General features: G+C 63.1%; 42 protein-coding genes and 1 pseudogene. 26 read left to right on the forward strand and 17 right to left on the reverse strand.

Features of this window, described 5'->3' with window-relative positions:
• Positions 1–18: 18 nt before the first annotated feature.
• Both IVB29_RS08210 and mutY read right to left on the reverse strand, forming a co-directional pair.
• Positions 19–441 carry a PaaI family thioesterase gene (locus tag IVB29_RS08210; protein WP_247502887.1) on the reverse strand — a complete coding sequence of 141 codons (423 nt, stop codon included), beginning with the start codon at positions 439–441 and terminating at the stop codon, positions 19–21.
• Positions 442–508: 67 nt separating this feature from the next.
• Complete coding sequence (mutY, locus tag IVB29_RS08215; RefSeq protein WP_247502888.1) at positions 509–1,609, reverse strand: A/G-specific adenine glycosylase; 1,101 nt, start codon at positions 1,607–1,609, stop codon at positions 509–511.
• Between the two features lie 106 nt (positions 1,610–1,715).
• Between mutY and IVB29_RS08220 the strand changes: the two genes are divergently transcribed.
• The 9 genes from IVB29_RS08220 (at position 1,716) to IVB29_RS08260 (ending at position 11,798) form a co-directional block, all read left to right on the forward strand.
• A complete protein-coding gene (locus IVB29_RS08220) occupies positions 1,716–2,213 on the forward strand; it encodes a DciA family protein (RefSeq protein ID WP_247502889.1) in 498 nt (165 codons plus the stop codon).
• A gap of 138 nt (positions 2,214–2,351) precedes the next feature.
• Positions 2,352–3,008 (forward strand): DsbA family protein, encoded by a 657-nt coding sequence (locus tag IVB29_RS08225; RefSeq protein ID WP_247502890.1) that lies wholly within the window; start codon positions 2,352–2,354, stop codon positions 3,006–3,008.
• 217 nt (positions 3,009–3,225) lie between these two features.
• Complete coding sequence (gene smc, locus IVB29_RS08230; RefSeq protein WP_247502891.1) at positions 3,226–6,690, forward strand: chromosome segregation protein SMC; 3,465 nt, start codon at positions 3,226–3,228, stop codon at positions 6,688–6,690.
• Between the two features lie 60 nt (positions 6,691–6,750).
• Positions 6,751–7,728 carry a small ribosomal subunit Rsm22 family protein gene (locus tag IVB29_RS08235; protein WP_247502892.1) on the forward strand — a complete coding sequence of 326 codons (978 nt, stop codon included), beginning with the start codon at positions 6,751–6,753 and terminating at the stop codon, positions 7,726–7,728.
• 139 nt (positions 7,729–7,867) lie between these two features.
• The gene (locus IVB29_RS08240) at positions 7,868–8,428 is read left to right on the forward strand and encodes a LemA family protein (protein ID WP_247502893.1); all 561 of its coding nucleotides are present in this window, start codon (positions 7,868–7,870) and stop codon (positions 8,426–8,428) included.
• 33 nt (positions 8,429–8,461) lie between these two features.
• Positions 8,462–9,697: a M48 family metallopeptidase gene (locus IVB29_RS08245; protein ID WP_247502894.1), complete on the forward strand. Its 1,236-nt coding sequence runs from the start codon at positions 8,462–8,464 to the stop codon at positions 9,695–9,697.
• Between the two features lie 204 nt (positions 9,698–9,901).
• Positions 9,902–10,651, forward strand: coding sequence for a hypothetical protein (locus IVB29_RS08250; RefSeq protein WP_247502895.1), 750 nt, complete (start codon positions 9,902–9,904; stop codon positions 10,649–10,651).
• A 62-nt stretch (positions 10,652–10,713) separates the two neighbouring features.
• Entirely contained in the window at positions 10,714–11,382 is a 669-nt protein-coding gene (locus IVB29_RS08255) for a hypothetical protein (RefSeq protein ID WP_247502896.1), read from the forward strand.
• A gap of 83 nt (positions 11,383–11,465) precedes the next feature.
• Entirely contained in the window at positions 11,466–11,798 is a 333-nt protein-coding gene (locus IVB29_RS08260; protein ID WP_247502897.1) for a GIY-YIG nuclease family protein, read from the forward strand.
• A 5-nt stretch (positions 11,799–11,803) separates the two neighbouring features.
• Here the strand turns inward: IVB29_RS08260 and IVB29_RS08265 are convergent, their stop codons facing one another.
• The 5 genes from IVB29_RS08265 to petA form a co-directional block, all read right to left on the reverse strand.
• A complete protein-coding gene (locus tag IVB29_RS08265) occupies positions 11,804–12,343 on the reverse strand; it encodes an adenine phosphoribosyltransferase (protein ID WP_092029062.1) in 540 nt (179 codons plus the stop codon).
• 9 nt (positions 12,344–12,352) lie between these two features.
• Positions 12,353–14,518 (reverse strand): anthranilate synthase component I, encoded by a 2,166-nt coding sequence (locus tag IVB29_RS08270; protein ID WP_247502898.1) that lies wholly within the window; start codon positions 14,516–14,518, stop codon positions 12,353–12,355.
• Between the two features lie 258 nt (positions 14,519–14,776).
• A complete protein-coding gene (locus IVB29_RS08275) occupies positions 14,777–15,451 on the reverse strand; it encodes a dienelactone hydrolase family protein (RefSeq protein ID WP_247502899.1) in 675 nt (224 codons plus the stop codon).
• Between the two features lie 148 nt (positions 15,452–15,599).
• Positions 15,600–17,672 (reverse strand): cytochrome b/c1, encoded by a 2,073-nt coding sequence (fbcH, locus tag IVB29_RS08280; protein WP_247502900.1) that lies wholly within the window; start codon positions 17,670–17,672, stop codon positions 15,600–15,602.
• Between the two features lie 62 nt (positions 17,673–17,734).
• Complete coding sequence (gene petA / locus IVB29_RS08285; RefSeq protein WP_247323891.1) at positions 17,735–18,265, reverse strand: ubiquinol-cytochrome c reductase iron-sulfur subunit; 531 nt, start codon at positions 18,263–18,265, stop codon at positions 17,735–17,737.
• A gap of 278 nt (positions 18,266–18,543) precedes the next feature.
• On the opposite strand from petA, the gene IVB29_RS08290 reads away from it, so the two are divergent.
• From IVB29_RS08290 to IVB29_RS08325, 8 genes are all read left to right on the forward strand, one after another.
• Positions 18,544–19,002: a tRNA (cytidine(34)-2'-O)-methyltransferase gene (locus IVB29_RS08290; RefSeq protein WP_247502901.1), complete on the forward strand. Its 459-nt coding sequence runs from the start codon at positions 18,544–18,546 to the stop codon at positions 19,000–19,002.
• 18 nt (positions 19,003–19,020) lie between these two features.
• Positions 19,021–19,653 (forward strand): 7-carboxy-7-deazaguanine synthase, encoded by a 633-nt coding sequence (gene queE / locus IVB29_RS08295; protein ID WP_247502902.1) that lies wholly within the window; start codon positions 19,021–19,023, stop codon positions 19,651–19,653.
• A 17-nt stretch (positions 19,654–19,670) separates the two neighbouring features.
• Positions 19,671–20,036: a 6-carboxytetrahydropterin synthase gene (locus IVB29_RS08300; protein ID WP_247502903.1), complete on the forward strand. Its 366-nt coding sequence runs from the start codon at positions 19,671–19,673 to the stop codon at positions 20,034–20,036.
• Between the two features lie 129 nt (positions 20,037–20,165).
• A complete protein-coding gene (gene hemF, locus IVB29_RS08305) occupies positions 20,166–21,053 on the forward strand; it encodes an oxygen-dependent coproporphyrinogen oxidase (protein WP_247502904.1) in 888 nt (295 codons plus the stop codon).
• The gene (locus tag IVB29_RS08310; RefSeq protein ID WP_247502905.1) at positions 21,044–21,793 is read left to right on the forward strand and encodes an HAD family hydrolase; all 750 of its coding nucleotides are present in this window, start codon (positions 21,044–21,046) and stop codon (positions 21,791–21,793) included. The genes hemF and IVB29_RS08310 overlap by 10 nt, the downstream gene beginning before the upstream one ends.
• A 335-nt stretch (positions 21,794–22,128) precedes the next feature.
• Positions 22,129–22,341, forward strand: coding sequence for a DUF2158 domain-containing protein (locus tag IVB29_RS08315; RefSeq protein WP_247502906.1), 213 nt, complete (start codon positions 22,129–22,131; stop codon positions 22,339–22,341).
• 311 nt (positions 22,342–22,652) lie between these two features.
• On the forward strand, positions 22,653–23,696 hold the full coding sequence (locus IVB29_RS08320) for a hypothetical protein (RefSeq protein ID WP_247502907.1): 1,044 nt from the start codon (positions 22,653–22,655) through the stop codon (positions 23,694–23,696).
• 114 nt (positions 23,697–23,810) lie between these two features.
• Positions 23,811–24,020, forward strand: a complete 210-nt coding sequence (locus tag IVB29_RS08325) for a DUF2158 domain-containing protein (protein ID WP_247502908.1) — start codon at positions 23,811–23,813, stop codon at positions 24,018–24,020.
• A gap of 399 nt (positions 24,021–24,419) precedes the next feature.
• Here the strand turns inward: IVB29_RS08325 and IVB29_RS08330 are convergent, their stop codons facing one another.
• Complete coding sequence (locus tag IVB29_RS08330; protein ID WP_247502909.1) at positions 24,420–25,226, reverse strand: transporter substrate-binding domain-containing protein; 807 nt, start codon at positions 25,224–25,226, stop codon at positions 24,420–24,422.
• A 196-nt stretch (positions 25,227–25,422) separates the two neighbouring features.
• Here IVB29_RS08330 and IVB29_RS08335 point away from each other — a divergent pair, with 196 nt between their 5' ends.
• The 3 genes from IVB29_RS08335 (at position 25,423) to IVB29_RS08345 (ending at position 28,400) form a co-directional block, all read left to right on the forward strand.
• A complete protein-coding gene (locus tag IVB29_RS08335) occupies positions 25,423–26,079 on the forward strand; it encodes a uridine kinase (protein ID WP_247502910.1) in 657 nt (218 codons plus the stop codon).
• Between the two features lie 299 nt (positions 26,080–26,378).
• Positions 26,379–28,025, forward strand: coding sequence for a long-chain fatty acid--CoA ligase (locus IVB29_RS08340; protein WP_247502911.1), 1,647 nt, complete (start codon positions 26,379–26,381; stop codon positions 28,023–28,025).
• Between the two features lie 108 nt (positions 28,026–28,133).
• Positions 28,134–28,400, forward strand: coding sequence for a hypothetical protein (locus IVB29_RS08345; protein WP_247502912.1), 267 nt, complete (start codon positions 28,134–28,136; stop codon positions 28,398–28,400).
• 44 nt (positions 28,401–28,444) lie between these two features.
• Here the strand turns inward: IVB29_RS08345 and IVB29_RS08350 are convergent, their stop codons facing one another.
• The 3 genes from IVB29_RS08350 to IVB29_RS08360 all read right to left on the reverse strand — a co-directional run bounded on the left by IVB29_RS08350 (position 28,445) and on the right by IVB29_RS08360 (position 31,710).
• Positions 28,445–28,798, reverse strand: coding sequence for a hypothetical protein (locus tag IVB29_RS08350; protein ID WP_247502913.1), 354 nt, complete (start codon positions 28,796–28,798; stop codon positions 28,445–28,447).
• 339 nt (positions 28,799–29,137) lie between these two features.
• Positions 29,138–30,211, reverse strand: coding sequence for a TauD/TfdA family dioxygenase (locus IVB29_RS08355; protein WP_247502914.1), 1,074 nt, complete (start codon positions 30,209–30,211; stop codon positions 29,138–29,140).
• A gap of 197 nt (positions 30,212–30,408) precedes the next feature.
• Entirely contained in the window at positions 30,409–31,710 is a 1,302-nt protein-coding gene (locus tag IVB29_RS08360; RefSeq protein WP_346731270.1) for a glycosyltransferase, read from the reverse strand.
• Positions 31,711–31,992: 282 nt separating this feature from the next.
• Between IVB29_RS08360 and IVB29_RS08365 the strand changes: the two genes are divergently transcribed.
• Positions 31,993–32,178: a hypothetical protein gene (locus tag IVB29_RS08365; RefSeq protein WP_092029048.1), complete on the forward strand. Its 186-nt coding sequence runs from the start codon at positions 31,993–31,995 to the stop codon at positions 32,176–32,178.
• Positions 32,179–32,271: 93 nt separating this feature from the next.
• Here IVB29_RS08365 and IVB29_RS08370 read toward each other — a convergent pair whose 3' ends face one another.
• From IVB29_RS08370 to IVB29_RS08385, 4 genes and pseudogenes are all read right to left on the reverse strand, one after another.
• On the reverse strand, positions 32,272–32,946 hold the full coding sequence (locus tag IVB29_RS08370) for a transposase (protein ID WP_247502915.1): 675 nt from the start codon (positions 32,944–32,946) through the stop codon (positions 32,272–32,274).
• 46 nt (positions 32,947–32,992) lie between these two features.
• Positions 32,993–34,384, reverse strand: a complete 1,392-nt coding sequence (locus IVB29_RS08375) for a tetratricopeptide repeat protein (protein WP_247502916.1) — start codon at positions 34,382–34,384, stop codon at positions 32,993–32,995.
• A gap of 279 nt (positions 34,385–34,663) precedes the next feature.
• Complete coding sequence (locus IVB29_RS08380) at positions 34,664–35,431, reverse strand: sulfite exporter TauE/SafE family protein (RefSeq protein ID WP_247502917.1); 768 nt, start codon at positions 35,429–35,431, stop codon at positions 34,664–34,666.
• A pseudogene (locus IVB29_RS08385) lies at positions 35,428–35,559 on the reverse strand (CCA tRNA nucleotidyltransferase); the annotation flags it as partial. The gene IVB29_RS08380 and the pseudogene IVB29_RS08385, both read right to left, overlap by 4 nt.
• 151 nt (positions 35,560–35,710) lie before the next feature.
• Between IVB29_RS08385 and IVB29_RS08390 the strand changes: the two are divergent.
• Positions 35,711–36,301, forward strand: a complete 591-nt coding sequence (locus IVB29_RS08390) for a TetR family transcriptional regulator (protein WP_247502918.1) — start codon at positions 35,711–35,713, stop codon at positions 36,299–36,301.
• A complete protein-coding gene (locus IVB29_RS08395) occupies positions 36,298–37,461 on the forward strand; it encodes a glycosyltransferase (protein ID WP_247502919.1) in 1,164 nt (387 codons plus the stop codon). Before IVB29_RS08390 ends, IVB29_RS08395 begins: the two co-directional genes overlap by 4 nt.
• A gap of 104 nt (positions 37,462–37,565) precedes the next feature.
• On the opposite strand, the gene IVB29_RS08400 is transcribed toward IVB29_RS08395, so the two are convergent.
• Both IVB29_RS08400 and IVB29_RS08405 read right to left on the reverse strand, forming a co-directional pair.
• Positions 37,566–38,549 carry an ABC transporter substrate-binding protein gene (locus IVB29_RS08400; RefSeq protein WP_247502920.1) on the reverse strand — a complete coding sequence of 328 codons (984 nt, stop codon included), beginning with the start codon at positions 38,547–38,549 and terminating at the stop codon, positions 37,566–37,568.
• 51 nt (positions 38,550–38,600) lie between these two features.
• The gene (locus IVB29_RS08405; protein ID WP_247502921.1) at positions 38,601–39,578 is read right to left on the reverse strand and encodes a c-type cytochrome; all 978 of its coding nucleotides are present in this window, start codon (positions 39,576–39,578) and stop codon (positions 38,601–38,603) included.
• A gap of 252 nt (positions 39,579–39,830) precedes the next feature.
• Here IVB29_RS08405 and IVB29_RS08410 point away from each other — a divergent pair, with 252 nt between their 5' ends.
• The 3 genes from IVB29_RS08410 to IVB29_RS08420 all read left to right on the forward strand — a co-directional run bounded on the left by IVB29_RS08410 (position 39,831) and on the right by IVB29_RS08420 (position 41,705).
• On the forward strand, positions 39,831–40,760 hold the full coding sequence (locus tag IVB29_RS08410; RefSeq protein WP_247502922.1) for a hypothetical protein: 930 nt from the start codon (positions 39,831–39,833) through the stop codon (positions 40,758–40,760).
• Between the two features lie 144 nt (positions 40,761–40,904).
• Positions 40,905–41,210, forward strand: a complete 306-nt coding sequence (locus tag IVB29_RS08415; RefSeq protein WP_247502923.1) for a hypothetical protein — start codon at positions 40,905–40,907, stop codon at positions 41,208–41,210.
• Between the two features lie 126 nt (positions 41,211–41,336).
• Positions 41,337–41,705, forward strand: a complete 369-nt coding sequence (locus IVB29_RS08420) for a hypothetical protein (protein ID WP_247502924.1) — start codon at positions 41,337–41,339, stop codon at positions 41,703–41,705.
• The last annotated feature ends 180 nt before the right edge of the window (positions 41,706–41,885 follow it).

Below are 41,885 nucleotides of genomic sequence, written 5' to 3' on the forward strand. Positions count from 1 at the left end.
ACGGAGTGCGCAGCCAGACTACTTGCCCACCACCCTGGCCGCTTCCAGCAACCGCTCGCTCGCGCTGGCTGTTGCCAGCACCGTGCCGTCTTCTGCCATCAGCTTCGCCTCGACGAACGCAATGGTCTTGCCGAGCTGCGTCACCTTGGCCTCACCGATGATCGGGCCGGGCTTGGCGGGGTTGAGGAAATTCACGGTCATGCTGATCGTCGTGGTGTAGAGCCGGCCCTCGCTCATCACCAGCACGGCGGGGCCCATGGTGTCGTCGAGCATGGCCGAGAGCATGCCGCCCTGGATGAAGCCTGCCGGATTGCAGAACTCGGGCTTGCCCTCGAAGCCGAGCCTGATCCAGCCCTCTTCCGGGCGGGCATCGAGCAGGCGCCATCCGAGCAGCTCGGCACAGGGTGGCCTCTTGAAGTTGTCGAGCGCGGTCTTGACCATGCGAGCCTCCGTTGCTGCTTAGGGGTAGCGCAAGGCTGCTGACAGCTTGGTGTCAGCAGGATGGATCCTAGAGATCCAATCCGTGCGCGATGACCTTGCGCATGACGTTGGGCAGCGCTTCATCGGCAAGTGTCGCAATCGGCACCCAGCGCATGCCCGCGGGCGCACGGGTGCGGGCTTCGGCCCTGGCCGTGTAGACCACCAGCTCCAGCGGAAAATGCGTGAAGACGTGGGTGACGACGCCCAATTTGCGCTGCCAGCGCGACAGCCCCTTTAATTCAGGCGCCTGCTGCTTCGCCGTCGCGTCTTCCTGCCCGGCCAGCCAGTTCGAGCCCGGCACTTCCGTCATGCCGCCGAGCAGTCCCTTTTCCGGCCTCGAGCGGACAAGCAGCTCGTCGCCGCGCGTGACGATGAAGGCAGCACCGCGACGCAACGTTCCGCTCTTCTTCGGCGCCTTGCGCGGAAAGGTGTCCTGCGTACCTTGCGCACGCGCGGTGCAATCCTCAATGAACGGGCAGAGCGCGCAGGCAGGCTTCTTCGGCGTGCAGATCGAGGCCCCCAGATCCATCAGCGCCTGCGCGCTGTCGCCGGCGCGCGCGTTCGCGAGCAACGTTGCCGCCAACTGCTGGATCAGAGGTTTGGCCTGCGGGAGTTCCTCTTCAACGGCAAAGAGCCGCGACACCACGCGCTCGATATTGCCGTCCACCGGCATCGTATGACGGTCGAAGGCAATCGCGGCAATCGCCGCCGCCGTGTAGGGCCCGATGCCCGGAAGCGCGCGCAGCCCCTCCTCCGTGTCGGGAAACACACCGCCATGCTCGCGTGTCACGGCGACCGCGCAGGCGTAAAGATTGCGCGCGCGCGAATAATAGCCGAGCCCGGCCCACATCCGCAGCACATCGTCCTGCGAGGCGCTCCCTAGCGCGGTGACGTCAGGCCAGCGCGCGACGAATTTCTCGAAGTAAGGACCGACCGCCTTCACCGTGGTCTGCTGGAGCATGATCTCCGACAGCCAGACGCGGTAGGGGTCCGACGCCTCCCCGGGCATCGCGCGCCAGGGCAGACGGCGGTGATGGCGGTCGTACCATTGCAGAAGTGCGATCGGGCGCGACGAGGTCTCCGCCTGACCGGGTTCCGATTTCGCCTTCAGCGCGGATTTGGGGCTCATGCTCTCACTGTAGCGGCGTCACGCCGATCTCTCCACGTCATGCCCGCGCTCGTCGCGGGCATCCACGCCTTTCTTCGCGGATCCTCCCGGAGTGCTATAAGGGCCCATGTCCAAGCTTCCTCCCATCTACAAACCCGGTCCCATCAGCGCAAAACCGCTGTCGCTGCTGCTCAATGACGTCTTTGCCGAGGCCTATGCCAAGCAGGGATTTGCGGCACGCGAGCTGGTGACACGGTGGGCGCAGATTGCCGGGCCCGAGATCGCGGCGCATGCCGAGCCGCTCAAGATGCAATGGCCGCGGCCGGTCGAGGGCCAGCCGCAGGAGCCGGCGACCCTGGTGCTGCGGGTCGAGGGGCCGATGGCGCTGGAGATCCAGCACTCCGCCGACGTGATCCTGGAGCGGGTCAACCGCTTCTTCGGCTGGAGCGCGGTCGGCAAGCTCGCCTTCCGCCAAGCCCCCTTGTCACGTCCCCGCCGCCCCGTGCGGCCCGGCCCGCCGGACCCCAACAGCGTCGCCAAGGTGGCGGAGAGCCTGGGCGACATCGAAGATGAAGAATTGAAGACGGCGCTGGCGCGGCTCGGGGCCGCCATCAAGCGAAATTGAGCCTCATTTTGCGGCCAATCTGGGCCCGTGCCTACCGCGCGCCATTGCCTCAAACGACGTTTCAAGCTAGCGACGGGCCACCCGGGCGGGAACTCGACAAAACCCCTGGGCGAGACCACGCCAATTCGGGAGCCGACCTTGATCATCACCCGCCGCGCCTTCAATACGATGCTGTCGCTGACCGGGCTTGCCGCGCTCGCCGGGCTCTCGCCGCTGCGGTTCATCTCTGACGCCATGGCACAGGCCGCCTCCGAGGTCGCCAAGCCGGTCTCGCTGCCCGACATGGCGCTCGGCCCCAAGGACGCCGCCGTCACCATCACCGAATTCGCCTCGATGACCTGCCCGCATTGCGCGGCGTTCAACGAGCAGGTGTTCCCCAAGATCAAGTCGGAATACATCGACACCGGCAAGATCCGTTACATCTTCCGAGAGTTCCCGCTCGACATCAAGGCCGCGGCCGGCTCGATGCTGTCGCGCTGCATCGCAAATGGCGACGCGCCGAAATACTTTGCCGTCACCGACATGCTGTTCCGCCAGCAGAGCGACTGGGTGATGAAGAACACCACCGAGACCCTGACGCGGATCGGCAAGCAGGCCGGCCTCACCCAGCAGCAGGTCGAGGCCTGCCTGAAGGACCAGGCGCTGCTCGACAAGATCGCCGCAGACCAGAAATACGCCAGCGACATTCTCAAGGTCGATTCCACGCCGACCTTCTTCATCAACGGCGAGAAGATCAAGGGCGAGACCTCGTACGAAGATTTCGTCAAGAAGATCAATTCGCTGCTCAAGAGCTGATTTTCGCGCATCACGCCTGATTCGCATCTCGAAAGCCGTATCTTTCCCGTCATAAATCCCTTGGGAAAAGCGGCTTTCGCCGGTTGCCCTCGCGACGCACCGCGGCCATTGTCCGACCGCATGAGGCGCCTCGCGCGACTCGCCCGGATAGCGACATTGCCTTCCATGGTATTGTCCCGGCAGGGGGATTCGCGCCTGCCAACAGAGATGCGTGCTTATGAAAATCACCCGCCTGCGCCTTCACGGCTTCAAGTCCTTCGTTGAGGCCACCGACTTCGTCATCGAGCCCGGCCTGACCGGCGTGGTCGGACCGAACGGCTGCGGCAAGTCGAATCTCGTCGAGGCGCTGCGCTGGGCGATGGGTGAGACCTCGTACAAATCGCTGCGCGCCGCCGACATGGACGCGGTGATCTTCGCCGGCTCCGGCAACCGTCCCGCGCGCAACCACGCCGAAGTGACGATGACGATCGACAATACCGATCGCACCGCGCCTGCGGCAATGAACGACAGCCAGCTGCTCGAAATCTCCCGCCGTATCGAGCGCGAAGCCGGCTCGGTCTATCGCATCAACGGCCGCGACGTGCGCGCCCGCGACGTGCAGATCCTGTTCGCCGACGCCGCCACCGGCGCGCGTTCGCCGGCCCTCGTCCACCAGGGCAAGATCGGCGAGATCATCCAGGCCAAGCCCGAGCAGCGCCGCCGCGTGCTGGAAGACGCCGCCGGCGTCGCCGGTCTGCATGCCCGCCGCCACGAAGCCGAGTTGCGGCTGAAAGCGGCCGAAACCAACCTCACCCGCGTCGAGGACGTGATCGGCCAGCTCGCAGGGCAAATGGAAGGCCTGAAGAAGCAGGCTCGCCAAGCCGTGCGCTATCGCGAGGTCGCGGCCAAGGTCCGCAAGGCCGAAGCAACCCTGTTCCATTTGCGCTGGATCGGGGCGCATGCCGACGTCAGCGAGTCTGGCCAGACCCATGATCTCGCGGTGCGCGAGATGGCCGAGCGCACCCTGCACCAGGCTGAAGCCGCCCGCATCCAGGCGATCCGCGCCGCCGAAATGCCGGCGTTGCGCGATGCGGAAGCCCGCGCCGCCGCAGGCCTCCAGCGCCTGACCAATGCCCGCGAGCTGCTCGACCGCGAGGAAGAGCGCGCCAAGGAGCGGGTCGCCGAGCTCGAGCGCCGCCTCGCCCAGTTCGAAGGCGACATCTCCCGCGCCCAGCAGCAGACCATGGACGCCGACGTCGCGCTGCAGCGGCTCGACGCCGAAGATGCCGAGCTGAAGGAAGAGATCAAGTCGCGCGTCGAGAAGCGCTCCGGCGTCGACGAGCGCGTCGGCGAAGCCGAGGCGGTACTGACCGAAACCGAGCAGCAGTTCGCCGAGCTCACCACCGCGCTCGCCGACCTCACCGCCAAGCGCAATCAACTCGAAGCCAACGTCCGCACCCACCGCGACAAGCTCGCCCGTCTCGACCAGGAGATTTCGAACGTCGCCGCGGAAGAGCAGAAGCTCGCCGCCGAGACCGGTGGATTCGGCGATCTCGACGAACTGACCGCGACGGTCGAGACCGCGGAGCAGACACTGGCAGCTTCCGAAGCCGCGGCGCAGGCAAGCGAAGCCGCGCACGTTGCCGCGCGCCAGACGCTGGAATCCTCGCGCTCGCCGCTCAATGAGGCCGACAAGCGTGTGCAGCGGCTCGACACCGAGGCGCGCACGATCTCAAAAATCGTCAACGGCGAGACCAAGAATCTGTGGCCGCCGATCATCGACGGCATCACCGTCGACAAGGGTTTTGAAAAGGCGATCGGCGCTGCCCTCGGCGACGATCTCGACGCGCCGGTCGATCCCTCGGCGCCGATGCGCTGGACCAATGCCGGCGTCACCGACGGCGATCCGGAGCTGCCCGAGGGCGCAGTGCCGCTCGCCAACCATGTTCAGGCGCCGGCCGAGCTGACGCGACGCCTGGCCCAGATCGGCGTGGTGCCGCGCGAGCGCGGCGCCGAGCTGGTCTCGCAGCTCAAGACCGGCCAGCGGCTGGTCTCGCCCGAGGGCGACGTCTGGCGCTGGGACGGCTTTGTCGCCGCGGCTCATGCGCCCACCGGCGCCGCACGGCGCCTTGCCGAGCGCGCCCGTCTCGTCGACATCGAGAACGAGCTGGAGCAGGCCCGCATCGACGCGCAGATCAAGCGTGCGGCGCTGGAGAATGCCGAGTCCGAATTGCAGATGGCTGCCAGCACCGAAGGTGCCAGCCGTGAAGCCTGGCGCGCCGCGCAGCGCGAGCTGAATACGACGCGTGAGCGCCATGCCATGGCCGAGCGCGAGATCAGCCGCCACGCCGCGCGCAAGGCGACGCTGTCGGAAGCGCATAGCCGTCTTGCCGCCGACCGCGCCGAGGCCGAGGCCGCCTACGAATACGCCGAGGCCGGCATCAGCGAGCTGCCGTCGAGCGAGGACACCGAGACCCGTCTCGCCGCAGTCCGCAGCGACATCGAAGGCCATCGCCGCTTGGCCGCCCAGGTCCGCGCCGAGGCGCAGGCGCTGGCGCGCGAGGCTGAATTGGCCGATCGCCGCGTCCAGGCGATCCTCGCCGAGCGCACCGAGTGGCAGAACCGCAAGGAGAGCGCGGCCTCCCATATCGACACCATCCAGACCCGCATCACCGAGGTCGCGATCGAGCGCAGCGATCTCGAAAACGCGCCCGCCGTGTTTGCCGAGAAGCGCAGCGCGCTGATCACCGAGATCGAATACGCCGAGAACGACCGCCGCACGGCCGCCGACGCGCTCGTCACCGCGGAAACCGCGATGGCCGAGACCGATCGCGTCGCGAAGCTGACGTTAGAGGCGCTCTCCAGCTCGCGCGAGGCCACCGCCCGCGCCGAGGAACGCATGGAAGGTTCGCGGCGCCGGCTCGACGACATCGAGCGCGAGATCCGCGACATGCTCGAAGTCGAGCCGCAGGCCGTCGCCGGTCTGGCCGAGATCGAGCCCGGCGCGGAGTTGCCGCCGCTGCACGACATCGAGGAAGATCTCGAAAAGATGCGCCGCGACCGTGAGCGGCTGGGCGCGGTGAACCTGCGCGCCGAGGAAGAGCTGCGCGAGGTCGAGACCCAGCACACGAGCCTCGTCACCGAACGCGACGACCTGGTTGAGGCCATCAAGCGGCTGCGGCAGGGTATTCAGAGCCTCAACAAGGAGGCGCGCGAGCGGCTGCTGACCTCGTTCGAGATCGTCAACAACCACTTCAAGCGCCTGTTCGTCGAACTGTTCGGCGGCGGCGAGGCGGCGCTGCACCTGATCGAGAGCGACGATCCGCTCGAAGCTGGCCTGGAGATCATCGCAAAACCCCCAGGCAAGAAGCCGCAGACGCTGTCGCTGCTCTCGGGCGGCGAGCAGGCGCTGACCGCGATGGCGCTGATCTTCGCGGTGTTCTTGACCAACCCCTCGCCGATCTGCGTGCTGGACGAAGTCGACGCGCCGCTCGACGACCACAACGTCGAGCGGTACTGCAACCTGCTGCACGAGATGACCAGCTCGACCGACACGCGCTTCATCATCATCACGCACAACCCGATCACGATGGCGCGGATGAACCGCCTGTTCGGCGTCACCATGGCCGAGCGCGGCGTGTCGCAGCTGGTGTCGGTGAGCCTGTCAGAGGCGGTGGACATTCTCGACCAGAACGTGGCGTGATATCTCTGGCGTCATTCCGGGCCTCGCGAAGCGCGAACCCGGAATGACGCGAGGTTGTCGATGATCTCCCCCACCCTCCCCTCCGAATTGAAAGCCGCGCTCGACGGCAAGCTCCAGGGCTTTTCGCGCAGCGACGCTGCACAGCGGTCGCAGAAAATCTCGACCAATTATCGCTCCGGCGGCGGCTCCGGCACGATCAAGTCGGACGCCGATGCGCTCGCCTACGCGCTGGCGCGCATGCCGGCGACCTACGCCGCCGTCGCCGCGAGCCTGAATGCCCTGACCGAAATCGCACCAGGCTTCGCTCCGGAAACCCTGCTCGACGTCGGCGCAGGCCCGGGTACCGCGAGCTGGGCCGCTGCGGAGGCGTTTGCGTCGCTGCAGGATTTTACACTGCTCGATGCCAACGCCACGCTGAGCCGGCTCGCGCTCGAACTGGCCCGCGACAGCACGCGGCTCGCGGATTGCCGCTATTTGCCGGGCGATGCCAACGGTAACCTCGCTGAAGCTTCGCAAGCCGATCTCGTCGTTGCGAGCTACGTCATCGGCGAGCTCAGCGAGACCGATCAACGCAAGCTCGCAGAGGCGATGTGGGCGAAAGCGCGCCACGCGCTGATCGTGATCGAGCCCGGCACGCCCGCCGGCACCGCCCGCATCCTCGCGCTGCGCCAGCAATTGATCGCGGCTGGCGCCTTCGTCGCCGCGCCCTGCCCGCACGAAAAACCCTGCCCGCTCGTAGCGCCCGACTGGTGTCATTTCAGCCAGCGCCTGCCGCGCTCGCAGGCGCACCGCCAGATCAAGGGCGCCGACGTGCCGTTCGAGGACGAGCGCTTTATTTACGTCGCGCTCATCCGCACAGCGCCCGCGACCCGCGCCGCGCGTGTGCTGGCGCCGCCGGATGTCGGCAAGGCAGAGATCGCGGCAAAGCTCTGCACGGAGCAAGACGTCGAACTCGCCAAGGTCGCGCGGCGCGACAAGGCCGCCTATGCGAGCGCCCGGCGCTGGCGCTGGGGCGATGCCGTCCTGTCCGAAAGTTAACCTCGTTCCCCGCTTTCGCCTTGAACTCGGATGGCTCTCCATCCGACCAAATCGTACCTCTCCTCTGCGCCGGGGCTCTCGCTCCCCGCCAATTTGGTCTACCCTAGCGCCCGCCTTCTTCCCCCTTCAGGAGTTCTCCATGTCGACCGGCTGGATCGTCCTCGGCGTTATCGTCGTCCTCGTGTTCCTGGCGTTCAGCGCCTACAACCGCCTGGTGGCGCTGGGCCAGCGCGTCGGCCAGGCCTTTGCCGATATCGACGTGCAGCTCAAGCAGCGCCACGATTTGGTCCCGAACCTGGTCGAGACGGTGAAGGGCTATGCCTCGCATGAGCGCGGCACGCTCGACGAGGTCGTCAAGGCGCGCAACTCAGCGATATCGGCGCAGGGACCGGCGCAGGTGTCTGCCGCCGAGAACCAGCTCTCCGGCGCACTCGGCCGGCTGATCGCATTGTCGGAAGCCTATCCGGACCTCAAGGCCAACACCAACTTCCAGCAGCTCGCCAGCGAACTCTCCGACCTCGAGAACAAGATCGCGGCGAGCCGCCGTTTCTTCAACAGCGCGGTCCAGGAATACAACACCGGCATCCAGCAGATGCCGGCAGCCCTGTTCGCCGGCATGTTCGGCTTCACCAGGAAGGACTTCTTCGATCTCGGCGCCAGCCGCACCGAGGTCGAGGCCGCGCCTCAGGTGAAGTTCTGAAGTTGAGCCGATAGGCCGGCAGGGCAACGCGTCATGGCCGCGTATGGTCTCTACACGCACATCGCCTCGAACAAGTTTCGTTCGATGCTGCTGCTCGCCGGCCTGTTCGCGCTGGTCTATGTGCTGGTCTATGCCGGCGCACTGGTCGCCGAAGTCGTCATCAACGGCAATGAGACCGTCGTCTACTATCTGAGCCGCGCCTTCTATGATCTGAGGGTCGCCGCCCCGGTTGCGACGGTCGCGGCGGCGGTCTGGATCGTGATCGCCTATTTCTTCCACCAGTCGATGATCGACGCGGTGACCGGCGGCCACGACGTCACCCGGCAGGAGGAGCCGCGGCTCTATAATCTTCTCGAAAATCTCTGCATCTCGCGCGGCATCGCCATGCCGAAGCTGAAGATCATGGACAGCCCGGCGCTGAACGCATTCGCGACCGGCCTCAATCCCAGGCAATATTCGGTCACCGTCACCACTGGTCTCCTGAAGGCGCTGGACGACAAGGAGATCGAGGCGGTGCTGGGCCACGAGCTGACCCACATCAAGAACGGCGACGTGCAGCTGATGGTGGTCGCCGTCATCATCGCCGGCGTGGTCGGTTTCTTCGGCGAATTGTTCTTCCGCCTGTTCACTAATTTCAGCTGGAGCTCGGGTGGCGGCTCGTGGTCGTCGGGCTCCTCCTCGTCGTCGCGATCGTCCTCGTCATCGAGCGACAGCAAGAGCTCCGGCGGCGGCGCGGTCATCGTCATCATCATCGCGGTCGTGCTGATCGTGGTGGCCTGGCTGATGTCGCAGGTGGTGAAGCTCGCTTTGTCCCGTTCGCGCGAATATCTCGCCGACGCCGGCTCCGTCGAGTTGACGAAAGACCCCGACGCCATGATCTCGGCCCTGCGCAAAATCGAGAACCGCGGCGAGCTGCCGGGTGCGACCTCGGCGGTGATGGAGCTGTGCGTCGACAATCCGCGCGAGGGCTTTGCCGATTTGTTCGCGACCCACCCGTCGGTGCAGTCCCGCGTCGACGCGCTGGTCAAGTTCGCGGGCGGCCATGATTCCGGTCCGCTGCCGCCGCCCGGCTATGAGACGGAACAACCCGCAACGGAAGAGCCCGACGCACAGGCCAACCAGCAGGACACCCCGCCTTCGCTGCCGCAAGGTCCGTGGAACGATGCAGGCAGCCGGGCAAATCCGCCGCCGGTACCCGCGCCCAGCCGCTCAGGGACCGCAGCCGCCAATCCGATAGGCAATCCCATGGGTCCTTGGGGCCGCCACTAAGCGTGCGATCCGCCGTACCTTGCGGCCGGTTTCGCAGCGATCGGGAAAAACCTCGGGAATTGCCGCAACCGCGGGCCGAGGATTTGAATTCTCCCTTGTTTCTGCCATGTTCGCGCCCAACAGCAGACTTGGGACATCCTGGGACATCGATTTGGGGCCCGGCCGATTGCAGCCTGCAATCGGAGGGCGCGTTAGGGGACAGCAATGGCAAAGCCGGCAGTGGTTGTGGTGGGCGCGGACAAGGGCGGGGTCGGCAAGACCACGGTCTCGCGCACCCTGCTCGATTATTTTTCCGCCAACAACGTGCCGACCCGCGCCTTCGACACGGAATCGCCGCGCGGAACGCTGAAGCGCTTCCACCCTGATATCACCGAGATCGTCGACATGACGACGACCTCGGACCAGATGAAGATCTTCGACACGCTCAACGCGACAAGCCCGTCGGTGACCGTGATCGACGTCCGCGCCGGCCTGCTCTCGCCGGCGCTGGCCTCCTTGCGCGACATCGGTTTCCTCGACGCCGCCAAGGCCGGCCAGATCACCTTTGCCGTGTTCCACATCCTGGGACCTTCGATCGCCTCGCTCGACGAGATCGCCGAGACCGCAGGCTTCATGACCGGCGCAAAATATTTCCTGGTGAAGAACTTCATCAACGACACCCAGTTCTTCCAGTGGGACCAGGCGACCTATAATTCCTATTTCCACCGCATCAAGGATGCTACCGAGCTGACCATCCCCAAGCTCAACGAAATGGCCTATGAGCAGGTCGAGGTGTCCTCGGTCCCGTTCCTGAAATTTGTCGCCAACAAGGGCATCAACGACGAGGCCGCCAACTACTCCTTCGTGCTGCGCGGTTATGTCCGGCATTGGCTTGCAAACGTCTGGAGCGAGTTCGACCGCATCCGGCTGACCGACATCGTCGGCTCCAAGTCCGCCACGCGCAGCGAAAAATAGTTGCGCAAGCCGGGCGGATACGGCTGGATTGGGCGGCAAGTTCGCTCAGATAATAGTTCGTGATGCCCGCGACACCTCTCTACATCATCTGCTCGCCCCGCCCGCAGGTCGGCAAGACCCTGCTGGCGCGGCTGTTGAGCGAATTTTTGCTGCTCAAGAACGGCAACGTCACGGCCTTCGATGTCAATCTGAAGGAACCGTCGCTGCTCGACTATCTGCCAAAGATCACCGAGACCGCCGACGTCATCGACACCTACGGCAAAATGCAGCTGATGGATCGCGTCATCGTCGATGACGGCCTTGCCAAGGTGATCGACCTCGGCTTCCACGCCTTCGACGAGTTCTTCAAGATGACCGACGAGATCGGCCTGCTGAAGGAAGCGGCACGCCGCCACGTCGCGCCGATGATCATGTTCGTCGCCGATACCGACCGCGTCTCGACCCGCGCCCACGAGATGCTGCGCGACCAGATCCCGCGGATGAACTTGATCACCGTGGACAACGAACACATCGTGCGCGGCGAGCTGCCGGCCGTGATGGCCGCCGGGCGCGTATTCCGCCTCCCCGCCCTGCCCGGCTTCCTGAAGACCTATGTCGACCGCCAAAACTTCTCCTTCACCGGCTATCTGCGCCAGGAGAAGGACGCCTCTACCGAGCTGCACCAATGGACCCGGCGCAATTACCTCGCCTTCCGGGAGCTCGAGCTCAGCCTGATCCTGCAGCGGTCGTAAAATATTTTACCCGGATGATATTGACCTGAGGTCCCCACTGCCGTTACTGAGCTTTCGCAACAGGGTTCCTCAGCAAGGCCACCGTGGGTATCGACCGGAAAGCAGCGACCGCCGCCTACAAGGAGCGGAAGACCATCGCGGGCATCTACGTTGTCCGCTGCACGGCCTCGGGCGAGGCCTGGGTCGGCCAGGCGCCGAACCTGGAGACGATCCAGAACCGGATCTGGTTCTCGCTCCGCCAGGGCAGCCACACCTGCCACAGCCTCCAGGCCGCCTGGACCACGCATGGCGAGGCAGGCCTGACCTTTGGCGAATGCGAGCGTCTGGAGGATGAGAAGACCGCATATGTCAGGAACGCGCTGTTGAAGGAGCGCGTGCTGCATTGGCGGACTGAACTGAAGGCCGAGGCGATCTGACGCTCTCAGTGGCCGTCGAACGTCATCAGCGTGCGCACCGGCACGTCCATGGCGCGCAGCTTGGCGGCGCCGCCGAGCTCGGGCAGGTCGATGATGAAGCAGGCCGCGACCACGTTGGCGCCGATCTGGCGCAGCAGTTTAACTGCGCCTTCTGCGGTGCCGCCGGTGGCGATGAGATCATCGACCAGGATCACGCGCTCGCCGGGCGAGATGGCGTCGACATGCATCTCCATCTCGTCGATGCCGTATTCGAGCGAGTAAGCGATTCGCACGGTGGTGTGCGGCAGCTTGCCCTTCTTGCGGATCGGCACGAAGCCGGCGGAGAGCTGATGCGCCACCGCGCCGCCGATGATGAAGCCGCGCGCCTCCATGCCCGCGACCTTGTCGATCTTGTTGCCGGCCCAGGGATTGACGAGCTCGTCGACCGCACGGCGAAACGCGCGGGCGTCCGCGAGCAAGGTCGTGATGTCGCGGAACATGATCCCCGGCTTGGGATAGTCGGGGATAGCGCGGACGCTCGCCTTCAGATCGTGGTCCAAGGTCATCGGTGCCTCTCAATCAACGCGCGCATCCAGCCGGAAGGCGTTTTCTACAATACGCAGACCCACCTCATTGCCGAGCGACATCAGCGATTCCGGGTGGAATTGCACGCCGGCAACCGGCAGGGTCTTGTGCTCCAGCGCCATGGCGATGCCGTCCTCGGTGCTGGCCGTAACGGACAGAACCTCCGGCATGCTGTCGCGCTCGACGAAGAGCGAGTGATAGCGGCCGATCACGATCTCGTTCGGCAGATTGCGCATCAGCCGTCCGCCGCGGACCTGCACCCGCGAGGGCCGGCCGTGGGCGGGATGCGTGAGCTGCCCGAGCTCGCCGCCGAAATATTCGCCGATCGCCTGCACGCCGAGGCAGACGCCGAACACGGGCAGCTTCTTCTCCAGCGCCGCATCGATCGTCTTCTTGATCCCGAAATCCTCCGGGCGTCCCGGACCGGGCGACAGCACCAGCAAGTCCCATGTCTTTCGCTTGAGCATGTCGAGCGCATGCACATGGCGGACCACGGTGACGTCGGCGCCGACCTGGCGGAAATAATCGGCGAGCATGTGCACAAAGCTGTCGTCGTGGTCGATCAGCAGCACCTGCTTGCCCGAACCGGTCGCATCGGGCGCGAAGGTCGACAGCGGTTTTGGCGGATCGCCGCGCAGCGCCTGGAACAGCGCGGCAGCCTTGACCTGGCACTCGCGGTCTTCGGCGGCGGGATCTGAATCGAACAGGCAGGTCGCGCCGACGCGCACTTCGGCGAGACCATTCTTCATGCGGATGGTGCGGATGGTGAGGCCGGTGTTGATGCTGCCATCAAAGTTCACCGCGCCGATCGCGCCGGCATACCAACGCCGCGGCGAGCGCTCATGATCCTCGACGAACTGCATCGCCCACAGTTTTGGCGCGCCTGTCACGGTCACGGCCCAGGCATGGGTCAGGAAGGCATCGAGCGCATCGAAGCCCGGGCGCAGCATGCCCTCGACGTGATCGACCGTGTGGAAGAGCTTTGAGTAGGTCTCGATCTGCCGCCGCGCCAGCACCTTGATCGTGCCGGGGACGCAGACGCGCGCCTTGTCGTTGCGGTCGACGTCGGTGCACATGTTGAGCTCGAACTCGTCCTTCTCCGAGTTCAGGAGCTGGCGGATCTGCTCGGCGTCGCCGATCGCATCGCTGCCGCGCGCGATCGTGCCCGAGATCGGACACGTCTCGACGCGGCGCCCGTCGGAGCGCACGAACATTTCGGGCGAGGCAGAGACGAGGAATTCGCCCTCGCCGAGATTCATCAGCGCGCCGTAGGGCGACGGGTTGATGACGCAGAGCCGCTGGAACACTTCGGCCGGCGAGCGCTCGCAGGGCTCGGCGAACAGCTGGCCCGGCACGGCTTCAAAAAGATCGCCGCGTGCAAAGGCCGCGCGCGCAGTCTCGACGGTCGCCTGATATTCGCCGGGCGCGTGATCGGCAAAACCCTGGCGCGGCGTCTTGTGGTACGGGCTCTCGGCGGTCTCGTGCGGCAGGCCCACGGTGGATTGGCCCTTCCAGGCGAAATCGTAAGTGAGCACCACGCCGCGGCCGGTGGCGCGGTCGTAAGCGAGCAGGCGATCGGGCACATAGAGCACGATGTCGCGCTGGTCGCTCTCTCGCGCGCGCTTCTGCACGATGTCCTCGATCTGGAACACGAGATCGTAGGCGAAGGCGCCGAACAGGCCGAGCAGCCCGTCGTCATTGGCGGAGAAGGCGGCGACGAGATCGCGCACCAGCGACATCACGCTGGCACGCCGCGTGCGCTGGTCTTCCTCGATCGGCGCCTCGCCGCGGATGATGTGACCGGCCAGGCGCGTGGCGCTCTTGTCGGAGATCACGACGCAGGGCTCGCGCAGGACATCAGCGAGGAAGGCGATCAGCACCTGGCCGCGCGCGTTCAGCGCCTCCAGCTTGAAATTGATGCCTGTGGTCTCGAGCTTGAGCGGCGGATCGGAGAAGCCGAGGTCAAAGCTCTCGTAGCGGCCGGGCACGGTCGTGCCTGACGACAGCACCACGCCGCGGCGCCGGTCGAGCAGGTTGATGAGGTCGTCGAGCCGGTTGGCGCCGCCGGTAAACTGCTCCGCCACGCGCGTGATCGCGAGACCGCCGCGGGTCACGTAATCGCTTCGGGCCGGGAGGGCAAAGACTGTCCTGTTCATGTGGTCCTCTTACGAAACTTGCCGAGGGAACGCCACACAGGACAAACGATCAGGCCGCCGCACTGCGTGGGCGACCTCAGACGATTTTGGGAGAATAAATCGCACCGGCCACCTCTTAGGAGGTGCGCCACCAAAGACGGGATGGGCGGGCTGCGGTGCTCATGGGCGGATACTCACCATGGCGCGGGGACGGCGTCAAGATGCCCGCGAACTGCGGTAGCCCCGGATGGAGCGGAGCGCAATCCGCCCTACGAGCAACTACCCCAGATGCTTCCGGAAAAACTCCGTCGCCCGGCCCCAGGCGAGTTCGGCGGCTTCGCGGTCGTGCACGGCCTGGCGCTGCTCGTTGACGAAGGCGTGTTCGGCGTCATAGCGGAACAGCTCGAGCGACTTGCCGGCGGCCTTCATGCCTTTTTCGAAACCGTTGACCAGCTCCGGCGTGCACCAATCGTCCTTGTTGGCGAAATGGGCCTGCAGCGGGATCTTGACGTCGGCGGGCTTGGCGGCCTGCTCCGGCGGGATGCCGTAGAACACGACGCCGGCCGCGAGCTCCGGCACATGCACCGAGCCGATGATGGTGACGGCGCCGCCGAGGCAGAAGCCTGTCAGCCCGACCTTGGCGCCGTTGCGCGACAGATATTGCGTGGCGCCGCGCACGGTCTGGGTGGTGGCGTCCATGAAGTCGAGCGAGTTCATCTCTTTGCCGGCCGCGTCGGTGTCGTGATACGGCACCACCTTGCCCTTGTAGAGATCGGGCGCCAGCGCATCGAAGCCGGCCAGCGCGAAGCGGTCGCACAGGCCCTTGATCTGGTCCGACAGGCCCCACCATTCCTGGATCACGACCACGCCCGGCGCGTTGCCGCGCGCGGCGTTGGCGAGATAGCCCGAGGCGTCCTTGCCGTCCGGGCGCTTGAAGGTGATGGCGGTTCCCATGGTGTCCTCCGATGAGTTTCTGGGCGAGCGGTTGAAGGTATTTTGGCGGGTGAGCGAGCAATAGGCAATCGCACCAAACAACACACGCGCGTGTGCAACAAAAAAGCCCCCTTGCGGGGGCTTCTTCAACTGTCTCGCCTCACACCGCTCAGTGCGAGTCGGCCCAGACCTTCTTCTTGGTGAAGTACATCAGGCCCGCGAAGATGATCAGGAAGATGAAGACCTGGAAGCCTATGCGCTTGCGCGCTTCCATGTGCGGCTCGGCGGTCCACATCAGGAATGTGGTGACGTCCTTGGCATATTGCGCGACCGTCGCCGGCGAGCCGTCATCGTAGGTCACCTGGCCGTCGCTGAGCGGCTTCGGCATCTTGATGGCGTGGCCCGGGAAGTACTTGTTGTAGTACGAGCCCTCGGGGATGGTCACGCCTTCGGGGACCTTCTCCTCAAAACCCTGAAGCACCGCCGCGACGTAGTCGGGGCCCTGCTCCTGGTACTGAGTGAAGAAGTCGAAGATGAACCAGGGGAAGCCGCGGCCGTAGGAGCGCGCCTTGGTGATCAGCGACAGATCGGGCGGCGCTGCGCCGCCGTTCGCCGCACGGGCAGCCTGCTCGTTCGGGAACGGCGACGGGAAGTAGTCCGCCGGCCGGCCGGGGCGCTCGAACATGTCACCCGCATCGTTCGGGCCGTCCTTGATCTTGTAGTCGGAGGCGAACGCCGTCGCCTGCGCCACCGAGTAGCCGGGTCCGCCGGCTTCCGCGAGGTTGCGGAAGGCGACGTAAGACAGGCCATGGCAGCTTGAGCAGACCTCCTTGTAGACCTTCAGGCCGCGCTGGAGCGCGCCGCGGTCATAATGGCCGAAAGGGCCGGCGAACGACCATTTGTTGCCCGGCGGCCTGGTGCCGCCCTCCTCGGCGCGTGCGTCGCCGGCCGAGCCTGCAAACAACGCGCCTGCCAGGGCAAGCACGATCGCGGTCGAAACCATCGGCGTGGACCTGCTCCCGGTCTTGGCCAGGACCGCATCCGAGATCGAGTTCGGCACCGGCCGCGGCTTCTCGATGCGCGAGAGCAGCGGCAGCACGATCAGGAAGTAGGCGAAATAGCAGAACGTCAGGACCCGGCCGGCGATCACATAGATGCCTTCCGGCGGCTGCGCGCCGAGATAGCCGAGCAGGATGCAGACCGCGACGAAGATCCAGAAGAACTGCTTGGCCAGCGGCCGGTACTTCGACGATTTGGTCTTGGCGGCATCGAGCCAGGGCAGGAAGCACAGGATGATGATCGCCGAGAACATTCCGATCACGCCCGCGAGCTTGTTCGGGATCGAGCGCAGGATCGCGTAGAACGGCAGGTAATACCATTCCGGCACGATGTGCGGCGGCGTCACGCCCGGATTCGCCGGAATGTAGTTGTCGGCGTCGCCGAGATAGTTCGGCATGTAGAAGATGAACCAGGCGTAGAGCAGCAGGAAGCAGGCGACGCCAAAACCGTCCTTGACGGTCGCGTGCGGCGTGAACGGAACCGTGTCCTTTTCCGTCTTCGGCTCGACGCCATCAGGGTTGTTCTGGCCGGCGACATGCAGCGCCCAGACGTGGAGCACGACGACGCCCGCGATCAGGAACGGCAGCAGATAGTGCAGCGAGAAGAAGCGGTTCAGCGTCGGGTTGCCGACCGAATAGCCGCCCCACAGCAGCGTCACGATGCTCTCGCCGACATAGGGAATCGCGGAGAACAGGTTGGTGATGACGGTGGCACCCCAGAAGCTCATCTGGCCCCAGGGGAGCACGTAGCCCATGAAGCCCGTCGCCATCATCAACAGGTAGATGATGACGCCGAGGATCCACAGCACCTCGCGCGGCTCCTTGTAGGAGCCGTAATAGAGGCCGCGCAGCATGTGGACATAGACGGCGAAGAAGAACATCGACGCGCCGCAGGCGTGCATGTTGCGCAGCAGCCAGCCGTAATTGACGTCACGGACCAGAAGCTCGACCGACTTGAAGGCGAGATCGGCATGCGGCGTGTAGTGCATCGCCAGGATCACGCCGGTCAGGATCTGCATCCCGAGCATGAAGGAGAGGATGGCGCCGAAGGTCCACCAATAGTTCAGATTGCGCGGAGTGGGATAGACGACGAAGGAGGAATGGACGAGACCCATGATCGGCAGACGCCGCTCGATCCATTGCAGGGCCGGATTGCTCGGCTGGTAGTCGGATGGTCCGCTCATGATGCGATCCTGAGGAAATAATACGACGAGACGGCGCGAAGCTTCGGACGAGGGGCCGAAACTCAGCCGATCTGGATTTTGGTGTCGGAAACGAACTGGTACGGCGGCACCGGCAGGTTCGCGGGCGCGGGCCCCTGGCGGATGCGGCCGGACGAATCGTACTGCGAACCATGGCAGGGGCAGAAGAACCCGTCGTAATTGCCCTCATGAGCGATCGGGATGCAGCCGAGATGGGTGCAGATGCCGATCACGACCAGCCATTGGTCATGGCCGGACTTGACCCGGGCCTCGTCGGCCTGCGGATCGGGCAGGCTCGCCACGTTGACGGCGCGCGCCTCGTCGATCTGCTTCTTGGTGCGGTGGCTGATATAGATCGGCTTGCCGCGCCAGAACACCTTGATGTCCTGCCCCTCGGCCACCGGGCTGAGATCGACCTCGATCGGCGCACCGGCCGCGATGGTCGACGCATCAGGATTCATTTGAGAGATGAAGGGCCAGAGCGCAGCCGCGCCCCCTACTGCAGCAGCTGCCCCCGTTGCAACGAATAAGAAATCACGGCGTGTCGGATGGTCCGCCGAAGACGCTGTCGTCACGATTCCAACCCTTTCTTCTTATGCTGCCGGTGGAACCGCTCCGGGAGCCCCCAAGGTCCCCAGAACGATCTGCCGGCGCCCGCGGCCCCCCGCGGCGGCAGAACTTGGCTTGTCCCCGCCAAAACAAGGCGAAAACAGCAGTCCAGAATCATTCTATTGGCACCCTTGCCGGGCGAGCGCAAGCTCGCTAACGGCGTGGGGGCGTGCAATGCACGCATTCCGCGGCCAGCGATGTTTTATTGAGACATTTCCGGCCCGCACCGACCCCGATACAGCCTATGCAGATCGCACTTTTTCAACCCGACATCGCTCAGAACACCGGCACGATTCTCAGGCTCTGCGCCTGTCTGGGCATGGCTGCCCATATCATCGAACCGGCGGGCTTCCCCGTCTCCGACCGCTTGTTCCGCCGGGCGGGAATGGATTACCTCGACCATGTCAGCCTCATCAGGCACGACTCCTGGTCGAAATTCGAGGACTGGCGCGCGGCACAGGGCACCCGCCTGCTGCTGTTCACCACCAAGGCCGCCACCGATTACCGCGATTTTCATTACCAGACGTCGGACATCCTGCTATTCGGGCGCGAGAGCGCCGGGGTCACCGACGCGGTGGTCGAGGCCGCGGATGCGCGGCTGGTGATCCCGATCACTCCGGGGCTGCGGTCGCTCAATGTCGCCATGACCGCGGCGATGGCCGCAGGCGAGGCGCTGCGGCAGACCCGGAACCCGCACGTCTGAGATGTTGAGGAGAGACGATTGAGTTACGCGGTCAAGGAGATCTTCCTGACCCTGCAAGGCGAAGGCGCCCATGCCGGGCGCGCGTCCGTGTTCTGCCGTTTTGCCGGCTGCAACCTCTGGAGCGGCCGCGAAGCCGACCGCGAGAGCGCGACCTGCAAATTCTGCGACACGGATTTCGTCGGCACCGATGGCACGCTCGGCGGACGCTATGCAACGGCTGCGGAACTCGCCGACACCATCGCCGCGCAATGGACCGCCTCCGCCGACAACCGCTACGTGGTGCTGACCGGCGGCGAGCCGCTGCTCCAGATCGACACCGACCTGGTCGACGCGCTCCATGCGCGAGGTTTTGAGATCGGCGTCGAAACCAATGGCACGATCGGCGCGCCCGCGGGGCTCGACTGGATCTGCGTCAGCCCCAAGGGCGGCAGCGAGCTGGTCCAGCGCCGCGGCCACGAATTGAAGCTGGTCTATCCGCAGGCCCTCGCCGCGCCCGAGACTTTCGAGGACCTCGCCTTCGAGCGCTTCTCGCTCCAGCCGATGGACGGCCCCGACGTCATCAAGAACACCGCACAAGCGATCGACTATTGCCTGCGCCATCCGCAATGGCGGCTCAGCGTGCAGACGCATAAATCGCTCGGCATCAGATAGGATTGGTTTTCGGACAGATGTGGGAATTGACGAAATCGTTCCGCTTCGAGGCGGCGCATTCGCTGACGGGAACGACCTTTGGCGCGGCGAGCGAAGAGATCCACGGCCACTCCTTCCGCGCCGAAGTGACCGTGCGCGGCACACCCGATCCCAAAACAGGCATGGTGGTCGACCTCGGTCTGCTCCAGCGCGCCATCGAGGATGTGCGCGTGATGCTGGACCACAAGTTCCTCAACAAGATCGAGGCGCTCGGCAACCCGACGCTGGAAAACCTGTCGCGCTTCGTCTGGGAGCGGCTCGCCCCCATCGGCAAGCTGACCCGCGTCAGCATCCACCGCGACAGTTGCAACGAGAGCTGCACCTATTACGGTCCGCAGGGATAATTACGATCTCGGTCTTGTAGGGTGGGCAAAGCGGAGCGTGCCCACGGTTCAAGACAACGGTGAGAGATGGTGGGCACGGCGCAAGGGCGCCTTTGCCCACCCTACGGCAGGTTCGTTCGGGAATAGAATATGGACGTTTCAACGATCGAACACCGCAAGAGCCGCGCCCGCAGCTGGTTCGAGACCCTGCGCGACGATATCTGCGCGAGCTTCGAGCTGCTGGAGGACGACGCACCGCAAGGCCTCTATCCCGGCGAGGCTGGCCGCTTCGCGCGCACGCCCTGGCAGCGCACCGATCACTCTGGCGCGGCCGGCGGTGGCGGCGTGATGTCGATGATGTCCGGCCGGCTGTTCGAGAAGGTCGGCGTGCACTGCTCGACGGTGCATGGCGAATTCGCACCCGAGTTTCGCGCACAGATCCCGGGCGCGGCGGACGACCCGAAATTCTGGGCTTCCGGCATCTCGCTGATCGCGCATCACCGCAATCCGCACGTCCCCGCGGTGCACATGAACACGCGCTTCGTCGTCACCACAAAAGCCTGGTTCGGCGGCGGTGCCGATCTCACGCCGGTGCTGGATCGAAGGCGCACGCAGGACGATGCCGATACGCTCGCCTTCCACGCCGCGATGAAAGAGGCCTGCGACCAGCCCAACGGCGTCGCCGATTACGACAAGTACAAGAAATGGTGCGAGGAGTATTTCTACCTGCCGCACCGGAAAGAGGCGCGCGGCGTCGGCGGCATCTTCTACGACTGGCACGACAGCGGCGACTGGGACGCCGACCTCGCCTTCACGCAAGCTGTCGGCCGCGCCTTCCAGAAGATCTATCCCGACATCGTCCGGCGCAATTTCGCGACGAGCTGGACCGCTGAGGATCGCGAGGAGCAATTGATCCGCCGCGGCCGCTATGTCGAATTCAATTTGCTCTACGACCGCGGCACCATCTTCGGGCTCAAGACCGGCGGCAACGTGGACTCCATCCTGTCGTCGCTGCCGCCGGAGGTGAAATGGCCATGACCACCGCAATGAGGCCGCTGCCGCGCGCCATGCTGATCGACATGGACGACACCATCCTGTCGGCCTATGGCCGCCCCGAGATCGCCTGGAACACGATCACGAACGAATTTGCCGAGGAGCTTGCGCCGCTGCCGCCGCAGCAGGTCGCGACGACGGTGCTCGCCTTCGCGCGAAACTTCTGGGCCAATGCGGACGCCTCGTGGCGGATGAAACTCGCCGAAGCGCGGCACCTGACGGTGAAGGGCGGCTTCGCTGCGCTTGCAGCCGCCGGTCACCGCGCCCTGCCCGACGATCTCGCCATTCGCCTCGCCGACCGCTTCACCACCTATCGCGAGGAAGCGATCTTCGTCTTCCCCGGCGCGCATGATGCGATCGACGCGTTCAGGGCCCGCGGCATCAAGCTCGCGCTGGTCACCAACGGCGCTGCCGACATGCAGCGCGCCAAGGTCGAACGCTTCGAGCTGACCCATCGCTTCGACCACATCCAGATCGAGGGCGAGCACGGTTTCGGCAAGCCCGAGGAGCGCGCCTATCTGCACGCGATGGAGGCGCTCGGCGTCACCGCGGAAGACACCTGGATGATCGGCGACAATCTGGAATGGGAAGTCGTGACGCCGCAGCGCCTCGGCATCTATGCGATCTGGATCGACGTGCATGGCGACGGCCTGCCCGAGGGATCGACCATCAAACCCGACCGCATCATCCGCTCGCTGACCGAACTGGTGCCGGACCGGCCGTGACAACAAAATATCGAAAACAACCCCATGCACAGTAGCCGGCTGATGCAAAATCAATGGCTTGCGGATTTTACGAAATCGCTTGACCCGTCGGGCAAAACAGGCGCATGATGCCATCATCGCGGCGCATGGGAGACAAGCCCTTGCGCAGGCCATCCGACAGTCACGCTTGCCTCCCGCAATGGACCGCTCCGGCTTGAAACACCGTCATCGGCGTTTCAGTAGTCCGGCAGGCTGACGCGCGCTGTCGCAGCACTTCCACTGATCCCGCAGCCCGCGATCGGCATATCATGCCGGCTTGCGAGCTTCTCTCGTCAATCAACCCAAGAGGACCATCCATGGAACTGAAAGTCGGCGATATCGTCATGCTGAAATCCGGCGGGCAGCCGCTCACCGTCGCGGAAATAAAGGGCGACAACGTGCTCTGTCTCTGGATGGGCGCGGAAGGCGATTTGTTTCGCGAGACGCTGCCGCTCGCCGTGCTCGAGCAACTGGAAGAATTGGACGAGGATGAAGACGACGAAGATGAGGACGACGAAGACGAGGAGTAGAGGCGCCTAAAGCCGCATCCTGAGATCGGAACGCTCTGCTCCGGCGCGCCTGATGTCCGCTTATCCGCCATAACGGCGCGATAGCGGGCATCACTGGATGTCAAGTCGCTCGCTGCTAACCTGGATCAACGAAGCGGGCGCAACGTATCTGGATTCACCTACGGATACGTTCAGCGCGATTTCGGCGAGTTCGTGCCGCGCGATTTCCGACAGCTCCCCTGCCTCACTTGGCGTGAACTGCTTCACAATCCGCAAGCCGGGATTGCGGTACCCTTGCTCCATGGGGCGTGGAGTGAGAGTTGGAGGCAGCAATGGAGCAGGACCTTCCAAAGGACGCAGCGCAAACGCAACCCCCAGCCGGCGCATCGGGCGCGTGGCAGAGAATTCAATCCTGGGACAGCCGCCTGTCGGTCACCAAGGGATTGACGGCGGTCACCTTGCTGACCGGTTTCCTGGGCGGATACTTCCAGTATCTGAATTCCTACGAGCAGAAGGTCGGTGAGCAAGCCAAGGCCGACATGCAGAAGGCCACGGACACCTTCATCGAGATTTCAGACGCATTCGCCGAAGTGCAGATGCTGCAGGAGAGCATTCTGCCGGAGCGGCTCGGCTCGATGAAGGCGCAAGCAAGTCCCGCCTTCATACCCGTGGACACGAAGACGCTCGAACCGCTCGCAGACTATTGGAAGGCACGATCGGCCTTGCGGCGCAACGGCGCGATCTTTGCGCGCAAGGCAGAAATCTACATCGATTGGCCCAGCGACATGGAACGCGATGCCGCGGCCGAGCACACACTGGACCAGGATCCCCTGACGGCAACGTTGCTCACGAAGTATAATTTCGACTGCGAGTCCGAGGCTAATCTTCCGCAGTTCAAGGGCGCAGCCTCCAACGGAAGCGACCCGGGGCGTCCCAGCGAAGAACTCTGCAACGACCCGACCGCCGACGGGCTGAAGGCCTATGTCCCCCTCTGCGCCAGGCTACCGGGCGGCGCGATCGATCCCCTGCAGAAGGTCGTCGCCCTCAACTGGTGGAGCGCCAAGCACCACGTTCTGGTGATGAACCATTGCTTCGAGGCGCTGCGCGGCCAACCGACCGCGCTGGCATCGAACGGCGATGCCCCGAACGACCGCAAGGCGGACGTGAAGCCGCCCATCAGCAACGAGCAAAGGCTGCAGTTTCAGGCCCGTCGGCTCGATGCCTTCATGACGCTGACTATGGCGCAGCTGGACCGTATCAGGGTGCGCTACCGGCCCACCGGCTTTGTCTGTCACGTCCCCCTGGTGCGCGACGCGGTCAATCGGTTCAGCAGCCAGTGCCTGCCGATACAGCCGGCCAGGAACGAACGCAGCTGACACCGGCGCACAGGTCCTGCGGATTTTCCCCGCGCGCCAATCCCGCGTGATCGGCATGTCATGACCGCTTGCTAGCGTGCCGTCCGCGTCGATCAACTCGAAAGGGACAAATCCATGGAATTGAAAGCCGGCGATGTCGTGATGCTGAAATCGGGCGGCCAGCCGCTGACGGTCGCCGAGGTCAAGGGCGACGACGTGCTCTGCCTCTGGATGGGCATGGAAGGCGATCTGTTCCGCGAGACGCTGCCGCTGGCAACTCTCGTGCAGGTGGAAGAAGACCACGATGAGGATGAGGACGAGGAGGATGAAGACGACGAGGAGTGAGCGGGTCCAGAACGCGTAGGATGGGTTGAGCCCTTGCGAAACCCATCGCTTCATCATTGCGAGGCTTGATGGGTTTCGCTTTCGCTCTACCCATCCTACGAGCTTCGCCAGAACATGCTTGACCGGGTTTGTACGCGGTCATGACGGAATGCTGCCACGAAACAACAGCGATGGGTTTCGCAAGGGCTCACCCATCCTACGAGCTACGGGCTGTCACCGCAATTCAGGACTGTCGCGGTAATTCCATGGCGGACACTTTCTCCGAAAGAGAATCGACGGTCACCGTAATCCACAGCTCCTAAAGCGCGATGAGATTGGGATGAATCGTCATCGCGTTTTAGGTTGTTGTTTGCGCATGATCTTTTCGGAAAACCGCTTCGCACTTTTCCGGATCATGCTCTAATGCCCGGCCTTGGGTCCCAGGTATTTCTCGTAGATGGCCTCAAAGCTGTGGTCGTCCTTCATACTCGTCAGCGCTCGATCGAAATTGGCAATTACTTTTGAATAATCATGTTGCTTGTTGAATGCCAGATAACTTTGAATCTCGTCGATGCCTGGAGACAGTTCCCTTATCTTGTCCAGATATCCCTTGTTGCGCGCGGCGTCGAGGACGACATGCCGGTAGCCGATCGCCAGATCGATCCTCTTCAGGGAAAGCATGCCAACGAGGCTATCGACATTGTTGGTTTCGACAATCGTCGACCATACCCCTGCCTTGAGTGCGCTATCGACCTTGAGGCCGTAACTTGTGCCCCTGATGATCCCGATTCCAAGCCCTCCCAACTTGCCGATGTCGCCGTCAAACTTCACATCGGAATCGGCAGGGACAAAAAACGCCAGCACCTGGGTGATGACCGGGACGTTGGTGTAGGTGAGAAACTCATTTCGCTCTGGCAGCTTGAAAACGGAGAATATTCCGTCGACACGACCGCTGCGGACTTCCGCCAGGCAACGTGCCCAGGGCATCACCTGAACTTCAAGCGGCTCGCCAGTCCTTCGAAGGGCTTCGGTCACGACATCGACAAGTATTCCGGACGGCTTGCCATCCTTGACATAGGCTGTGGGCGAACTGTCGGCGGCCACGAGGACAAGGCCGGCGGGATACGCATTGCCGCAGCCGGTTAAGGCGATCGCAAGGGCGAACAGGAAGGATCTCAGCGAACCAGCACCTTTGGCTGAATTCCGGATGCGCTGATGTCGCATCATGTTGAACTTTCGCGGCGCAGGCTCACGCGCAAATCGAAATCACGCGCGAATCTCGCACTTCCGCGCGGAGTTGACAAGCGCAAAGGGATTTGGAACGGGATTACGGTGGGAGCTGGAATTACGGTGACGCTGCACTCAATTGACCCGCTCCGCTTAGCGCGGACCTGGGTCTCGGCGCCTCGATCGGTGAACCCAAATGGAAAAGAGAAGACAATTACTAGCCGCGTTGGCCAATCGCCTTTTCTTGACGTCGCCAGATTTGGCAGTTCGCGTGGCCATCGACGGGGTCGACGGTGCCGGAAAGACCACATTCGCCGATGAGCTCGGAGCCGTCCTCGCAACCATGGGGAGGCCTGTCATTCGAGCATCGGTCGACGGATTTCATAATTCCAAGGCGATCAGATATCAGCGAGGGCGACATTCACCGGAAGGGTTTTTCGAGGATTCCTACAATTACTCGGCGTTGAAAGAATATTTGCTGGACCCGCTCAGCCCCGGTGGTTCTCGCCGGTATCGTCGAGCATTCTTCGATCATGAGACCGACGCCATTGTTCCTGCCAATGATTTGGAGGCACTGCCGTCTTCCGTCCTGCTGATAGACGGCATCTTTCTGCATCGCCCCGAACTGCTCGCCTATTGGGACGCTTCAATCTTCCTTCGAACAGACTTTGCTGTGTCCGTTGCGCGGTGCGCTTCACGCGATGGATCGTCACCCGACCCTGCGGCTCCATCGAACCGACGCTACGTCGAGGGACAGCGGCTCTATCTTCACGGCTGCCAACCGGAAGCGAAGGCTACAATTGTAGTCGACTACAACGACCTCTCAGCGCCCTCGATCGTCCGATCTCGCTGATCTCGCGGACAATCTGTAACGCCTGCGTCACTCCTTGGTTTGTTTCAACGGTAACCGAGTCGCGTACTGCTGAAACGGGAATGACGCATCAATAAGATTATAATCGTCATATAAACCAGCTCGCGGGACATGTCCTCCAGGCCGGGCACAAACTCAGGAGCAGCAGCCAGCGGGATGAGAACGCACGTTCGATATGCGTCTGGCGGTCAGGTTCATCGCCTCCAATCAAGCGGACTGCGCCGACACGCCGAGAATGCCGGTCCAGGACGACACCCCAACCTCCTCAAGAGAGTCGGTCCATGAACGGTTTAATGCAAAATCAGCCGCTGTTGCTGTCGTCCCTGCTGCAGCATGCAGAGCGGTTCCATGGCGACACTGAGATAGTCTCGCGCATGACCGAGGGACCGATACATCGCGAGACCTACGGGGCCGCCGCGCGCCGCGCGCGAAAACTTGCGGGCGTGCTTCGGCAATTCGGTGTCCGCCAAGGCGACCGGGTCGGCAGCCTGGCCTGGAACAATCATCGCCATTTTGAGATCGAATACGCCGTCACCGGAATGGGCGCGGTGTGGCACGCCATAAATCCGCGGCTGGCACCAGCCCAGATCCGCTACATCGCCGGGCACGCCGGGGACAAAGTCCTTTTCGTCGAAAGCGCGTTCGTTCCGATGATAGAGAAGCTGGCCGACGAGCTGATGACGGTAAGCCTCTTTGTCCTGCTGGTCGACCGCGCGTCGATACCGTCGACAACCCTTCCGAACGTCCGCAGCTACGAAGATCTCCTTGACGAGGGCGACGAAGATTTCGCCTGGCCGTCGTTCGACGAATTGTCCGCGTCGTCCCTCTTTTACACTTCCGGCACCACCGGAAATCCAAAGGGCGTGCTCTATACACATCGATCGGATGTTCTCCATTGCCTTTCGATATGCGGCGCTTCGTCCTGCGCATTTACCGCGCTGGACACCATCCTGCCAATGACCCCTATGTTCCACGCCAATGGCGCATGGGGCTTTACGCACGCGGCCCCGATGGTCGGCGCCAAACTGGTACTGCCGGGCCCGAGGATGGACGCTGCGAGCATCGCTGGGCTCATCGAAGCGGAAGAAGTCACGGTGACCGCCGGCGTGCCGCTTCTATATGCAAGGCTGCTTCAACATCTCGAAGCGGAAGGACGCGGCGCCGGCTCGCTGCAACGAATCGTCGTCGCCGGTTCCGCACCGCCCCCGAACATGATCGAGGGCTTCGAACGCATGGGCGTTTCAGTCAAGCACGTGTGGGGTATGACCGAGACCAGTCCGACAGGGACAATTCCGGGGCCTTCGCGAAAAACCGCGCGATCTGCCGCTGATATTCAATTGCGGCGCAAGACGGGACAGGGGCATCCGATCTACGGGGTGGACGTGAAGATCGCGGATGCGAACGGAAATGAATTACCGCGCGACGGCGTGTCGAGCGGACGGCTCATGCTGCGTGGCCCCTGGATAGCGAGCAGCTATTTCCGCGATGAGAAGCCGCTGCTGGAGGACGGATGGTTCAATAGCGGGGATCTCGCGGTCATGGACGAGGACAATCATATTCGCCTCACCGACCGCGCCAAGGATGTCATCAAGTCGGGTGGCGAATGGATCAGCTCCATCGATCTGGAGAACCTCGCATCGGGCTGTCCAGGGGTAGCGGATGCTGCCGTCATCGGGATTCAGCATCCGCAATGGGGAGAGCGGCCGTTGCTCGTGATCGTCCCTGCCGCGGCCAATTCAGTGACAGCGCAATCGATCTACAGGTTTCTCGAAGGCAAGATTGCAAAATGGTGGATGCCCGACGATATCGTCTTCGTCGAAGCGCTCGCATATGGGGCCACGGGCAAGGTGCAGAAAATGGAGCTGCGCCGTCATTACGCAAGGCACTACTTGACGCACAAGGATGAGAGCCGGTCGCGAGATCGATAGCCGGTGGAGCGACCTCGCAATTGCCGACGAGAGTAACCCCGCAGGACAAACCAGCACTCGCGTTTGGAATTACGGGAATTACGGGAATTATGGTGACAGTGCACTCAATTGACCCGCTCCGCTTCAGGCCCGGCAAGCGCGGACCGAAGCCAGCCCTGTCTGGCGGTGATGATTAAATGCACTGTCACCGTAATTGCGTACCACCGTAATTGCGAACTCGCCAAGGCCGGCTTTGACGTCAAGGAGATCGGCGAGAGCGAGCGCATTTCGCCTCATGCCAGAACCGAGATCGTTCCCCCCGAAGAAGGGGGCGCGCCGATCAAGGTGACACATTCCGGGATCGCGCGCGTGCTGCGCTATTCGTTTCCCCTGTGAACTGCTCCCCGCCCATGGGGAGCAGTCAAAGCGCCACCCGGCGGCTACTCCGTTCCGTTCAACGCCTCAATGAATGGCCGGTATCTCTTCGAAAGTTTGCGGAGCGACTCGATGATGCGTTTTTTCTTGGTTTGGTCTATGTCGGGTTGGTCGGCGAACGACGTGAGGCTCACTTCGAGTTCGCGCCAAAAGGCAGGGCCGCCCCGCACGACCGGATATTTTTCCTCTATGGCCGAAGTGACGGACCAAATCGCGATCTGTAGTCCGATGTAGGAAACAACGCTCAGCGTCACAGAACCAATCAACACCTTGGCGAAAAACATAAAAAGCTGCTCGGCCGCTGTGCTCACTGGTCGTTTTGCAGGCGCAACGTTTTCGGCAATCTCTAAATTGGTCAAATATGCCCCCATAATCTTGCTTTGATGCAGTAAAGTAGCGGGCTTAGGCCCCTTCCCAATCAGGGGAGGATTGCTTGGCCGATCAGGAATTGCAAGCTTGACCGGATGGCTGCACGGCGCGAGGCCCCTTGGCGTTCCAGTCGGGCCGGATGTCCGCGCCGCGCATGCCGCAGGCGGAGCAGACGAAGCGGCCCTCGATGTCGGATAGAATTACGGTGACGGTGCACTCAATTGACCCGCTCCGCCTCGGGCCCGGCAAGCGCGGACCGAAGCCAACGTCTAACGGTGACGATTAAGCGCACTGTCACGTATTCGGACATCGCTGGATGCCTAGAACGTTTAATCCAATGGGACCTTCAGACTGGTCCCTTTGGTGATGATGCCACCGCGGTTGCCGATCTCGATCGAGCCATAGCGCTGCCTGAAGCAATCGGGCAGCGGCCGGTCACCTTCCATGCTCAGCCAAAGGCGCAACAAATGACGCTTTTGGCCTGCATCGGGCCAATCGCGAAATCCGGTCCGGTCATGCAGCAAGGCATGATTATAGACGAACTGCATGTCCCCCGGCTGGAGCCGCATGCCGAAATGCAGCGTGGGATCATTTGCGAGCGCATCAAACAAATCGAGCGCCTCGACGTGAGCCGGCGTCAGTCTGAGTGCGTCGGGAAAGCGCTGCGCACTGTCGATATATTGACGCTGATAGAACCCGGTCAGGAACCCCGCGTGCCAATTCAGCACCGGGATTTCGAGATACGGTTTTTCGTTCTCCGGCACCTCGCCGCGCCGGTCCGTCGCGATCGGATCGAACAGCAGGGCGGCAAGGTCGGGACGCCTGGCAAACATCTCGTTATAGATGGCCGACGTACTGACAAGGAGAGAGTCACCTCCCTCCATCGCCTCGCGAATGCATAACAGTCCAACCACGTCGGACGAATCCGTGTGGAATGTCTGCCGTTCCGACGTTTGATAAATCCGGGTGTTCGGATCCCTTGCATCGGCGCCTGTGTCACGAACGTGACCGAGAATGTGACCCGCAGCATTTTGAGACCGCGCCGATCCGAGATGCGCGCCCACTCCGCAAAAGATCGTGGCTGCAAATTCCTGACTGTATTTTTCCACCGGGAGGCCGCGGATGACTTCGAAGCCCAAGCCTGCCAGAAGCTTTTTCTTGAGCGCTTCGAGGTGCGCGCCGAACCGGGGGAGCGGAAAGCTCTCCCTCGTGATGCCGGCGATTTCCTTGCTTCTGCCAAGATAGGATTCAGCCGCACTCTCAAGCTCCGCGATCTCGCTGGCAGCAAGCGATATCAACCATCGATCGGGATCGGCCTTCATCGCTGAGCCTAGCCAGGCCGATGGAACGTCGATTTTCCCCGGAGGGCGATCGATCGCGCCGGGCGCCGAGACCGCATTCATATTGCTGGCTCCTGAGAAGTTGGAAAGGGCGTCAGAGCAGCAACGATATTGCGCCGGCCTCTTGTTTGCAACTTGGCGAGGCCCAATGCACGGGCTCGCTCAAGCACAAGCAATTGCGCTGCCACCGAGGCATCGATGCCAGGAGCGGCACAATAGCGAACATCGCTCGATGCCGCAGAAGGGGGTGAGCGGAACCGTCAGGCAGATTTACGAAGCGGCCGTTTCTTCGGTTGCTGTCTCGCCGCGCGGCCGGCGGCGGCGATCGCCTCCATCTCGCCGACGAGGCTGGACCGATCGATATCGGCCTTGATGGCCTCGCCGAGGAGACGGGCCGACATCTTGAATTGCCGCTCTCCGATCAATCGGTTCACCGCCGCAGCAATGTCCGCCTCGGAAGCGGTTGGCGGCAGTTGAAGCCCTGCCCCCTTCGCCTCGATGCGCGCGGCGTTGGCGGCCTGGTCCCGTCCCATCGGGAGGATGAGCTGCGGCAGTCCGTTGATGAGCGAACGAATGGTCGTTCCGTGACCACCTTGCGATATCACCATGGAAACATCCTTCATGACGAGGTCATGGGGAGCGCCCCGGATCAAATGCACATTGTTAGGAGCCCTGAGATCGGCAACGTCCAAATTGGGACCGGCCGTTGCAAGGGCATCGATCTCGACCGCTCCCATCGCGTCGATCATGCGCTGAAACATGTCGCGCTGACCTTGCGCGCCCGTGCTGCATGCGATCAGAGCGCGAGGACGACCCGGTCGAGCCGACCATGGTGCGCGCCAGGCCTCCGTCTGCAGAGACCTGGACCAGTTCGGGACATCGAGCAGCGGTCCGACGTAGCGGAAATTGTCGGGCAGCGCGTCAGCTTGAAAGTCGAAGGCTTGACTGGTCGCAAGCAAAAGCCGATCGGCGCGATCGAACAGATCGAACACATCTGTCAGCAGAGGAAGACCGAGATCAGCACGCGCGCGGTTGAGACCAGGCAAAAATGCGTTGAGCGTTTCGGCCTGCCTGGCATTGGCGGCGTCGACTTCGGCACGCTGTTCCGGCGTTCTCGGCTGGCTCAATCCGCTGGTGACAGGCGGCATTCCCGGCAGCGGCCGAAGGCTGACATGAGGGGACAGCAGAGCGAAAGGCACGCCGGAGGCCTCGGCCCCGAGCGCGGCACCAAAAAGCACGTCAAGCACGAGAACGGCATCGGTCGGCACACGGCCGATCTCAGCCCGGATATCGGCCGCATAGAGCGCGGCTGGATCGAATATGGCCCGGCGCAGAAAGTCTTGCATGTCCGAGACATCGACCGGATCCGCAGCCACTCCGGTCGGGGCGCGGCGCCATGTGACGAATTCAAAGCCGGAGGCCTCGACTTCAGAGCGCATCGCCGGATCCGCCATCAGCCGGATGCAGTGTCCTTTTCGATGCAACCTCCGCGCCGCAGTGAGCATCGGGCTTAAATTTCCGAGGGTTCCCCACGACGCCAGCAGAAAATGATACGACATCATGGAGCCTTTCGGTCACGCAGGTGAATTGGCTTGCAATCCATCCTGGGCAACGCAGCGCGGGCTTCCGGACAGATGCTTGGCCGCGCATGCGTCCGCGCGGACCGCTCCAAGAATGAAGCGGCGCGCGCTACTGAACGATGTCCCTTCCGAGTGAGATGGTTACGTCTGTAGGGATGAAGATTGCCGCTTGTGCGCGGTGAAATTGCGAGAAAACTGACTAAAAAATGGCCGTCCGGCCGCAAGACGGGTTCTCATTTCGAGCCAAACGGCGCATAATGCGACATGGCTAAAATAAAAGTGACCTTCAGAACCGTACGTGTCGCCGAGGGCGACTGGAAAATCCTCGCCGACTATCCGGACAGCGAGCAGCGTGAAATTACCGGATTTGCCAGCAAGGCGGATGCCGACGGCTGGATCAATGGTGACCGCAAGATCGCGTGGCTGCGCTCCCAGGGCTACGCCAAGTGACCTGATAGCGAGACCTGACAGGCCGAATCACGGTGACGGTGAGCGGAGCGACCGCGTCGTCCTTCAATTGCGGCGATTGCGGTGACCGTGCACTTAATTCTCCTCGCGATCCCCGCGCGGCTTCGGCCCGCGCTTGGCCGGCTTGAGAACGCGCTTCGTCTTGCGCTCGACCATATCCAGGAATTTTGGATTGCCGAGCGGGCGGCCGATGGTTTCGGCGCCGCGTAGCTGCTCGATCATGCCGGGCTCGCTCTCCTCGGACAGAAAACGCGAAAACTCCGGATAGCGTTCGCGAACCGGCGCGGCCGTGGTGATACCGTCGCCGCGGCCGCCGACATGGGCGCGGACGCTGGACCAGCGCCAGTCGCGCGCCCGTTCGACGAGCCGCGCCCGCACCGGATTGAGGGAGACGTAGCGGAGCGCAGCAGCGAGGTACGCCTCGTCCATCGCCACGCAACCGAAACGGCCCTGCCAGAAATGGCCGGTGCGCTTGCGGCGCGCGTGAATGATGCCGGCGTAGCGGCGGTGTACCGGAGCCAGTGCGCGGCGCAACCCGTCGGCGTCGGACGGCACCAGGATCAGATGCAAATGGTTCGGCATCAGACACCAGGCCCACACCTCGACCCCGGCTGCAGCGCAGCTCGCCGCGAGCAGGTCGCGATAGAGCGCATAATCGCCGTCGTCAAAGAACGTCCGCGCCCGGCCATTGCCGCGCTGGGTGACATGGTGGGGATGACCGGGGACGACGACACGGGCAAGACGGGCCATGCCGCAGCGTGCCTGCAAGCCCGGGCGGAGTCAATTAAATGCACTGTCACCGTAATTCGTTTTTGATCGGTTGGGATGCGAAGCCGGCCGGCAGCACGATAAGGGTGGACCTGTCATGGCCCAGAAGAAGATCCACAACCGACCCCGCCTCGACAGGCATCGGCCGTGGCAAGACATGAAGCACCTGGAGCCAGCCGCCATCATGATAGCCGTCCGGATGGTTGGTGAAGACGATATCGTCGATAAGCTCGACCTGCATCCATTGAACGACGCCCACGGCGGTTCCGGAAGCGATCACGGGGATCGAGACGGCCCGCAGTTCCGGTTCATGTGCGGCAGATGTCAAATCCAGTGACGCGATTTCGAAATCGTTCGAAAGCCTTGACCATTCGGTCATCGTTCCGTGGATGGGCAAACGCAGCGGCGCGAGGCTGTTGAATCGCGAAACGTCGAAGCCGGACGCCATTTTGACATGGCTGTAGGCGGCGAGCGTTTCGCTTGCCACAAGGCAGCCCATGGCCGTTGCCGCCTTTGGAATGACGATCGCATCTTCAGCGATCAGCCGGCGCCGCGCATCTTCAAACGTGCTCAGCACATCCTCGGCCAGGAGATCGCTGGACAGGATCTCGGAGATCAGGATGTCGGCTTTCGCCGGGATATCCTCGCCGACGAAAAGCCCCGTCGAGGATCTTCCGATAACCGTGATCTGCTCGTCATATCCGTTTTCGGCGACGATCTCTTGCGCAACGCGCGCTATGGCCGGAACCGCTTCGCAGGTGACGATGTTGGTGGCGCCTTCACGCGCCGCCATCATCGACAGCAAACCGCTGCCCGTGCCGATGTCGAGGATTTGCGCGCTCGAGCCGCGGATTGCCAGCGCCCGACGGATCGCCAGTTCGAAACAGTCGTTGCGCCGTGTGTCGTTCATCATGGGGATGTGCCAGAAGGGAACGATAGCGGACGACAACCGGCGCAACTGGTGGTAGGCGTTGACATTGTCAGGCTGGAGTCGAAGAACATGGCCGAACTCGATGATCGCTTCATCCTTTCGCCCGCTATCGGCCAGTGCAACGGCGAGATTGTTGCGGATGAGCGCATCGTGGGGAGCGAGGCCGGCCGCGATTTCAAAACAACTCAGCGCGTCGGTCAAACGCCCGGTCCTGTAGAGCAGCCCACCCTTGGCAGCCAGGGCATTGAGGTGATGCGGCTCGATCGAAAGCAGCGTGTCCCAGTAATAGATGGCGCGGTCGATATGTCCGCGATTCGCAACGACACTTGCAAGGAGCGGGAGAACATCCGTGCTGCGATAATCGTCTAACAACACCTCCAGATAGTGCTGCTCGGCGCGTTCCCAATTGCCGGCGCCATGGAATTGCATTGCCCTTTCGAGTGTGAGCCGCGTCGAATTCACGGGCTTTCCAGCGGTCTCGTCGTTCATCCGAACTCCCCATTCAGTCTTGAAGAACCAGGAAGCGGACTGAACCCAACCGGTCCCGCTGCGAGCGCGAGCATTGTTCAAGTGCATTCCAGATACGCGAGACGAGCATTCCCAAAGACCCCTACGACGGCCATACAAGGAATGTTACGGTCGCACCAATTTATTTCCGCGAGATGCGGTCAACTGCCCAACCGCAGGCGGAAGCCTGTGTTCTCTTTGCCTTAGGCGATTCCCGCCGTATCGATGGGAACGTGGCAAGCACCGGGCCCCGATCGTCTTTCAGACGAGCTGCCTCGCCGCAGCCGAGATCATCACCAGCCCGCCCGTGATCACCGCGACGTCGAGGATCACGGTGTGGATATGCACCGGCATCCGCTCCACAAACGCCTTTGCGAGGAACGCGCCTGGGATCGCAATCCCGCCGATCAGCAGCGCAAACGCCAACACCTGCGCGTTCACGGCGCCGGCGAGGCCGAACACGGAAATCTTGATGAGACCTGTGCCGAGCGAGATCATCGCATCGGTCGCGATCACGGCGGCGCCTTCGAGGCCCGCGGCCATCAAGAGCGAGAGCAGGATCACGCCGGAACCGGAGGTGCCGCCGACCAGCACGCCGTAGCCGACGGAGCCTGCCGCGAGACCCGTGTCGCCGATCCTGACCTGTCGGCGGCGGAGCACGCGGCGCAGCGGCACGCTCAGGATCAGCATGGAGCCGATCACGAGTGCCGCGCCGGCATTGGTGAGGCGTGTATAGCCGTAGGCGCCGAGCGCGGTCGTCAGCGCCGCGCAGGCCAGCACGATCAGCGCGCGGCGGCGGTCGGCGTAACGGAGATAGGCGAGCGCGCGGCTGGAATTGGTGAACAGCGCGGAGATCGCGATGATCGGCACCACGGGCTCGGCGCCGACCAGCGGCACCAGCACCAAGGGCATCAGCGCGCCGGTGCCGTAGCCGGCGAGACCACCGATAACGGACGCAAACAACGCCATCGACGCGACCAGCAGAAGCTGAAAAATCGAGATGTCGGCGAAGGCTGAGACGATGGTCAATTTCTCTCATCGCGGCTGATGCGTGCCGCAGCTTGATCGGCGATGGAAGCGAGCGCCGCTTCCTCTAGTGGAAAATCCGTCGCAAGCCAAGCGTCCCCGGCGAGTATCAACACATGTCCGAGCGCAGGCGCTCCGGCCTGGCAGCCCGAAATGGCGGATGGCGCTGGCGTCAATCCGCCCTAACCGCCGCGATATTCCGCGCACACGAGCCGGAATCCGCTTTCACTTCTCCCTTTTCATGTTACAGTAAGTTATCTGAATAACTCATTGTATCGCTAAATGCCCCCTCCCAAACGCGTGTATCGCCAGACGGCGCGCGCCGCCGCAGCCGAACAGTTGCAGCAGCGCGTAGCCAAGGCGTTCTACAAATTGCTTCTGTCGCGATGGGTGGACGAAATCACACTGGATGACGTCGCGGCATCGGCCGGCACCACCCGTCAGACCGTGATCCGTCTGTTTGGCGGCAAGGAGGGACTGCTGGAGGCCGTGGCCGCGATCATCGAGGTGCAGGCTGAGCCTCGTCTGCTGCTGCCGCATGGTGCTTCGATCCAGGAGGCGCTCCGGGCCCTGATCGCACACTATGAAGTCGTGGGCGACCTGGTGATCCGTCTACTGGCGCAGGAGGAGCGTCATCCGGCCCTGCGCCCGATATTGGATCTGGGCCGGCGCGTGCACCGCAAGTGGGTCGCGGAGTGGTTTGGCAGCGGGCCGAAGGGTGTGGAGGGAGAGCGGCAGGTCACCCGCCTCGTCGTTGCGACCGATGTCTACACTTGGAAACTTCTGCGGCGCGACTTTGGCAACAGCGAGAAGGAGGTCACCATACTGATGGCCGGCCTCCTGAAGCAGATCACTGGAGAAAAAACCAGATGAAACACGACATCATGCCCGGAAAGACGATCGGCTCCACACCTGCCAATCCGCTGCGCGTGTTGATGACCTATTGGGACGGCGGGGGAAACCTCCCGCCCCAACGTGCTCTGGCGCGCGAGTTGGCGCGCCGTGGTCATGATGTCCATGTGCTGACCCACGATACCCAAGCTAAATCCGTCGCCTCGGACGGCGCGACATTCCATTCGCTGCCTACGGCACGGCAATGGGACCCGACCCGTCACAATACAGCCGACGAGGAAGTTGCATTCATCTCCGAGGATCTCGCCGGTTCGCCAAAGTTCTCCCAGGATTTTCTCGCCACTCACGCTGCGCTCCGTCCGGATGTCTGCCTGATCGACGTCATGTTGATCAGTACGCAGAAGGTGGCCCTCGAACGAGGCATCAATTTCGCCGTCTTCAATCATCTGGCCTGGATCACAGAGGGCGGCTGTATGGGATTTCTGAACTCCCTCGTCGCCAGCACATCGGGAAGCGGAGCCGGCTCGACGCTTTTCGATCTTCTCGATCGCGCCCCGCTCGTGCTTGCGGCCAGCTATCCGGAGTTCGGGACGCAGATCTCCACATCTCCCCGCGTTCATTTCGTCGGGCCGATCCGGGAGCCGGTCGCATCTGCGCCGTGGCCTCGCCGATTCCCGGACCGGCCCTTTGTGCTGGTCAGTCTCAGCAGCACCTTCCAGGACCAGGAATCGACGCTGCGCAACATATGCACCGCCCTTGCGCCGCTGCCGCTCGAGGTTCTGGTCACCACAGGCCGGGGGGTTACACCGGACTCGCTGCCGATTGCGGGCGGGCTGGAGGCGCGGTCGTTTGTTGCGCACGACGCGGTGCTTCCGTCCGTTGATCTCGTCGTCACCCATGCCGGACTGGGAACGCTGATGTACGCCGCAGGCACTGGCCGGCCATGCCTGTGTTTTCCGAACGGGCGCGACCAGAACGACAACGCCGCCCGCATCGAGGCACTCGACCTCGGACGTGCGCTACCGCCCGATGCGACACCGGCCGGGATTGGTGATGCCGTGATGGATATGCTTGGCGATCAGGCAACCCGTGCGGCCTGTCGCGCCTTCGCCTCCCGGGTCAAGCGTTTTGGCGACCTCGCGCGTGCAGCCGATCTCGTCGAGGAATTGGTGCGCGCCTAGCAGGTGCGTTAACTGGCCGACCCATTTCCGAGTTTGGTCGATCGCGTCCCTTGCTGCCCTTGCGCAAGGCGGTCGCATCGGAGCAGAGCGCAGCAAACAGCTCGCTATTCGATCACCTCGTCGGCCACCGTCAGCAGGCGGTCGGGTGCCGCGATCCCCAGAGATTTCGCCGTCTTGAGGTTGAGCACGAGCACGAACTTGCTGGCCTGCTCGATCGGCAGGTCCGCCGGCTTCTCGCCGCCGAGAACTTTTGCAGCATAGATGCCCGCGCGACGGAAGTCGTCGATCAGATCGGCCGAGTAGGACATCAGAAGCCCCGCCCGGCCCCACTCCGGATAGGTGCCGACCGTCGGTTTTCCCGGCGCCGTGACCAAGGGCAGGACGCGCGGCATGTTGTTGTAGAGCAGCGGCTCGCCGGACACGTAGAGGGCACCCGCGCCATCTTGAATGCTTGCCGAAACCGCGCCCTCGACATCATCGAGTCCACGAAGAGGATGGTGCACCACCTCAAAGCCGAATTGACCGCCGACGCTTCGCAGCGCGGTGAGCTCGGCCGCGGCGAGAATCGACGATGAACCGATGAAGCCGAGCAGCTTCAGGTCAGGCACCAGCTCCTTGAACAGGTTCAGCCGCTTTTGAGTCAGGGCCTCCTCGCCGCCAATCGCATTCATCACGTTGCCGGTCGCGTGGCCGCCCGGGTGGACGTAGCTTTCGGCAAATCCCGCCTTGATGGGGTCGGCGGCATAGGATGTGAAGATCAATGGCAGGTCGGGCAGGACCTTGTGCGCGACCGGCGCGGCGGCCGCCGAAGCAATGATGACGCGTGGCTTGAGAGCAGCGAGTTCAAGGGCAAGCGCAGGCAATCGATCGAAAACACCGTCGGCATAGCGCGCAGCAAAAACAAAATCGGTGCCCTCGGCGAGGCCTGCCTCCCGCATACCCTGGCGGATGGCTATGATGCGATTCTCAGCGTTCTTCGCTGGTCCCGGCACCAGCACGACGACGATGGGCACGTCCTTCCGGGCGCGCGCCGCCGCAGGCCATACCGCGGCTGCGCCGACCAGACCAATGAACGTGCGCCGCTTCATCCGCTCCCCAGGCGTGCAATGTCATGCTATTCAGGCTTCAGTGCGCCTGCATCATGGCGAGAGCGACGCCACGTAGGCGGCCAGGGCGATCATGTCGTTCGGGGACAAATTCTCCACGGTCGGTTTCATCAGAGAACTCGCGCTTGCCACGCGGCCGCCGTTCTTGAACTCATGGAGCTGCCGCACGATGTAGGTCGGCGAGCGACCTGCAATTGGAGGAATCTCACTCGTGCCTCTCAGATCGGGACCGTGGCAGCCAGCGCAGGCAACGGTCGTGCCCGATCCGCCGGTCTTCGCGAGTGCTTCTCCCTTCGCCAGACTTCCAACCGGCACATACGCGGTGAAGGTCGCCCTGGAGTCACGAAGTTCGAACTGATCTCCGTCGTCCGGCATCTCGACAATGCGCTGGCCGAGCGGTTCGGAGCCGCCCTCCGGGCTCCTGACGTAAAACATGCGAGATGGCCCGGTCCTGGGAATGCTCTCGCTTTCGACGACCTTGATCAACCGCCTGGGCTTCAGCCCAGCAAAATACTCTGCCGCGGCGTGCATCTCGGCGTCAGTCATGGCTTTGGCCGAGGCCACCATGGTTTTTGGGGGTCTCTCCGGCCCCGACATCTTTCGGGCGCCACTTTTGAAGTCGGCGAGCTGCTGGACCATATAGCTCACCGGCAAACCTGCGAGACTGGCACCTTCAGGACCACCGGTGCCCTCGACGCGATGGCATGATCCGCACGCACGTACGTCCGGCTTGCGTCCGGTGGCAACGATCTCCGGCATCGCCGGATGGTCATCCGGATGCCAATCCAGCGCAAAGAAAAGGTCTCTCGCCTGCTTCCAACTGAAGGCGGCGTTGCTGCCGACCAGCCGATTGGGATTGTCATCCGGCGGAGGGACCTTGACGGTTGGGTCCCAAAAGAACGCCCAAGCCGGAAACCCGTCGGACGGAGGGACAGCGTTGGCTTGCTGCGCAAAAGCAGCAGGTCCGATGAAAACAACTGATATCAATAGCATCAGCGCGGGCAGGTTCACGGCAATGACCCTCTGGAAATGAACTGAGCAGGTTTGGAAATGTGTCGAACAGATTTGGCGATAAACAATGTCGGTAATCCAGGTATCCCGAGCCGAGCAGCAAGTTAAATTCGGCGAACGAGCATCGACTCGATTTCCTGTCTGGGCGACTTGTCAGCAAGTTAAGTGCAATCGCGGCATGGCGCGCGGAAAACATTGCGTGGATCGCGGCGAGCCAATAGGCTCCCCAGAGGCTCAAGCTGAGGGGCAGCCGTGGAACGGGACGAACTCGAGCGCCTTGTTGGCGGCCGGTTACGGTTGGGCTTCGACGAGATTTTGAACCATCCCCGGCTGCCGGAAGCGCGTCACGCCTATCTTCGACACTTCGTCCGACTCTACGAGGGCGACCCGTTTCTGGTTCGCCTATTACTTCAGGCGGGCCGATTCTTCGTCTTCCATTGCGCAGCCGTGATCGAGACAGCGCAGGACATGTCGAAACGCGAGACCTGGTTCACTGTGGCGGCGTTGAAGCAGCAGCTGGCAATCTTCGGTTATGCAAGTGGCCGGCAGGTTGATCATCTCGTCGCGCGATTGCGCGAGGTTGGATTTCTGGAACAGCACCGAGCCCCCGGCGACGGGCGCGTCCGGCTGCTTGCGTCGACGCCAAAGCTGCGTGCTCATCACGCCGAATGGCTGGCAACCAACTGCATCCCGCTTGCGATGCTCTTCCCCGATCACGACTACGGTCCGGTGCTGTCGCACGATCGCGCATTCCACGCCCTGCACTGCAGCACGAGTCTGCCCTTCCATCCGGTATCTGCCCGCCTGCTGATGACACTGCCGGACACCCTGCTGTTTTTCGCGCACGCTGCGGGACCGCTCATCCAGAATGCGGTGCTGAAGGCGGCAATGGATGCCGCCGATCCGAACGCCGCAGTCCCCTACATCGACGCCGCCGATCGTTTCGGCGTCTCCCGAACCCATGTGCGCAACTTGATGAAGGATGCGGAGCTGGCAGGCCTTGTCAGGATCACCGGACGGGGCGGTCACAGCATCCAGATCCTGCCGCGCTTTTGGGCCAGCTACGACCGCGGATTGGCTCTGGGGATGTATCTTCACGATGCCGTCACTGTCCTCGCGATGAAGCAGTGGGCCGCCTCTCCCGCTGAGAGCGGCACGACTGCCCATCTGGCCGCAGAATGACCTCTGGTCATTCGAGTTAGGCAAAGCTCCCGCGGCCATATCTACGCAAGGTTTTCCAAGCGCTGGTCCCGACTTGGAGGCTATTCTGGCTTTACCTACGAACAACCTCCTTTCTCTCGACCTTGATTTTCAATGAGATTTTCCATGACCGAAGCCAAAACCGATGCACCCAGTCTCCGCCACATCCCGCTCCCTGCACTGGGGTCGGCGCTACTCATTGCCGGCCTGTTCGCCTATGGGCTGCACGCGCTTTTCGTCTCCGGCCCTGCGATGCGTGACGCCGCGCGGGACACCCTCGAGCGGACGATCGCAGACGAGAATCGTCAGGTCTGCGAAATGTTCGGAGTGCCCCCAACGAGCGCTGCGTTCCCCGCCTGCAGCAGAGAGCTGGCGATCATCCGCCAGAAGCAGGTCGATCGTGACAACGCGGCCGCTCAAGGCATTCTTTAACCCCTCTCGCGGCGACCATCATCGCCTTGCCTCGCGTTTCACTCCTCACAGATTGTCCGGCACGTGATCCCCGTGCCTCGGCGCCCGCTTCTTCTCGCGATCCCCTTATTAGGAAGGAATTTTGTTATGGTTCGACGTACAGCGCTTGGCTTAGGTCTCGCGACGATTTGGATCGTGTCTGCCGCCGCGCAGGAGTCAGCTCCATCTTATCAGGCCGACTCGACGACCTATAAGATCATCTACGAAGATCAGAACTTCCGGGTGATCGCCGGTACCTGGAAGAAGGGCACGACTGACAAGCCGCATTCTCATCCCGTTCCCTTCGTCGTGTATGCACTGAACGATTGCACCCTGCGGCTTCGCAATCCGGACGGCACAATTCACGAGACCAAGAGCGTGGCCGGCACGGCCTTTTCGGGACCAATCACACCTTCGCACACCGCTGAAAATGTCGGCGCGTCGGATTGTCAGGCCATTTTCGTCGAACGCAAGTAATTCACACGAGGACGATCGGTGGTGCGTCCTGAGACGTGCCGCCTCCTGCTCTCTTCAGACCGGCGCGAATGCCGGTTGATCCGGGAGCATCTACGCGACCAGCAGCAGCTGGAAAATCGAGATGTCGGCGAAGCCTGAGACGATGGTCAATTTCTCTCATCGCGGCTGATGCGTGCCGCA

The organism is Bradyrhizobium sp. 1, assembly GCF_023073315.1.
GTDB lineage: Bacteria > Pseudomonadota > Alphaproteobacteria > Rhizobiales > Xanthobacteraceae > Bradyrhizobium.

Excerpts from the sequence above, each read along its gene's own strand:
- IVB29_RS08210 (WP_247502887.1), bottom strand. The coding sequence starts at position 441 with ATGGTCAAGACCGCGCTCGACAACTTCAAGAGGCCACCCTGTGCCGAG.
- mutY (WP_247502888.1), bottom strand. The coding sequence starts at position 1,609 with ATGAGCCCCAAATCCGCGCTGAAGGCGAAATCGGAACCCGGTCAGGCG.
- IVB29_RS08220 (WP_247502889.1), top strand. The coding sequence starts at position 1,716 with ATGTCCAAGCTTCCTCCCATCTACAAACCCGGTCCCATCAGCGCAAAA.
- smc (WP_247502891.1), top strand. The coding sequence starts at position 3,226 with ATGAAAATCACCCGCCTGCGCCTTCACGGCTTCAAGTCCTTCGTTGAG.
- IVB29_RS08235 (WP_247502892.1), top strand. The coding sequence starts at position 6,751 with ATGATCTCCCCCACCCTCCCCTCCGAATTGAAAGCCGCGCTCGACGGC.
- IVB29_RS08240 (WP_247502893.1), top strand. The coding sequence starts at position 7,868 with ATGTCGACCGGCTGGATCGTCCTCGGCGTTATCGTCGTCCTCGTGTTC.
- IVB29_RS08245 (WP_247502894.1), top strand. The coding sequence starts at position 8,462 with ATGGCCGCGTATGGTCTCTACACGCACATCGCCTCGAACAAGTTTCGT.
- IVB29_RS08250 (WP_247502895.1), top strand. The coding sequence starts at position 9,902 with ATGGCAAAGCCGGCAGTGGTTGTGGTGGGCGCGGACAAGGGCGGGGTC.
- IVB29_RS08255 (WP_247502896.1), top strand. The coding sequence starts at position 10,714 with ATGCCCGCGACACCTCTCTACATCATCTGCTCGCCCCGCCCGCAGGTC.
- IVB29_RS08265 (WP_092029062.1), bottom strand. The coding sequence starts at position 12,343 with ATGACCTTGGACCACGATCTGAAGGCGAGCGTCCGCGCTATCCCCGAC.
- IVB29_RS08270 (WP_247502898.1), bottom strand. The coding sequence starts at position 14,518 with ATGAACAGGACAGTCTTTGCCCTCCCGGCCCGAAGCGATTACGTGACC.
- IVB29_RS08275 (WP_247502899.1), bottom strand. The coding sequence starts at position 15,451 with ATGGGAACCGCCATCACCTTCAAGCGCCCGGACGGCAAGGACGCCTCG.
- fbcH (WP_247502900.1), bottom strand. The coding sequence starts at position 17,672 with ATGAGCGGACCATCCGACTACCAGCCGAGCAATCCGGCCCTGCAATGG.
- IVB29_RS08290 (WP_247502901.1), top strand. The coding sequence starts at position 18,544 with ATGCAGATCGCACTTTTTCAACCCGACATCGCTCAGAACACCGGCACG.
- IVB29_RS08300 (WP_247502903.1), top strand. The coding sequence starts at position 19,671 with ATGTGGGAATTGACGAAATCGTTCCGCTTCGAGGCGGCGCATTCGCTG.
- hemF (WP_247502904.1), top strand. The coding sequence starts at position 20,166 with ATGGACGTTTCAACGATCGAACACCGCAAGAGCCGCGCCCGCAGCTGG.
- IVB29_RS08310 (WP_247502905.1), top strand. The coding sequence starts at position 21,044 with ATGGCCATGACCACCGCAATGAGGCCGCTGCCGCGCGCCATGCTGATC.
- IVB29_RS08315 (WP_247502906.1), top strand. The coding sequence starts at position 22,129 with ATGGAACTGAAAGTCGGCGATATCGTCATGCTGAAATCCGGCGGGCAG.
- IVB29_RS08320 (WP_247502907.1), top strand. The coding sequence starts at position 22,653 with ATGGAGCAGGACCTTCCAAAGGACGCAGCGCAAACGCAACCCCCAGCC.
- IVB29_RS08325 (WP_247502908.1), top strand. The coding sequence starts at position 23,811 with ATGGAATTGAAAGCCGGCGATGTCGTGATGCTGAAATCGGGCGGCCAG.
- IVB29_RS08330 (WP_247502909.1), bottom strand. The coding sequence starts at position 25,226 with ATGATGCGACATCAGCGCATCCGGAATTCAGCCAAAGGTGCTGGTTCG.
- IVB29_RS08335 (WP_247502910.1), top strand. The coding sequence starts at position 25,423 with ATGGAAAAGAGAAGACAATTACTAGCCGCGTTGGCCAATCGCCTTTTC.
- IVB29_RS08340 (WP_247502911.1), top strand. The coding sequence starts at position 26,379 with ATGAACGGTTTAATGCAAAATCAGCCGCTGTTGCTGTCGTCCCTGCTG.
- IVB29_RS08355 (WP_247502914.1), bottom strand. The coding sequence starts at position 30,211 with ATGAATGCGGTCTCGGCGCCCGGCGCGATCGATCGCCCTCCGGGGAAA.
- IVB29_RS08360 (WP_346731270.1), bottom strand. The coding sequence starts at position 31,710 with ATGATGTCGTATCATTTTCTGCTGGCGTCGTGGGGAACCCTCGGAAAT.
- IVB29_RS08365 (WP_092029048.1), top strand. The coding sequence starts at position 31,993 with ATGGCTAAAATAAAAGTGACCTTCAGAACCGTACGTGTCGCCGAGGGC.
- IVB29_RS08370 (WP_247502915.1), bottom strand. The coding sequence starts at position 32,946 with ATGGCCCGTCTTGCCCGTGTCGTCGTCCCCGGTCATCCCCACCATGTC.
- IVB29_RS08375 (WP_247502916.1), bottom strand. The coding sequence starts at position 34,384 with ATGAACGACGAGACCGCTGGAAAGCCCGTGAATTCGACGCGGCTCACA.
- IVB29_RS08390 (WP_247502918.1), top strand. The coding sequence starts at position 35,711 with ATGCCCCCTCCCAAACGCGTGTATCGCCAGACGGCGCGCGCCGCCGCA.
- IVB29_RS08395 (WP_247502919.1), top strand. The coding sequence starts at position 36,298 with ATGAAACACGACATCATGCCCGGAAAGACGATCGGCTCCACACCTGCC.
- IVB29_RS08400 (WP_247502920.1), bottom strand. The coding sequence starts at position 38,549 with ATGAAGCGGCGCACGTTCATTGGTCTGGTCGGCGCAGCCGCGGTATGG.
- IVB29_RS08415 (WP_247502923.1), top strand. The coding sequence starts at position 40,905 with ATGACCGAAGCCAAAACCGATGCACCCAGTCTCCGCCACATCCCGCTC.
- IVB29_RS08420 (WP_247502924.1), top strand. The coding sequence starts at position 41,337 with ATGGTTCGACGTACAGCGCTTGGCTTAGGTCTCGCGACGATTTGGATC.